This window comes from Streptomyces toxytricini (assembly GCF_014649915.1).
Taxonomy (GTDB): domain Bacteria; phylum Actinomycetota; class Actinomycetes; order Streptomycetales; family Streptomycetaceae; genus Streptomyces; species Streptomyces toxytricini.
Map to the genome: position 1 here is coordinate 1 of NZ_BMTY01000012.1, position 55,733 is coordinate 55,733.

At 73.2% G+C, this 55,733-nt stretch carries 53 protein-coding genes and 1 riboswitch (1 of these 54 running past the window's edge); of the genes, 24 read left to right on the forward strand and 29 right to left on the reverse strand.

What is annotated here, in order from left to right:
* Window positions 1-700 precede the first annotated feature (700 nt).
* Genes IE170_RS16495 through IE170_RS16510 form a run of 4 tightly spaced genes read right to left on the reverse strand, consistent with a single transcriptional unit; the run spans window position 701 to window position 7,042 of the window.
* Window positions 701-3,892, reverse strand: coding sequence for an SAV_2336 N-terminal domain-related protein (locus IE170_RS16495; RefSeq protein WP_189810160.1), 3,192 nt, complete (start codon window positions 3,890-3,892; stop codon window positions 701-703).
* A gap of 4 nt (window positions 3,893-3,896) precedes the next feature.
* Window positions 3,897-4,907, reverse strand: a complete 1,011-nt coding sequence (locus tag IE170_RS16500; protein ID WP_189810161.1) for an AAA family ATPase — start codon at window positions 4,905-4,907, stop codon at window positions 3,897-3,899.
* 19 nt (window positions 4,908-4,926) lie between these two features.
* Window positions 4,927-6,108, reverse strand: coding sequence for a VMAP-C domain-containing protein (locus tag IE170_RS16505; protein WP_189810162.1), 1,182 nt, complete (start codon window positions 6,106-6,108; stop codon window positions 4,927-4,929).
* Window positions 5,993-7,042 (reverse strand): S1 family peptidase, encoded by a 1,050-nt coding sequence (locus IE170_RS16510; RefSeq protein ID WP_189810163.1) that lies wholly within the window; start codon window positions 7,040-7,042, stop codon window positions 5,993-5,995. The genes IE170_RS16505 and IE170_RS16510 overlap by 116 nt, the downstream gene beginning before the upstream one ends.
* A gap of 106 nt (window positions 7,043-7,148) precedes the next feature.
* On the opposite strand from IE170_RS16510, the gene IE170_RS16515 reads away from it, so the two are divergent.
* Window positions 7,149-7,334 carry a DUF6104 family protein gene (locus tag IE170_RS16515; RefSeq protein WP_010061466.1) on the forward strand — a complete coding sequence of 62 codons (186 nt, stop codon included), beginning with the start codon at window positions 7,149-7,151 and terminating at the stop codon, window positions 7,332-7,334.
* 495 nt (window positions 7,335-7,829) lie between these two features.
* Here the strand turns inward: IE170_RS16515 and IE170_RS16520 are convergent, their stop codons facing one another.
* Both IE170_RS16520 and IE170_RS16525 read right to left on the reverse strand, forming a co-directional pair.
* On the reverse strand, window positions 7,830-8,309 hold the full coding sequence (locus IE170_RS16520) for a glycine-rich domain-containing protein (protein ID WP_189810164.1): 480 nt from the start codon (window positions 8,307-8,309) through the stop codon (window positions 7,830-7,832).
* 243 nt (window positions 8,310-8,552) lie between these two features.
* On the reverse strand, window positions 8,553-8,768 hold the full coding sequence (locus IE170_RS16525) for a hypothetical protein (RefSeq protein WP_189810165.1): 216 nt from the start codon (window positions 8,766-8,768) through the stop codon (window positions 8,553-8,555).
* Window positions 8,769-8,888: 120 nt separating this feature from the next.
* Between IE170_RS16525 and IE170_RS16530 the strand changes: the two genes are divergently transcribed.
* Window positions 8,889-10,001: a helix-turn-helix domain-containing protein gene (locus IE170_RS16530; RefSeq protein WP_189810166.1), complete on the forward strand. Its 1,113-nt coding sequence runs from the start codon at window positions 8,889-8,891 to the stop codon at window positions 9,999-10,001.
* A 13-nt stretch (window positions 10,002-10,014) separates the two neighbouring features.
* Complete coding sequence (locus IE170_RS16535; protein ID WP_189810167.1) at window positions 10,015-10,593, forward strand: HD domain-containing protein; 579 nt, start codon at window positions 10,015-10,017, stop codon at window positions 10,591-10,593.
* A gap of 87 nt (window positions 10,594-10,680) precedes the next feature.
* Here IE170_RS16535 and sodN read toward each other — a convergent pair whose 3' ends face one another.
* A complete protein-coding gene (gene sodN / locus IE170_RS16540) occupies window positions 10,681-11,076 on the reverse strand; it encodes a superoxide dismutase, Ni (RefSeq protein WP_125543802.1) in 396 nt (131 codons plus the stop codon).
* 182 nt (window positions 11,077-11,258) lie between these two features.
* Here sodN and sodX point away from each other — a divergent pair, with 182 nt between their 5' ends.
* Window positions 11,259-11,672 (forward strand): nickel-type superoxide dismutase maturation protease, encoded by a 414-nt coding sequence (gene sodX, locus IE170_RS16545; protein WP_189810168.1) that lies wholly within the window; start codon window positions 11,259-11,261, stop codon window positions 11,670-11,672.
* Here sodX and IE170_RS16550 read toward each other — a convergent pair.
* Window positions 11,576-12,205 carry a CGNR zinc finger domain-containing protein gene (locus IE170_RS16550; protein ID WP_114054131.1) on the reverse strand — a complete coding sequence of 210 codons (630 nt, stop codon included), beginning with the start codon at window positions 12,203-12,205 and terminating at the stop codon, window positions 11,576-11,578. The genes sodX and IE170_RS16550 overlap by 97 nt on opposite strands.
* Before the next feature lie 88 nt (window positions 12,206-12,293).
* On the opposite strand from IE170_RS16550, the gene IE170_RS16555 reads away from it, so the two are divergent.
* Entirely contained in the window at window positions 12,294-13,055 is a 762-nt protein-coding gene (locus IE170_RS16555) for a class I SAM-dependent methyltransferase (protein WP_189810169.1), read from the forward strand.
* Window positions 13,056-13,162: 107 nt separating this feature from the next.
* Here IE170_RS16555 and IE170_RS16560 read toward each other — a convergent pair whose 3' ends face one another.
* The 3 genes from IE170_RS16560 to IE170_RS16570 are packed head-to-tail and all read right to left on the reverse strand — an operon-like array spanning window position 13,163 to window position 15,890.
* Entirely contained in the window at window positions 13,163-13,927 is a 765-nt protein-coding gene (locus tag IE170_RS16560) for an amino acid ABC transporter ATP-binding protein (RefSeq protein WP_308428408.1), read from the reverse strand.
* The gene (locus IE170_RS16565; RefSeq protein ID WP_125543800.1) at window positions 13,927-14,868 is read right to left on the reverse strand and encodes an amino acid ABC transporter permease; all 942 of its coding nucleotides are present in this window, start codon (window positions 14,866-14,868) and stop codon (window positions 13,927-13,929) included. The genes IE170_RS16560 and IE170_RS16565 overlap by 1 nt, the downstream gene beginning before the upstream one ends.
* Before the next feature lie 59 nt (window positions 14,869-14,927).
* Entirely contained in the window at window positions 14,928-15,890 is a 963-nt protein-coding gene (locus tag IE170_RS16570; RefSeq protein WP_189810170.1) for an ABC transporter substrate-binding protein, read from the reverse strand.
* Between the two features lie 529 nt (window positions 15,891-16,419).
* Between IE170_RS16570 and IE170_RS16575 the strand changes: the two genes are divergently transcribed.
* The gene (locus tag IE170_RS16575; RefSeq protein ID WP_189810171.1) at window positions 16,420-17,622 is read left to right on the forward strand and encodes an NAD(P)-dependent malic enzyme; all 1,203 of its coding nucleotides are present in this window, start codon (window positions 16,420-16,422) and stop codon (window positions 17,620-17,622) included.
* A 512-nt stretch (window positions 17,623-18,134) separates the two neighbouring features.
* Window positions 18,135-19,097: a zinc-binding dehydrogenase gene (locus IE170_RS16580; protein WP_189810172.1), complete on the forward strand. Its 963-nt coding sequence runs from the start codon at window positions 18,135-18,137 to the stop codon at window positions 19,095-19,097.
* 77 nt (window positions 19,098-19,174) lie between these two features.
* Here IE170_RS16580 and IE170_RS16585 read toward each other — a convergent pair whose 3' ends face one another.
* The 3 genes from IE170_RS16585 to IE170_RS16595 form a co-directional block, all read right to left on the reverse strand.
* The gene (locus IE170_RS16585) at window positions 19,175-20,095 is read right to left on the reverse strand and encodes a PadR family transcriptional regulator (RefSeq protein ID WP_189810173.1); all 921 of its coding nucleotides are present in this window, start codon (window positions 20,093-20,095) and stop codon (window positions 19,175-19,177) included.
* Window position 20,096: 1 nt separating this feature from the next.
* A complete protein-coding gene (locus IE170_RS16590) occupies window positions 20,097-20,999 on the reverse strand; it encodes a DUF4097 family beta strand repeat-containing protein (RefSeq protein WP_189810174.1) in 903 nt (300 codons plus the stop codon).
* 168 nt (window positions 21,000-21,167) lie between these two features.
* Window positions 21,168-22,103: a LysR family transcriptional regulator gene (locus tag IE170_RS16595; protein WP_189810175.1), complete on the reverse strand. Its 936-nt coding sequence runs from the start codon at window positions 22,101-22,103 to the stop codon at window positions 21,168-21,170.
* Between the two features lie 208 nt (window positions 22,104-22,311).
* Here IE170_RS16595 and snpA point away from each other — a divergent pair, with 208 nt between their 5' ends.
* Window positions 22,312-22,977 (forward strand): snapalysin, encoded by a 666-nt coding sequence (snpA, locus tag IE170_RS16600; RefSeq protein ID WP_189810176.1) that lies wholly within the window; start codon window positions 22,312-22,314, stop codon window positions 22,975-22,977.
* Between the two features lie 135 nt (window positions 22,978-23,112).
* Here the strand turns inward: snpA and IE170_RS16605 are convergent, their stop codons facing one another.
* The 4 genes from IE170_RS16605 to IE170_RS16620 all read right to left on the reverse strand — a co-directional run bounded on the left by IE170_RS16605 (window position 23,113) and on the right by IE170_RS16620 (window position 26,700).
* A complete protein-coding gene (locus IE170_RS16605; protein ID WP_189810177.1) occupies window positions 23,113-23,340 on the reverse strand; it encodes a hypothetical protein in 228 nt (75 codons plus the stop codon).
* A 113-nt stretch (window positions 23,341-23,453) separates the two neighbouring features.
* Window positions 23,454-24,074: a GNAT family N-acetyltransferase gene (locus IE170_RS16610; protein ID WP_189810178.1), complete on the reverse strand. Its 621-nt coding sequence runs from the start codon at window positions 24,072-24,074 to the stop codon at window positions 23,454-23,456.
* A gap of 118 nt (window positions 24,075-24,192) precedes the next feature.
* Window positions 24,193-25,257, reverse strand: coding sequence for a family 2 encapsulin nanocompartment cargo protein polyprenyl transferase (locus IE170_RS16615; protein ID WP_189810179.1), 1,065 nt, complete (start codon window positions 25,255-25,257; stop codon window positions 24,193-24,195).
* Window positions 25,258-25,293: 36 nt separating this feature from the next.
* A complete protein-coding gene (locus tag IE170_RS16620; RefSeq protein WP_189810180.1) occupies window positions 25,294-26,700 on the reverse strand; it encodes a family 2B encapsulin nanocompartment shell protein in 1,407 nt (468 codons plus the stop codon).
* A 188-nt stretch (window positions 26,701-26,888) separates the two neighbouring features.
* Between IE170_RS16620 and IE170_RS16625 the strand changes: the two genes are divergently transcribed.
* The 4 genes from IE170_RS16625 to IE170_RS16640 all read left to right on the forward strand — a co-directional run bounded on the left by IE170_RS16625 (window position 26,889) and on the right by IE170_RS16640 (window position 30,442).
* The gene (locus tag IE170_RS16625) at window positions 26,889-27,368 is read left to right on the forward strand and encodes an RrF2 family transcriptional regulator (protein ID WP_189810181.1); all 480 of its coding nucleotides are present in this window, start codon (window positions 26,889-26,891) and stop codon (window positions 27,366-27,368) included.
* A 114-nt stretch (window positions 27,369-27,482) separates the two neighbouring features.
* The gene (locus IE170_RS16630) at window positions 27,483-28,679 is read left to right on the forward strand and encodes a globin domain-containing protein (protein WP_189810182.1); all 1,197 of its coding nucleotides are present in this window, start codon (window positions 27,483-27,485) and stop codon (window positions 28,677-28,679) included.
* A gap of 169 nt (window positions 28,680-28,848) precedes the next feature.
* Entirely contained in the window at window positions 28,849-29,439 is a 591-nt protein-coding gene (locus IE170_RS16635; protein ID WP_189810183.1) for a peptidoglycan recognition protein family protein, read from the forward strand.
* A gap of 94 nt (window positions 29,440-29,533) precedes the next feature.
* Window positions 29,534-30,442 carry a 1-aminocyclopropane-1-carboxylate deaminase/D-cysteine desulfhydrase gene (locus IE170_RS16640; protein ID WP_189810184.1) on the forward strand — a complete coding sequence of 303 codons (909 nt, stop codon included), beginning with the start codon at window positions 29,534-29,536 and terminating at the stop codon, window positions 30,440-30,442.
* 31 nt (window positions 30,443-30,473) lie between these two features.
* Here IE170_RS16640 and IE170_RS16645 read toward each other — a convergent pair whose 3' ends face one another.
* On the reverse strand, window positions 30,474-32,054 hold the full coding sequence (locus tag IE170_RS16645) for a Na+/H+ antiporter (RefSeq protein WP_189810185.1): 1,581 nt from the start codon (window positions 32,052-32,054) through the stop codon (window positions 30,474-30,476).
* Window positions 32,055-32,132: 78 nt separating this feature from the next.
* Between IE170_RS16645 and IE170_RS16650 the strand changes: the two genes are divergently transcribed.
* The 3 genes from IE170_RS16650 to IE170_RS16660 all read left to right on the forward strand — a co-directional run bounded on the left by IE170_RS16650 (window position 32,133) and on the right by IE170_RS16660 (window position 34,100).
* Window positions 32,133-32,393: a UBP-type zinc finger domain-containing protein gene (locus IE170_RS16650; protein ID WP_189810186.1), complete on the forward strand. Its 261-nt coding sequence runs from the start codon at window positions 32,133-32,135 to the stop codon at window positions 32,391-32,393.
* 205 nt (window positions 32,394-32,598) lie between these two features.
* Window positions 32,599-33,012 (forward strand): ATP-binding protein, encoded by a 414-nt coding sequence (locus IE170_RS16655; protein ID WP_189810187.1) that lies wholly within the window; start codon window positions 32,599-32,601, stop codon window positions 33,010-33,012.
* Entirely contained in the window at window positions 33,009-34,100 is a 1,092-nt protein-coding gene (locus tag IE170_RS16660; RefSeq protein WP_189810188.1) for an RNA polymerase sigma factor SigF, read from the forward strand. Before IE170_RS16655 ends, IE170_RS16660 begins: the two co-directional genes overlap by 4 nt.
* A 58-nt stretch (window positions 34,101-34,158) precedes the next feature.
* Here IE170_RS16660 and IE170_RS16665 read toward each other — a convergent pair whose 3' ends face one another.
* Window positions 34,159-34,593 carry a hypothetical protein gene (locus IE170_RS16665; RefSeq protein WP_189810189.1) on the reverse strand — a complete coding sequence of 145 codons (435 nt, stop codon included), beginning with the start codon at window positions 34,591-34,593 and terminating at the stop codon, window positions 34,159-34,161.
* 84 nt (window positions 34,594-34,677) lie between these two features.
* On the opposite strand from IE170_RS16665, the gene IE170_RS16670 reads away from it, so the two are divergent.
* Together IE170_RS16670 and IE170_RS16675 are read left to right on the forward strand one after the other, a co-directional pair.
* Entirely contained in the window at window positions 34,678-35,643 is a 966-nt protein-coding gene (locus IE170_RS16670) for a diacylglycerol/lipid kinase family protein (RefSeq protein WP_189810190.1), read from the forward strand.
* A gap of 322 nt (window positions 35,644-35,965) precedes the next feature.
* Window positions 35,966-36,223 (forward strand): WhiB family transcriptional regulator, encoded by a 258-nt coding sequence (locus IE170_RS16675; RefSeq protein WP_003953983.1) that lies wholly within the window; start codon window positions 35,966-35,968, stop codon window positions 36,221-36,223.
* 203 nt (window positions 36,224-36,426) lie between these two features.
* Here IE170_RS16675 and IE170_RS16680 read toward each other — a convergent pair whose 3' ends face one another.
* Window positions 36,427-37,896 (reverse strand): sensor histidine kinase, encoded by a 1,470-nt coding sequence (locus IE170_RS16680; protein WP_189810328.1) that lies wholly within the window; start codon window positions 37,894-37,896, stop codon window positions 36,427-36,429.
* Between the two features lie 615 nt (window positions 37,897-38,511).
* On the opposite strand from IE170_RS16680, the gene nagB reads away from it, so the two are divergent.
* The gene (nagB, locus tag IE170_RS16685; protein ID WP_189810191.1) at window positions 38,512-39,297 is read left to right on the forward strand and encodes a glucosamine-6-phosphate deaminase; all 786 of its coding nucleotides are present in this window, start codon (window positions 38,512-38,514) and stop codon (window positions 39,295-39,297) included.
* A 158-nt stretch (window positions 39,298-39,455) separates the two neighbouring features.
* Here nagB and IE170_RS16690 read toward each other — a convergent pair whose 3' ends face one another.
* From IE170_RS16690 to IE170_RS16705, 4 genes are all read right to left on the reverse strand, one after another.
* The gene (locus tag IE170_RS16690; RefSeq protein ID WP_189810192.1) at window positions 39,456-40,970 is read right to left on the reverse strand and encodes a glycoside hydrolase family 3 protein; all 1,515 of its coding nucleotides are present in this window, start codon (window positions 40,968-40,970) and stop codon (window positions 39,456-39,458) included.
* Window positions 40,971-40,975: 5 nt separating this feature from the next.
* Window positions 40,976-41,812 (reverse strand): carbohydrate ABC transporter permease, encoded by an 837-nt coding sequence (locus IE170_RS16695; protein WP_373299006.1) that lies wholly within the window; start codon window positions 41,810-41,812, stop codon window positions 40,976-40,978.
* 50 nt (window positions 41,813-41,862) lie between these two features.
* On the reverse strand, window positions 41,863-42,891 hold the full coding sequence (locus IE170_RS16700) for a carbohydrate ABC transporter permease (protein WP_189810193.1): 1,029 nt from the start codon (window positions 42,889-42,891) through the stop codon (window positions 41,863-41,865).
* Window positions 42,892-43,107: 216 nt separating this feature from the next.
* Entirely contained in the window at window positions 43,108-44,391 is a 1,284-nt protein-coding gene (locus IE170_RS16705) for an extracellular solute-binding protein (protein ID WP_189810194.1), read from the reverse strand.
* 292 nt (window positions 44,392-44,683) lie between these two features.
* On the opposite strand from IE170_RS16705, the gene IE170_RS16710 reads away from it, so the two are divergent.
* The 3 genes from IE170_RS16710 to IE170_RS16720 all read left to right on the forward strand — a co-directional run bounded on the left by IE170_RS16710 (window position 44,684) and on the right by IE170_RS16720 (window position 47,990).
* Window positions 44,684-45,448 carry a GntR family transcriptional regulator gene (locus IE170_RS16710; protein WP_125541265.1) on the forward strand — a complete coding sequence of 255 codons (765 nt, stop codon included), beginning with the start codon at window positions 44,684-44,686 and terminating at the stop codon, window positions 45,446-45,448.
* A 191-nt stretch (window positions 45,449-45,639) separates the two neighbouring features.
* Window positions 45,640-47,793, forward strand: a complete 2,154-nt coding sequence (locus IE170_RS16715) for a carbon starvation CstA family protein (RefSeq protein ID WP_189810195.1) — start codon at window positions 45,640-45,642, stop codon at window positions 47,791-47,793.
* Window positions 47,790-47,990 (forward strand): YbdD/YjiX family protein, encoded by a 201-nt coding sequence (locus IE170_RS16720; RefSeq protein WP_189810196.1) that lies wholly within the window; start codon window positions 47,790-47,792, stop codon window positions 47,988-47,990. The genes IE170_RS16715 and IE170_RS16720 overlap by 4 nt, the downstream gene beginning before the upstream one ends.
* Window positions 47,991-48,048: 58 nt before the next feature.
* On the opposite strand, the gene IE170_RS16725 is transcribed toward IE170_RS16720, so the two are convergent.
* Entirely contained in the window at window positions 48,049-48,633 is a 585-nt protein-coding gene (locus tag IE170_RS16725; protein ID WP_189810330.1) for a Uma2 family endonuclease, read from the reverse strand.
* 176 nt (window positions 48,634-48,809) lie between these two features.
* A riboswitch (cobalamin riboswitch) is annotated at window positions 48,810-48,932 on the forward strand.
* Between the two features lie 146 nt (window positions 48,933-49,078).
* Here IE170_RS16725 and IE170_RS16730 point away from each other — a divergent pair.
* The 3 genes from IE170_RS16730 (at window position 49,079) to IE170_RS16740 (ending at window position 53,622) form a co-directional block, all read left to right on the forward strand.
* On the forward strand, window positions 49,079-51,481 hold the full coding sequence (locus tag IE170_RS16730) for a ribonucleoside-diphosphate reductase subunit alpha (protein ID WP_189810197.1): 2,403 nt from the start codon (window positions 49,079-49,081) through the stop codon (window positions 51,479-51,481).
* 58 nt (window positions 51,482-51,539) lie between these two features.
* A complete protein-coding gene (locus tag IE170_RS16735; protein ID WP_189810198.1) occupies window positions 51,540-52,547 on the forward strand; it encodes a ribonucleotide-diphosphate reductase subunit beta in 1,008 nt (335 codons plus the stop codon).
* A gap of 103 nt (window positions 52,548-52,650) precedes the next feature.
* Window positions 52,651-53,622, forward strand: coding sequence for a helix-turn-helix domain-containing protein (locus IE170_RS16740; RefSeq protein ID WP_189810199.1), 972 nt, complete (start codon window positions 52,651-52,653; stop codon window positions 53,620-53,622).
* Between the two features lie 41 nt (window positions 53,623-53,663).
* Here IE170_RS16740 and def read toward each other — a convergent pair whose 3' ends face one another.
* From def to rsrA, 3 genes are all read right to left on the reverse strand, one after another.
* Entirely contained in the window at window positions 53,664-54,299 is a 636-nt protein-coding gene (gene def / locus IE170_RS16745; RefSeq protein WP_189810200.1) for a peptide deformylase, read from the reverse strand.
* Between the two features lie 67 nt (window positions 54,300-54,366).
* On the reverse strand, window positions 54,367-55,356 hold the full coding sequence (locus tag IE170_RS16750) for a tetratricopeptide repeat protein (protein ID WP_125541252.1): 990 nt from the start codon (window positions 55,354-55,356) through the stop codon (window positions 54,367-54,369).
* A gap of 256 nt (window positions 55,357-55,612) precedes the next feature.
* Window positions 55,613-55,733 carry the 3' portion of a mycothiol system anti-sigma-R factor gene (gene rsrA / locus IE170_RS16755; protein ID WP_125541251.1) on the reverse strand. It continues 182 nt past the right edge of the window, so the window shows 121 of its 303 coding nt (coding positions 183-303); the start codon falls outside the window, past its right edge; the stop codon is at window positions 55,613-55,615.

Consider the following 55,733-nt stretch of genomic DNA (forward strand, 5'->3'; position numbering starts at 1 on the left):
ACCGGGGCAGCCGGGGAGACCGAGCCCGCCGAAGCGGCCGAGGCGACCGGGGCAGCCGGGGAGACCGAGCCCGCCGAGGCCGGCGGGGCGACCGGGGAGGCCGGGCCTGCCGAGGCCGGCGGGGCGACCGGGGCAGCCGGGGAGACCGAGCCCACCGAAGCGGCCGAGGCGACCGGGGCAGCCGGGGAGGCCGGGTCTGCCGAGGCTGGCGAGGTGACCGGGGCAGCCGGCGAGGCCGGGGCAACCGAAGCGGCCGGGGCAGCCGGGGAGGCGGGGTCTGCCGAGGCCGGCGGGGTGGTCGGGGCAGCCGGGGAGGCCGGGGTGGTGGCGTGGGTGGCGTTTTGCGTGGCGGCCCGGGCGGCGGGCGGGGCGGTGGGGCCCCCGGTCGGCGCCGGGCGCGGGGGCGTTGGCGGCTGCGGGGCCGGTGCGGGTCGGCGGGCCGGGGGCCGGTCGGCGGGGTGCGCAGCCGGGTGCCTCGCGGGAGGCGCCCCCTCCCCCGCCGGGTGCCTCGCGGGAGGCGCCCCCTCCGGCGCCGGGCCCGACCCCGGGTGCCCCGCCACTTCCGTCCGTGCATTCTGCTGCCGAATCGCCATGGGCTGCCCGTCCCCCTGCTGGTTCGCCGTGTCCGTCGGGTGCGCTGTCCGTTCGGTGCCGCCGTTCGCTGCCGTCCCGTCCTCCGGGCCCGGTGCCTCGCGGGGTGTCACAGCCCGGCCTCCAGGGTGCGGACGCGGGAGCCGAGGGCCTCCCGCCGGTCCGCGGCCTCCTCGCCGAGCCGCCGCCACAGCTCCAGGGCCGAGCGGTAGGCGTCGAGCGCGGCCCGGGGCCGGGCCAGCCGCTCCAGCACCTCGCCCCGCAGCTCCTGGACCCGGGCGGCCAGCTCGACGGCCACCTCGCGCCGCTCGGCGCGGTCGCCGTCCAGGGCCGCCCGCCAGGCCCGCCGGTAGGAGTCCGCCGCCCGGTCGAGGCGGTCCAGGGCCCGGGTGTGGGCGTGGATCTCCTGCTGGACGTCCCCGTGCTCCCGCCAGGCCCTCGCCTGCTCCAGGGGGCTGCGGCTCTGCCGGACGGCCAGCTCCAGCAGGTACTCGGCCTCCCGCAGGTCCACCACGTCGCCCTCGTAGCCGTGCCGCAGCCGCAGCCCCTCGGCGAGCCGCACCAGGCGGTGCGCGGACCGGCCGTCGGACTGCGGGACCGCGGCCCGGCTGTCGCGGAGCACGCGTACGGCCGCCGAGGCGAAGTGCCGGCCGCCCGCGGCGCGGGCCCGCTCCAGCAGCGCCTCGCCCCACTCGGGCAGCAGCTCCCCGTACGCCTCCCCGTCCCGCGGGATCAGCCGGCGGGCCCTGCCGTAGGCGTCGGCGGCCTGCTCCAGGGCCTCGGGGTCGCCGTCCCGCGCGTACCGCGCCCGGTGCACCCGGGCCCGGCAGACGAGGGCGGCCAGGCGCAGCTCGGGGTCGCCGCCGGGTTCGGCGAGGACGAGGTCGAGGTGGCCCGCGGCCTCTTCGAGCCGGGCCGGCAGGTGGCGCAGGGCGGTGGCGAGGTCCACGCGCAGCCGCGCCGTCCCGGCCGCGTCGGGACCGGGCTCCTGCGTCGCGCCCTCCCCCGGTCCGCCGTCGGCGGCGGCGCCGGGCAGGGCCGAGGCCAGGTGCCCGGCGGCCTCCTCGGCCAGGGCGGTCCGCTCCGCCGCGTCGCGGAGCCGGGGCAGCAGCGCCAGCAGGACCCGGCCGAGGGCGGGCCGCAGCACCCGGTCGGGGGCCTGGCCGGCGAGGACCTCCAGCGCGGCCCGCGCCTCCCGAAGCGCCCCGGGGTCGTCGCGCAGCTCGGCGATGAGGGCGAGGGCCCGCACGCGCCGCAGGACGCAGTCCAGGCGCAGCCGCGGGTCGGCGCCGGAGAGGGCGGCCGCGGCGGCGAGCTCCAGTTCGGCGGCGTCCAGCAGTTCGGCGTCCGGGCGTTCGGCGAGGGCCCGCTCGTACAGCACCCGGCCGAGGAGGGCGCGGGCGGGCGCCGCGGCGAGCCCCCGCACGGCCCGTTCGGCTTCGGCGAGCAGCTCGGGGTCCCGCTGCCGGGCCCACAGCCGCAGCAGCACCTCGGCCAGCTCGCACTCCGCCTCGCCGGCGGTGTCCCCGGGCCCGGCGGGCGCCGCGACGGCGCGGCGCAGCACGGCGGCGGCCTCGTACAGGCCGCGCTCGGCGCCGCCGTCCGCGTCGTGCGCGGCGAGCCGGTCGCGGGCGGTGCGCACGGCCCAGGACCGCCGGGGCGGCGGGGCGGGCGGCTCCCGGTCGGCGGCGTCGTCCGGTACGGCCGGGCCGGGCAGGTAGCGGCGTACGACGCGGGCGGAGACCTCGGCGAAGGCCTGCGGCAGCCGGCCGGCGGGGACGCGCCCCTCCGGGTCGTCCTCGACGGCGGGCTCCCCGGTGAGCTGGGCGACCGCGAGGGCGGGGAAGTTGCGCACGCCGCGCCCGAAGTGTGCGAGGACGAACTCGGAGCAGTGCTTGAGCACGAGCGCGGCGTCGTCCCGGCCGAGCGGCCCGAGCAGCACGTCCTGCACGCCGGGCGTGAACTCGTACCACTGGCCGGGGGCGGGGCCGCGCCGCAGCAGCCCGCTGAGCAGGACTTCCGCGAGGTCGGACGGTTCGGAGTCGGGGAGCATGGTGCGCTGGACGAGCCGCATGACGGGCAGCGTCAGCGGCGCGGCCGACAGGTAGACGGCGAGCTGGACGGCGCGCGGCGAGGCGGCGGAGCGGAAGCGGCGCACCAGCTCCTCCGGCGGCCGCACGGCCCGCGGCGGGGGGACGGGCGCGGCGGGGTGGTCGGCGAGGACGCGGCCCACTTCGGCGGGGACGGGCCCGGTCCCGAGCCCGGCGACGAGGCGGGCCCAGGCGCCGAGGGCGGTGGCGTTCGGCGGCAGGACGGGCACGGCGAGCCCGCCGCCGGGCCGGCCGTGGCGCGGCGGCCGGTCGGGCCGGAAGCGGAGCCGGCCGGCGCCGCCCTCGATCCGGGCGAGGCTGCCCCGCTCGGTCGGCAGCCAGCTGCGGTTCCACAGCCGCTGCGGCAGCGGCTGGACGACGACGCAGGGGGTGCACTCGGCCCAGCGGTGCAGCAGCCGCTGCGCCTCCCCCTCGCGCCACAGGGCTCCGGCGCAGTCGGAGACGACCATGGTGAGGGCGCGGCCGCTGGGGTCGCGGAGCTGGTCGCCGGAGCGCAGCCGGGTGCCGGGGGCCGGCCCGCGGCCGAGGGCGGCCCGGCCGTCGGCGAGCCGGTGCAGGTGGTGGACCTGGACGTCGCGGAAGGCGCCGAGGCGTTCGCAGACGGTGCGGAGCTCCTCGAACATGTCCTGCCAGACGGCCATGGACGGGGAGGCGTCCATGACGAGGCGGACGGTGGCCTCGCGGCGGCTCTCGGGGCGCAGGACGGGGATGACGAGGCCGAGGGCGCGGGCGCTGGCCTCGGCGGTGGCCGGCTCGTCGAGGACGAGGCGGGCCGGCGGGCCGGGCGGGCGGTGCCGCTGGAGGGAGCGCAGGGCGCGCTGGATGTCGAGGATGCGGGGCAGGGCGGCCGCGCCGGGGACGCGTACGGGCACACCCGTGCCGGCGGGCAGCGCCGCGGCTTCCTCGGCGGCGCCGCTGACGCGGGCGGCGTAGAACCGCACCGGGTCCTCGGTGCCGGGGTCCGGCGGCGGGGGCTCCTCCTGCGGCGGCGGGGCCTCGCGGGGGCCGGGGCGGCGCAGGACGAGCGGTGTCGGCGGGCCGGCGGGGGTCGCGGGCGGGCCGATGCGGCCGGCGAGCCAGAGGGCGTCGGCCAGCTCCTCGGCGGAGGGGTCGAGCCCGGCGGCCCGCAGCAGCCGTGCCAGGTCCCGGATGGCGGGGGGCGCCGGGAGCGGTTGCTCGGCGGTGGGCATGGTCTCACCTCGGGCGGTCGAGGCGCTGGATGAGGAGGTCGGCGAGGTCTTCACGGGTCGGGGGGGCGGCGTAGTGGGTGAGGTAGATGGCGTTCAGGAGCTGGTCGGCGGCGACGAGTTCGGACTGGGAGCGGCTGAGGAACTCGCGGATGAGGTCGGCGCCGAGGCGGGCGGCGTCCTCGCCGAGGTGGGCGCGGACCATGGTGGCGAGGCGTTTCTCGCCGGGCTGGCCGAGTTTGAGCTGGATGCAGCGGCGCAGCAGGGCGGCGGGGAAGTCCCGTTCGCCGTTGCTGGTCAGGATGATGAAGGGGAAGGCCCGGCAGCGGATGCGGCCGTCGCGGACGGCGACCTTGGCGCCGTCGTCGGTGAGGACGTGCACCTCGGGCTCGGTCTCGGCGACGCGTTCGAGTTCGGGCAGGGTGAACTCGCCCTCCTCCAGGACGTTGAGGAGGTCGTTGGGGAGGTCGATGTCGCTCTTGTCGAGCTCGTCGATGAGCAGGACGCGGGGGCGGAGGGTGGGCAGCAGGGCGGTGCCGAGCGGCCCGAGCCGGATGTACTTGCCGATGCCGGGGGCGCCGCCGGGGTCGCCGCCGCCGGCGGCGATCTGGACGTCCTGGAGGCGGGCGATGGCGTCGTAGCGGTAGAGGCCCTCCTGGAGGGTGGTCCGCGAGACGACGGGCCAGCGCAGGACCCGGCCGAGTTTCAGCTCGTGGGCGACGGCGTGCGCGAGGGTGGACTTGCCGGTGCCGGGGTAGCCGGTGACGAGGAGCGGGCGGCGCAGGTAGAGGGCCGCGTTGATGGCTTCCAGCTCCTCCGGTTCGGGCCGGTGGAGCTCGGCGGCCTGCCGGTGGGCGCCGAGGCGCCGGGCGACGTTGCCGTCGGCGGAGCGGGCCGCCGCCGGCGCGTCGACGGGGGGACCGCCGTCGAAGTCCCGCCAGGGCGGCGGTTCGGGCAGGGCGTCGATCCCGTCGTGCGGTTCGCCGACGCCCCGGTAGATCAGCCATTCCTCGTTCACGTCTGTCCCCTCCCGCCCGTCACAGGTCCCCCTGGAGCGGCTCGTCCTCGGGCAGGGCGCGCGCCGGGTCGTCCCAGACGAGGGCCGTCCCGTCCGACCAGTACGCGTCCGGGTCCGCCCCGTGGGAGCGGGCCCGCAGCGCCTGGAGCCGCAGCGGCAGGGGCGCCCCGTGCCCCGCCTCGGTCAGCTCCTCGCGCAGCCCGCGGTGGAACGGCGCGCAGGACTCCCCCGGGTCCGCCGGGGGCCGCCGGGTGACCGCGACCCCGTATCCGGCCTCGCGGACCGCGTGCAGGGACCCGAGGGTGGGCTCCTGGTCGGCGGCCCGGCAGTGCACCGGCACGGTGTTGTCGGCGAGGCCGTCCAGCCAGGCCGGGGAGGGGCTGCGGGGCCGGCCGTGCGCGCAGTCGGCGCGCTCGTCGAGCAGCGGCCCGGTCTGGACGCGGCTCCAGCGGTCGGCCCGGCGGTGGGCGGCCTCCGGGTCGTGCGGCGGTCCGCCGGCGGCGTGCCCGCCGCTGCCGGCGGGGTAGCGCAGGACGACGGGCCGCTGGACGCCGAGGGGGACGCGGCCGGTGACGGTCCAGGTGTCGACGGGCAGCCCGAACAGTTCGGGGGCGACGGCCACTTCCAGGGCGGCGGGCGCCTCGTGGGTGTCGCAGCGCCGGAAGGCCTCGGCGAGGGAGTCGCGGAGCGCCTCGGGCAGGCCGGCGCGGGTGACGCGCACGCCGGAGCCGACGGGGGTGAGACGGCCGGGGTGGGCGGGCCCGGCGAGGACGGAGACCCGCCAGTCGTAGACGTCCTCCCAGCCGTGCGCCCACGCCTCCAGCAGGACGGACGGGCCCTGCGGCATGGCCTGCGCGGGCCGGCCGGGGCCGTGGGCGGGCCGGCCGGCGCGGGCGCGGCGGCGCCGCTCCCGCTCGGCGAGGCCCAGGTCGTGGCGTTCGCCGAGTTCGCGGCGCAGCGGCCGCCACAGCCGCTCGGCGGTGGCCCGCACCCAGTCCCACAGCTCCTCGTCGGCGCCGGGGGCGGGCGGCTCGCGGTGGTCGGCGACGCTGATGTCGGTGGCGTAGCGGAGCATGGCGGCGGCCTCACCGGTGCCGCCGGGCGGGTCGTGCAGCATGCCGAGGCCGTCGCGCCAGCTCAGCGGGGCCGGCAGGGCCGGATCGGGTTCCTCGCCGCGGGCCGCCTCGACGAGGGCGCGCACGGCCTCGGAGGAGCCGGGCGGGGGTAATTTCGGCGAGCAGCCCGCACAGGGTGGTGATCTCGGCGGGGGTGAGGCGGGGGCCGCCGTAGGGGTCGGCGGCGGGGAGTTCGCCGTGCACGTCGGTCCAGGTGCGGCGGCTGTCGAGGTCGCTGAGGTGCTCGTCGTAGTGGTACAGGTCGTGGGCCTGCATGACCCGGCGGTACAGGCCGATCTGCCCGGCGGCGTCCAGGGGCAGGGTGCGCAGCTGGACGACGGAGACGGCGAGCCCGCCGCCGCCGGTGTGCCGGCGGGCCTTGACGACGCCGACGACCTCGCCGCGGCCCAGGTCGACGACGGGCCCCCCGGACATGCCGGGCTCGATCTCGTCGTCGTCTCCGAGGCGGAGGGCGGCGCCGCCGGCGGCGGTGCCGCGCAGGCGGGTGGTGCGGCCGGTGATCTCGGGGATGCCGAGGTCCTCGGTGCAGCCGAAGTACGCGACCTCGTCCAGGCGGGGCCGGGCACGGTCGGTGAGCCGGACGCACGCGTGGGAGACGGGCGCGAGGACCCGTACGAGGGCCAGGTCGGGCAGGTCCCACAGGGCGTGCCGGGCGGGGCGGCGCTCCTCCAGCCGCTCGGGCAGGACGCACTCGACCCGGCCGGTGACGGTCCCGGTGGTGCGGGGGCCGGAGGAGAAGGTGATGCCGATCTCTCGTCCCACCAGCCGCACCGCAGCACCCCCTTCGCCCACGACGTGGGCACACGTCAGCACCCAGCCGGGGGCGACGAAGAAGCCGCTGCCCCAGGTCGGGTGGTTCCCCCGGTCTGCATACCCGCCGGGGGCGGGGTGGACGCGTACGGTGGCTGCCTGGACGAGGGGTTCGAGGAGTTCGTAGGCGCGCGCGGAGCCGCCGGTGCGCCGGTCCAGCATCCGCACCCCCTCACGTTCGGACGGCATTCCAGGCTAGCGCCGGTGCCGCAACGGGGGGAGGCCTTGCCCGGCCTGCGGATTATCCTGGCGGGAAACGTCCCCATGCACACCTTCATCACGCACGGAGCCCGACTTGTACTTCACCGATCGCGGCATCGAGGAGCTGGAGAAGCGGCGCGGCGAGGAGGAGGTCACCTTCGAGTGGCTGGCCGAGCAGCTGCGCACGTTCGTCGACCTCAACCCGGACTTCGAGGTCCCGGTGGAACGCCTGGCCACCTGGCTGGCCCGCCTGGACGACGAGGACGACGAGGACGAGTAGCCCCCGCCGGGACCTGCGCCGGCGCGGGCCACCCCCGCGCCCCCGGACACGCCCCCGCCCGCCGCCCGGAGCCTCCGACCGGCGGGCGCCGGCATGCGGGGGCGCGGGCAGCGCACGCTGCGCCTCCGCAGAAATGACCGAAATCGACCGCTGTCTGCACCGGCAGGTCGGACGCAGCACCGGTGAGTCGCGCCCTCCGGGCGGGGAGCACTCGGGCCGGGAGGGCGGAGGCCCGGCCGGGGCAACGGCCTTCTACCGCCCCGGGGAGCACACCCCGCACTGCACGTTGAGCGGCTCGCGGCTCTCGGGGTTCACCATGAGGGTGACCCCCGACCCGTGGGGACAGACCCGGCGCGGCCGCCCTGGCCGCCGCTCGACGTACGTCGCAGCCCACATCGCCATCGCCTCGCGGTACCGAGGGTCAAGCCAGGCATTCTCGCTCACCGCATCTCCCTCATCACGCACGGTTCGGTCCGACTGTAGGGCAAGGAGCCGTCAGGAAACCGGCGGTGCCGCACACCCCGACCCGCCCTCGGTGCACTCGGAGTGCATGCAGTCGCCGGCCCGGACCTCCGTGTCGGCCGGCGACCCCCACAGGTACGAGTCCGGCTGGTAGCCGGCCTCCCGGATGGCGTCCAGGGTGCGGTCGAGCGTGTCGGCGTCCCGACGGAGGGTCGCCGGTCCCTCGGGCCGGTGGTCCACGAAGCGGCCGATCGACGAGCAAAGGGACCGGTACATCGCCGTGTGGAGGATGAGCGCGTGCCAGCCGATGTCCACGGTCTTGGAGGGGCGCAGGTGCCGGCCCGCGGTCCGGGCGGCCGCTGCCACGAACTTGAGCGCCTCGTCGACGATCCTCTCGGCCAGCGCTTCGTCGATGCCGTCGTTGTCTCGCACCACGAGCTGCACGGCGCGGGCGAACCCCTCGCCGGAGAGCAGGTGGCGGGCGGACGTGACGAGGGCGGTGGGAGTTGCCATCATTCCTCCGGTCGCTGTGGTCGGGTGATGCGGCCCATCCCGGCCGGGGTCCTGGCAGATGCGCGGCCGGGGCGGGAGTTCAGAGGCGCCGGGGGCGCGGCTTCAGCGGTCGCAGCGGGGCGCGGTCGCAGGCGGGGTGCACCCATCCGTCCGGCCGGGCCCCGGACGCCGAGTGTCGGATGATCCGGATGCCCTCGCCGTGCACCGGCCGCTGACAGACGGCGCAGATCCGCCCAGTCGGAGTCATCGGCCGGCCGCCGGGGGAGGGCAGGAGCGGACATCCGCGTCGAGGAGCATGGCTCCCTCGTGGCCGGTGACCACGCCCCGGTAGACGGCGCCGGCCCCGAGGGCCTTCCCGCAGGCGACGCACGCCCGCCCGAGCGCCTGCTCGGCGGTCAGGTCCCAGAAGTCCTCGGGAAGCGGCGCCCTGTGGCACGGGGTGGGCTTAGGGGTCTCCATGGCGGCTCCCTGCAGGCGGTGTCAGCGGGTGGTGAAAGGAGCGTAGGATTCGCGCCTCGCCGGTCGAAGTGACTGCCGGTACGGGTACTTTGGAGACGGCGCGCAGGCTGGAGGGGCAGCATGTACAGCAACCCGAAGCGGACCCTGACCCATGGTCAGGGAGCGTCCCATCGCCCGCGTGGCGGCATCGTGTCCGGCTACATCTTTCGCGTCATCCGGAAGCAACTGGGCCACACCCAGGAGTCGCTGGCCGACGCCTTCCACGTGTCGCCCGACACCGTTGCCGGATGGGAATCGGGCCGACGGCCGCTGACCTCGCTGGCCGTCGGCCAGACGTTGGCGAACCGGCATCGCCTCATGCGCATGGGTGCGAGCGCTGCTCTTCTCCTCGCTCTTGAGAAGGCTGTGGAAGCAGATGTTCTCTTGGCGAGCGCGCTCGCCGACGACGAGCCGACAGGTGACAGCGCCTTGGGGTCATGGGTGATGCAGCGCGCCGTCGTCGAGGTGCTGGCTTGGCCGCTGACCGGGGTCACCCCCGAGCCGATGCGCGCTCTCCAGGCGCCGGCGAAGCCGCGACGCGGCCCCGCTCCCCACCGGCCTGAGCTGTCGGCGGACGACCGCCGCCGATTCTTCCGGCGCATGCGCCGGACTGCCGAAGAAGCAGGGCCCGGCCAGTTCCTCCTGCGCCGCCAGGCTCTCTACCTCGCCGGGTACGACGACGCCGCAGACACCGCGGAATGGGTGGCGCAGCACCAACGCGCAGAGCGGCCAGGAGACTGGCTCACCCAGTGGCTCACCTCCCGTTCCGTCGCCACCGTCGCCGCCCGGCAGGGAGACCGGGACCGGATGTCGCACTTCATCTCCACCGAGCTGGCCGACGAGATCGGCGAAGCCGCCAACCTCAGCTACTGGGCCTACTGGATCGGCGAGGTAGCGCACCCCGAGTTGTCGGACGACTTCATCGCCTCACCCGCCACCATGACCTGGCACGGGCACCGCCTGCTGCGACACCTCGTTACCGGGCTCTCTCCGCGGCACGGCTTCTTCGACCTCACCGTGCACACCCTGTGGGCACTGCTTGCCGCCCGCCCGGCACTTCTCCGCAGCCCCTCGGGCGCCGGACAGGCCCTCCGCGCGCAATTACCGGTGCTGTTGGATAGCACCACGGCATCGACGCGTGCGCGCCGAGAGCTGGAGGGTATCCGGTACGCGATCCGCCTCGCCGAGGCGTGAGAAGGAGACACAGGTGGCTGACGATCTGTCCGCGGTGGCGAGGTTCCTCTACGAAGCTGGCACCCTGAAGCACGCACGGCGCACAGGCTGGTGGATGGCCGGCATCAGGGACCCGGAAAGCGTCGCCGAACACTCCTGGCGCACCTCGCTCATCGCATCGCTCATCGCCAAGCTGGAGGGCGCCGACCCGGCCCGGGCTGCCCTCCTCGCGGTCTGGCATGACACCCAGGAGACCCGCACAGGGGACGTGAACCACCTCGGTAAGAGGTACGCCGCCGGCGCCGACCCCCAAGCCGTGACGGCCGACCAGTCTGCGGGCATGCCCGAGGTGCTGGCGTCGGCGATCCGGGAGCTGGTCGCCGAGTACGAGGCGAAGGACTCCCGGGAGGCGATCTGTGCGCGCGACGCCGACAAGCTGGAGTGCATGCTCCAGGGCATCGAGTACAAGGCCCGGGGCCACGAGGGCGCACAGCGGTGGATCGACAACAGCCGCGCCCGGCTGACGACCGAGACGGGGCAGCGGCTGGCAGACGAGCTCCTCGGGCAGGGCACCCTCGACTGGCTGCGGGCCGCCATGGGAGAGACGGGCTGAGCACGTCACTGGAACGCGAACGGCCCGGCCGCGTGAGCGGCCGGGCCGTCTGCATGCGCTCTGGCCGGCAGCGCAGCGGGAGCCGGCTCAGGCGGCCTTGGTCTCCCAGAAGATGCGGTCGATCTCGGCGATGAGGTCGAGGGCCTTCTGGCCGGTCGCGGGGTCGTTCGACGCCTTGGCGGCCGAGAGGGCCTTCAGGGTGTCGTTGACCAGGGTGTGCAGCTGCGGGTACTTCTCGAAGTGCGGCGGCTTGAAGTAGTCGCTCCACAGCACCGACACGTGGTGCTTGGCGAGCTCGGCCCGCTGCTCCTTGATGGTGATGGCCCGGGCGCGGAAGTCGGCGTCCTCGTTGGCCTGGTACTTCTCCTGGACGGCCTTGACCGACTCGGCCTCGATGCGGGCCTGGGCCGGGTCGTAGACGCCGCACGGCAGGTCGCAGTGGGCGGAGACCTTCGCCTTGGCGGCGAAGAGGCGGGAAAGCATGGAGATACTCCTCCTCGTGATCGTCTTCTCAAGGGCGAGATTACTCCGTGGGAGGGCGGATTTCGCGAGCGGCCCCTGAGGCTTGGGACAAAAGTCCGAGGGCGGGCGGCCGGGGGTGAGCGAACGTACGGGCCCGTGCGGCACCATGCCGTGGAGGGCTGCAGCGGGCGAGGAGGTCGGGCATGGCGGGCGGAAGGGGCACCCGGTTCGAGGTGCTGGAGGTGGCGGGGCCGTCGATGGTGCCGACGCTGCTGCACGGGGACCGGCTGGTCGTGCGGTACGGGGCCCCGGTCCGGCCGGGTGACGTGGTGGTGCTGCGCCACCCGTTCCAACAGGACCTGCTGGTGGTGAAGCGGGCGGTGGAGCGGCGCCGGGGCGGCTGGTGGGTGCTCGGGGACAACCCGTACAACCAGACCGGCGACAGCACCGACTACGGGACGGTGCCCGAGGAGCTGGTGCTGGCGACGGCCGTGCTGCGCTTCCGGCCGCGCCCGGCGGATCAGAGCTCGCTGAGGGCCCGGCTGTCCTGGGCGGTGTCCGCGCTGCGGCCGCTGCGGGCGGACGCCTCGGCTTCGAGGCGCTTGCGGGCACGGTAGGCGGCCACGTTCGCCCGGGTGGCGCAGCGGTCGGAGCAGTAGCGCCGGGACCGGTTGGTGGACGTGTCGAGGTAGGCGTTGCGGCAGGGCGGGGCCTGGCAGAGGCCGAGCCGGTCGGGGCCGTGCTCGGTGAGGTGGAAGGCCAGCCCGAAGGAGGCGATGGCCGCGTAGCCGGCGGAGGCGTTCGAGGGGTGGTCGGCGAGGTGGATGTGCCAGTCGGGGCGGCCCTCGTCGTCGAGGTACTGGTGGCCGGAGACCTGCGGGCTGACCGGGAACTCCATCAGCAGCGAGTTCAGCAGGTCGACGGCGAGGACGTGGTCGCCGCCGTCCGCGGCCTCGAAGACGGCGCGCAGCCGGCCCCGGACGTTGCGGAAGCGCGTCACGTCGGTGTCGGTGACCCGGCGCGCCATCTGGACGCTCTCGCCGAAGAGGGCGCGGACGGCCTCGACCGAGGTCAGGGCGTCCTTGTTGCGGGCCGGCTCCTCGGTGTTGACCAGGCGCACGGCATAGTCCGAGTAATGGGCCAGTTCCACTTGTAGTCCTTACGGATGCGGATTAGGGTTCGCAGTAACGGTCGATACTGATTCGAGGGTATTACGGAACGGGGCGGAGGGGTTCGCGATGGCAGAGGCTGAGGCCACCACCGACTGGCAGGCCTGGCAGGACAGCTGGGACCGGCAGCAGGAGTGGTACATGCCCGACCGCGAGGAGCGGTTCCGGGTGATGCTCGACATGCTGGAGGCTCTGGCGGGCCCCACCCCCAGGGTGCTGGATCTGGCGTGCGGTACGGGAAGTATCACGGACCGCGTCCTCAAGCGGTTCCCGGGAGCGACGAGCACGGGCGTGGACCTGGACCCGGCGCTGCTGACGATCGCGCGGGGCCACTTCGCGGGCGATTCCCGGGTCTCCTTCGTCACCGCCGACCTGAAGGACCCGCAATGGACCGCGGCGCTCCCCCACGACCGCTACGACGCCGTCCTGACGGCCACGGCCCTGCACTGGCTGCACAGCCCGCAGCTGGCGGTGCTCTACCGGCAGCTGGCGCCGCTGCTGCCCGAGGGCGGCGTCTTCATGAACGCCGACCACATGCCCGACCCCTCGACCCCGCGGATCAACGCGGCCGAGCGCGCCCACCGGCACGCCGGCATGGACCGCGCCAAGGCGGCGGGCGTGCCGGACTGGGCCGAGTGGTGGGCCCTGGCGGCCGCCGACCCGGTGCTGGCCGAGCCGACGAAGCGCCGCTTCGAGATCTACGGCGAGCACGCCGACGGGGACACCCCGGACGCGGCCTGGCACGCACGGGCGCTGCGCGAGGCGGGTTTCGCGGAGGCGCGGACGGTGTGGTGCTCGCCGTCCGACGCGCTGGTCCTCGGTCTGAAGTAGGACCTTCCGCAGGCCTTCGTAGGAACATGAGAAAAGCAGCGCTCCGCGCGCACGCGGGAGGGGCGGCACGGTGACCGTGCCGCCCCTCCCGGATATCCGCCCCGCGCTCAGAGCACCTTGGACAGGAACGCCTTCGTCCGGTCGTGCTGCGGGTTGCCGAGGACGTCGCGCGGGTGGCCGGACTCGACCACGACGCCGCCGTCCATGAACACGAGGTTGTCGCCGACCTCGCGGGCGAAGCCCATCTCGTGCGTGACCACGACCATGGTCATGCCCGACTCGGCCAGGTCCCGCATGACGTCGAGGACGTCGCCGACGAGCTCCGGGTCGAGGGCCGAGGTCGGCTCGTCGAAGAGCATCAGCTTCGGCTCCATCGCCAGCGCGCGGGCGATCGCCACGCGCTGCTGCTGGCCGCCGGACAGCTGGGAGGGGTAGTTCCCTCCCTTGTCGCCGAGGCCGACGCGGTCGAGCAGCTTGATGGCGCGCTCGCGGGCCACCGCCTTGGACTCGCGCTTGACCATGACCGGCGCTTCCATGACGTTCTCGATGGCCGTCATGTGGGGGAAGAGGTTGAAGCGCTGGAAGACCATGCCGATGTCCCGGCGCTGGGCCGCGACCTCGCTGTCCTTCAGCTCGTAGAGCTTGTCGCCCTTCTGGCGGTAGCCGACCAGCTGGCCGTCGACGTACAGCTTGCCGCCGTTGACCTTCTCCAGGTGGTTGATGCACCGCAGGAAGGTCGACTTGCCGGAGCCGGAGGGCCCGATGAGGCAGAACACCTCGCGCGGGGCGACCTCCAGGTCGATGCCCTTGAGGATGTGCGCGGCGCCGTAGGACTTGTGGACGCCCTCGGCCTTGACCATGGCAGTCGTCATCAGGCCACCGCCTTCCGGTTCGAGAGGCGGGTCAGGTTCGCCTTGAGCTTCTGGAGCGGCGTGGGCGGCAGGGTGCGCAGCGCACCGCGGGCGTAGTGCCGCTCCAGGTAGTACTGGCCGATCGAGAAGATGCTGGTCAGGACCAGGTACCAGATCGACGCGACGAAGAACATCTCCATGACCGCGAACGAGGTGGACGCGATGTCCTGGGCCGCGCGCAGCAGGTCGAAGTACTGCACGGCGACGACCAGCGACGAGGTCTTGAGCATGTTGATGAACTCGTTGCCCGTCGGCGGGACGATCACGCGCATGGCCTGCGGGAGGACGACGCGGCGCATGGTCTGCGTCTGGGTCATGCCGAGGGCGTGCGAGGCCTCGGTCTGGCCCTCGTCGACGGACTGGATGCCGGCGCGGACGATCTCCGCCATGTACGCGCCCTCGTTCAGGCCGAGGCCCAGCAGGGCGGCCAGGAACGGCGTCATGACCTGGGTCATCTCGTCCTTGTAGAACCCGAGGTTCAGGATCGGGAAAATCAGGGCGAGGTTGAACCAGATGAGGAGCTGGACGTACACGGGGGTGCCGCGGAAGAACCAGATGTAGAACCAGGCGATGGTGCTGGTCACGGGGTTCTTCGAGAGCCGCATGACCGCGAAGAGGACACCGAGGACCAGACCCAGCGCCATGGAGGCGATGCTGATCCAGATGGTGTTGCCCAGACCCCGGAGGATCGTCGGGTCGAACATCTTCTCGGGCACGGTGGCCCAGCGCACGTTGCCCTGGGAGAAGGCGTAGGCGAGCGCGGCGGCGAGCGCGAGGACGACCACGGCGCTGATCCACCGGCCGTAGTGGCGCACCGGGATGGCGCGGATCGCCTCGGGGGGGACGGCCCCGGCCGGCGGGGTGTCCGCCGGGCCGGAGGCCTTGTCGAGCTTGTCAGTCACAGTGACTGCCCTTCAGTGGTGCAAGGAAGACGAAGTACGAGGGGAGTACTCCGGGTAGGTCACTGGCCGGCGTTGATCTTGGCTTCGGTCACGGCGCCGGAGCCGGCGTTCCACTTGTCGAGGGCGGCCTTGTAGGTGCCGTCCTTGATGATCGCGTCCAGCGCCTGCTGGAGGGCGTCGCGGAGCTCGGTGTTCTTCTTGTCGACGGCGATGCCGAAGAAGCCGGCGTCCGTCGGGTTGGCGATGGCCTCGAAGTCGTTGCCGCCGCCCGCGGTCTTCGCGATGTACGCGGCGACCGGCGAGTCGTTCAGGTCGGCGACGGCGCCGCCGGCCTTGACGCGGGTCTGGGCCTCGGCGTCGGTCGGGAAGGACTCGACGGTGAGCTCGCCCTTGCCGTCCTTCTTGCACTTCTCGGCTTGGTCCTTGGCGGACTGCTCGTAGGTGGTGCCGCGCTGGACGGCCACCTTCTTGCCGCACAGGTCGTCGAGGGTCTTGATGCCCTCCGGGTTGCCCTTCTTGACCAGGATGCCGGTGGAGGCCTGGAAGTAGTCGACGAAGTCGACGCCCGCACCGGTCTTGTTGCCTTTGTCGTCCAGGCCGTCCTGGCGGGCCTTGGTGTCGGTCAGCGAGGACATGACCACGTCGCTGCGGCCCGTCTGCATGCTGCCGATCAGGGTGTCGAAGGTGCCGGACTCGAACTTGAACTCCACGCCCAGCTGCTTGGCCAGGGCCGCGGCGACGTCCGGGTCGACGCCGACGATCTTGCCACCCTCGGTGAACTCCATCGGCGCGTAAGTGGCGTCGGTGCCGACCTTGATGACGCCGGCGTCCTGGATCTTCTTCGGCAGCTTGGAGAACAGCGGCGCGCTGCTGTTGGCCGCCTGGCCCGACGGCGTCGTCGAACCCTTGTCGGTCTGGTCGCCGCAACCGGTCAGGATCAGGGCGCCGGAGACCGCGATCGCTGCGACCGCGGCGATCCGGGACCGGGCGGCGGTCGTACGACGGGTGGTGCTTGCGGTCATGAGCAGGTTCCTCCGGCTGAGCAGGGAAAAACAAGCGAGGACGGGTCGGGCACGCACCTTCGAGTGTCGCGACCTCGTGCGGTTACGGCATCTTGCCATTCGGACTGACGCATTCAGGCAGTTCGTCAGGTCAAAATCGGATAACGGGTGCCCCGAAGTGCCCACCATGACTGCGGAGCGGACGGCGATGCGCCGAAGGAACAGCTGTGACCTGGCCTTTTTGACGGATTATTTACGGAGCGTCTCGGCCGTTGGACCGAGCTCTTTGGACCTTTCGCCGAAAACCGGACAAGAGGCATCCAGTCCAGCCGGAATCGACTCGTCTGGGTGACTGTTCTTCGGGTACAACGGATCCTTACACCCCTCATCCGGGGCTCAGGGCGCGCGTGCGGCGCGCCCCGCGCGTTCGAACCTCCCCTTCGCGGAGGCGGTCCAACCGCCGATGCGGAGTACGGACGCGGTGCCCGCCCACCCCTTAACCAGGAGTGGCCAACCCTCAATGATTCAAAGACTTAAGGGGTCTAGAACAGTGGCAGCGGAGATCGTCAATCCTCGCAGCGACAGCGTTACGGACAACAACCCGGACGCGGTGTTCGCACTGCACCGGGGCGGCAAGATGGCCATTCAGGCCACGGTGCCGGTCCAGAACAAGGACGACCTGTCCCTCGCCTACACGCCCGGCGTGGCGAAGGTCTGCACCGCGATCGCGGAGCAGCCCGAGCTGGTGAACGAGTACACCTGGAAGTCCAACGTGGTCGCGGTCGTCACCGACGGCACGGCCGTGCTCGGACTCGGTGACATCGGTCCCGAGGCCTCCCTTCCCGTGATGGAAGGCAAGGCCATCCTCTTCAAGCAGTTCGGCGGTGTCGACGCGGTCCCGATCGCGCTCGCCACCAAGGACACGGACGAGATCGTCGAGACCGTGGTCCGGCTCGCCCCCTCCTTCGGCGGGGTGAACCTGGAGGACATCTCCGCCCCCCGCTGCTTCGAGATCGAGCGGCGCCTCCAGGAGGCCCTCGACATCCCGATCTTCCACGACGACCAGCACGGCACGGCCATCGTGTCGCTGGCCGCCCTGCGCAACGCCGCGAAGCTCACCGGGCGCACGCTCGGCGACCTGCGCGCCGTGATCTCGGGCTCCGGTGCGGCGGGCATCGCCATCGCCAAGATCCTCGTGGACGCCGGCATCGGCGACGTGTGCGTCACCGACCGCAAGGGCGTGGTCCACGCGGGCCGCACGGACCTGACGGACGTGAAGGCGGAGATCGCCGCCCTGACGAACAAGTCGGGCCTGACCGGCTCCCTGGAGGCGGCCCTCGCCGGCGCGGACGTCTTCATCGGCGTCTCGGGCGGCACCGTGGCCGAGGAGGCCGTCGCCTCCATGGCGAAGGACTCCTTCGTCTTCGCCATGGCCAACCCGAACCCGGAGGTCCACCCGGAGGTCGCGCACAAGTACGCGGCCGTCGTGGCGACGGGCCGCTCGGACTTCCCGAACCAGATCAACAACGTGCTGGCGTTCCCGGGCATCTTCGCGGGCGCCCTGAAGGTCCGCGCCAGCCGGATCACCGAGGGCATGAAGATCGCCGCCGCCGACGCCATCGCGGGCGTCGTGGGCGACGAGCTCGCGGCCGACTACGTGATCCCGTCGCCGTTCGACGAGCGCGTCGCCGAGGCCGTCGCGGCCGCGGTGGCCGCCGCCGCCAAGGCCGACGGGGTGGCCCGCCTGGGCTGACCGCCGCACTGCGCGTGGAGGGGCCCGGCCGGATCGGATCCGGCCGGGCCCCTCCACGTGTGCGCCCGCCCGCGGCGTGCACCCTCCCCGCCCCCGAACGGGGAGGGGTCGCACCGCGTCGGCGAGTCGTTCGAGGGACCGCCGCGCGGGCCTCGGACATCTCGGAGCAGACGCGCCCGAAATGACAGGCTCATGACGAGCTCGGCCGCGTCGGGCTGAATACTACCGGCCCAAATGGCGCGATCTCGCCATTCCGCTTAGTGTCCGAAATCCGTCAAGACCGCAGGTACAGCGTGTAGTTGGGCATGCGACAGACAGTTCCGTTCCGGCGCGGGCGCCCTCTTTCGGAAGGACGCCGCCACTCCCCCGAACGGTTCCCGCCCACGCCGTATGGGTCCCCCCGGCGACCTCGGCGGTCCCCCTCCGGCGCCCGCGGCAGGTGCGACGAAGGCCTCACCCGCGATGTGCCGACAGGGCTGGTACCGCCGCCTACCGGGCGGTAGCGTCGCGGCATGTTCGCTGCCTACGCCGCCCGTATCGACCGTGACCAGCCGCTGAGCGGCCTCGAGCTGGGCGAGCGCCCGGCTCCGGCGGCCCGCCCCGGCTGGGTGACCGTGAACGTCAAGGCCGCCTCCCTCAACCACCACGACCTCTGGTCGCTGCGCGGGGTCGGCCTCGGCGAGGACAAGCTCCCGATGATCCTCGGCTGCGACGCAGCCGGCATCGACCAGGACGGCAACGAGGTCGTCCTGCACTCGGTGATCGGCCAGAGCGGCCACGGCGTCGGCCCGGACGAGCCCCGCTCCATCCTGACGGAGCGCTACCAGGGCACGTTCGCCGAGCAGGTGTCCGTCCCCGCCTGGAACGTGCTGCGCAAGCCCGCCGAGCTCTCCTTCGAGGAGGCCGCCTGCCTGCCCACGGCCTGGCTGACGGCGTACCGGATGCTCTTCACCAACGCGGGCGTCCGGCCCGGCGACTCGGTCCTCGTGCAGGGGGCCGGCGGCGGCGTCGCGACCGCCGCCATCGCACTGGGCAAGGCCGCCGGGCTCCGCGTGTACGCGACCAGCCGGGACGAGGCCAAGCGCAAGCGGGCCGTCGAACTCGGCGCCGCGGAAGCCTTCGAACCGGGCGCCCGCCTGCCGCACCGGGTCGACGCGGTCATCGAGACCGTCGGCGCGGCCACCTGGTCCCACTCGGTCAAGTCGCTGCGCCCCGGGGGCACCCTCGTCATCTCCGGCGCCACCAGCGGCGACCGCCCCGCGCACGCGGAGCTCACCCGGATCTTCTTCCTGGAGCTCAAGGTGGTCGGCTCGACGATGGGCTCGAAGGACGAGCTGGAGGACCTGCTGTCGTTCTGCGCGGCGACGGGACTGCGGCCCGTGATCGACGAGGTGCTGCCGCTGGACCGGGCCCGCGAGGGCTTCGAGAAGCTGGCGGCCGGCGACCTGTTCGGCAAGGTCGTGCTGACGGTGTAGTCCGCAGGCGGTGCCTGCCGACCCGCCCCGCCCGCCGGTGCGGCGGAGGGGGCGGGGCTGGTGGGGCGGGCGGGGCGTCAGCGGGAGGGCTTCAGGGCCGCCGCGATGCCGGCGGCGGCCGCCGCCAGGTGGGCGTGCGCCTCCTCCAGCTGGGCCGCGGTGACGCCGTGGTCGCGGGCGGCGTCGCGGACGCCGTCGCGGAAGCGGTCCAACAGCCGGTCCAGGTCGCGCACCGGATCGCCGGTGCGCGGCACGTCCGCCGCCCAGTCGGCGGCCTCCGGAGCCGGGGCGCCCCCACCGGCCGTACGGGTGCCCCCGCCCGCGCCGGCGGCACCGCCCGCACCGCCGCCGCCGCCGCCGAGCCAGCTGCCGGCCAGGCTGCCCAGCATTCCGCCGGACTTCGCGAGCTGCTCCTGGAGCTGCGCCGCGAGCCGGGAGACCTCCTCGCGGGCCCGCTCCTGCGCCTCCTTGGCCTGGCGGCGCGCCTGCTGCGCCTCCTCCCGGGCGCGGCGGCTCTCGTCCTTGGCGCGGCGGGCCTGCTCCTTCCACTCGTGGCGGGCCCGGCGCATCTCCTCCTTCGCGGCCTTCCAGGACTCGTCCTCGACGCGGGTCTGCGTCGCGGAGGCCTCGGCCAGCATCTCCCGGCGCAGCGCCCCGGCCGCGCCGCGCACGTCGTCGCGGATCTCCGCGGCCAGCTCGGAGACCGACTCGCGGATCTCCAGCTCCAGGTCGGCGAGCTCGCCGCCCCGCCCGGCCAGTTCGGCGCGCCCGGCGTCGGTGATGGAGTACACCTTCCGCCCGCCCTCGGTGGCGTGCGTGACGAGGCCCTCGGCCTCCAGCTTGGCCAGGCGCGGGTAGACCGTGCCCGCGGAGGGGGCGTACAGGCCCTGGAAGCGCTCCTCCAGCAGGCGGATCACCTCGTAGCCGTGGCGCGGCGCCTCGTCCAGCAGCTTGAGCAGGTAGAGGCGGAGTCGGCCGTGGGCGAAGACGGGCGGCATGTCAGAGCACCTTCTTGTCGAGCGCGAGAGGGGCGGCCGGCGCGTCCCCGGCCGGGCGGCGCAGCAGGGCGATGGAGCCGGAGACGGTGGTGGCGCGCAGGCTCCCGCTGCCCGCCCCCAGCTTGCCGGTGATGCGCTTGGCGCCCATCTGGCCGGAGACGTGGAGCTCGTCGAAGCCGTTGGAGATGCCGCCGGTCGCGGTGTTGGCCTCGACGCGGGCGTCCGCGGGGTGCGGCAGGCGGACCGCGACCTGCCCGGAGACGGAGTTCAGCGCGACGTCGAGGCTGCCGGCGGGGTCCAGGTCGATCAGCATGTCGCCGCTGACCGAGTCGGCCCGTACGCGCCCGGCGGCGCCGTCGACCACGGTGAGGCCGCCGGAGACCGTGCGGAAGCCGAGCTCTCCGGTGACGGACTGCGCCTCCACGCTCCCGGAGACGGTGTGCGCCTTGACCGCGCCGGACAGCCGGACCAGCGTCAGGTCGCCGGAGACGGTGTTGGCGTCCACGTCCCCCGCGATGCCGGAGACGACGGCGCCGGCGCCGAGCGCGGCGACGCGGACGCGGGTGCCGGCCGGGACGGTGAGCGTGGCGGTGGCGCTGCGCTCCCAGGCCTTGCGGCCCTCGGCCGGGCCGGACCAGGCCTTCCACGGCTTGCTCTCGAACCACTCGCGCAGGCCCTGCGCCCCGTTCCAGGGCAGGTCCTCGTAGGAGACGGTGAGGGTGCCGCCCTCCTGGACGACGTACAGGGGCGGGCCGTCGACCGCGGCGACCTCCAGGCGGGCCGGGCCCTCGTCGGCCACGACGTTGACCGTTCCGCCGGCGATGCGGACCCGCAGCTCGGTCACCGGGGCGTCGAAGGCGATCTTCTGCGGCTCCCCCACCGACCACGTCTTCTGCTCTGCCATGGTGCTGGCCCTCCTCGGCACATGCGACGGCACGCAACATATCGCGTCTTCCTCCAACACGATATATCGCGGATTTTCGAAGTCAAGGGCATGGCGGGGCCGCGGCCGGGACCGGGCGGGCGGGAAGGAGTCGGTCCGCGCGGCGGACCGGCGGGGAAAGGGCCGGGGCTAGGAGGCGGCGAGCAGGGGGCTCGCATGGCGGTGCAGCCAGGCCCGGTACACGGGCGAGGTGTGGGCCGCCTCCAGATAGGCGGCGCGGAGGTCCTCGAAGGCCTCGGGGTGTTCGCCGGGCCGTGTCGCCAGCAGCAGGCGCACGGCGAGGGGGTCGCCGGCCAGCGGGCGGATGGCCATGTCGGCGCGGGGCCCGGAGGTGGGCTGGCAGGGGGCGACGGCCTCACCGGAGACGATCAGCGAGGCGGCGGTGTGGTAGTCGGCGTGCAGCACGGGCGGATCGAGTTCGGCTGCGGCGAACACCCGGCGCAGGCCGTCCCATTCGCCGTCGACGGAGGGGTCGACGGTCCACCGGTCGCCGGCCAGGTCCCGCAGGTCGACCACGCTCCGGCGGGCCGCGGGATGGTCCAGGGACATCGAGACGAACTGCGGCTCCCGCTCCACGAGGACCCGTAACTCCAGCCCCGGGGGGACCCGCAGCGGGCTGCCCTCCACCTCGTGCACGAACGCGACGTCCAGCTGGCCCGAAGCGACCATCCGCAGCAGGGCGTTGGGCGAGACGTCGACGAAGAGGGAGGTCTCGGTCTCCGGCCACCGGCGGTGCAGCCGCCGCAGCCAGCCCGGCAGGGCGCGGCTGGCGGTGGAGCCGAGGCGGAGCCGCGGGCCGCTCGCCATCGCGCGGGCCTCGGCGACGAGGGCGGCCATCCCGTCGAGCAGGGGGCGGGCACGGCCGAGGACGCTGCGCCCGAAGGGGGTGGGCCGGCAGCCGGTGCGCTCGCGCAGGAACAGCTCGCCGTCCAGGGCGCGTTCGATGCGGCGCAGCTGGGTCGTCAGGGAGGGCTGGCTCACGCCGAGCTGCCGGGCGGCCTTGTGCAGGCTGCCGGCGTCGGCGATGGCGCAGAGCGCGCGCAGGTGCCTCACCTCGAGCTCCATGGACCGAGGGTAGGTCGGCCACGGCGCACTTCACCAGCCACTGATACCCCCTCGAATCCCGCCATTCTCACGGAAGTCGACCCGCCGAAACCTTCCGATAGGACGGTGTTATCGGGGGCTGACATCATCCGCGGACCCGGCTTGCTCCCGCAGACTCCGGTACCGAACGACCCACCCCCCACCGGATTTTCGAGTAGGAGCACCCCACATGCGCCACTCCCGCATATCCCGCAAGACCCTGCTGGCAGCCGCCGCCGGCCTCGGTCTCGCCACCGCGCTCGGCGTCGTCCCCAACGCCGGCGCCGCCCCCGTCCCCGCCGGCAACGCCGCGTCGTACGCCGCCTACGAGCGCTCGCAGGAGAACCAGGCCGCCACCAAGGCCTTCTTCGAGGCCGTGCAGCGCTCGGTCGCCGAGCAGCGGGCCGCGAACCCCGGCGCCGCCGTGGTCACGGTCACGTACAACACCCGCAACGCGCCGAGCTTCCGCACCCAGATCGCCCGCTCCACGCAGATCTGGAACAGCTCGGTGACGAACGTCCGCCTCCAGGAGGTCTCCACCGGCGGCAGCTTCTCCTACCGCGAGGGCAACGACCCGCGCGGCTCCTACGCGAGCACGGACGGGCACGGCCGCGGCTACATCTTCCTCGACTACCGGCAGAACCAGCAGTACAACTCCACGCGCGTGACCTCGCACGAGACGGGCCACGTGCTGGGCCTGCCCGACCACTACTCGGGCCCCTGCTCCGAGCTGATGTCGGGCGGCGGCCCGGGCACCTCCTGCACCAACGCCACCCCGAACAGCGCCGAGCGGACCCGGGTGAACCAGCTGTGGGCCAACGGCTTCGCGGCCTCGGGCCTGGACGCCAAGGGCTGAGCGTCCCAGGGCTGCGCGCCTCCCTGCACTGGGCGCGGTGAACACGGCCCCGCCCCCGGAATCCTTCCGGGGGCGGGGCCCCTCGCGCTCCGGGCCGGCCGCACGGCGCCGCGGACCCGCGGGGTTCGGCCGGGGTCAGGGGGCCGGGCCCTCCTCGGCGGCGTACTCCGGGCAGCCCGGGTTGCGGCAGGGACCCGGCATCCATTCGGGGACGAAGACCCCCAGGGCCTTGCGGCGCCTCAGGACCGTGTCGACGGGGCGCCCGCAGGCCGGGCAGTGGTGCTGCTCGTGCTCGGACTGCGGTGCGACCACCGGGGGCGCGGGCGGGGGGCGCCGGTGGGAGTGTCGGTGTTCGGCGGCCATACCTCCACGGTAGGCCGGTTCCGTCCGTTCGGCCGGTTCCGGGGCGCGCGCGTGCCCGCCGGGCGACGGCTCAGGCGTACGGGGCGGCGCCCCACCCGGCCGTCCCCGCCGGGTCAGGCCTCCGGCCCGGCCACCGGCTGGGGCTTTCGCCACATCGGCCACATCGGCGGTCCGTCCGGCAGCTGCACGGCCTCGCCGGTGAACTCCCAGCCGAGCCGCTCGTACAGCCGCCGGCTCCGCTCGCTGCTCGCCTCCAGGTACGCGGGCACGCCCTCCCGGTCGCACCGCTCCAGCACCGGCCGCATCAGGGCGGTCCCCAGCCCCTCGCCCTGCCGGCCCGGGGCCACCGCGATCATCAGCAGGTACTCGTGCTCCTCGGACGTCGGGTGAACGGCGCCGGTGAGCCGGCCGACCAGCTCGCACCGCTCGTTGTCCGGGTCGGCGACGGCGCGCATCAGGGCCGGTACGTCGTCCTCCGGGCCGCCCTCCGCGGGGGCGCCCGCGGGGACGCGCAGCCACAGTGCGGCGGCGGACCCGTCGGCCGCGTAGTCGATCCGCCCCTCGGCGAGGGCGACGTCCACGAAGACGCCGAGGAACTTCCCGTGGACGGCGGCCCGGTGCGCGGCGTCGGGAAAGACCCAGCAGCTCACCGGGTCGTCGCGGAAGGCCTCGTCGAGCAGCCGCGCCACCGCGTCGCGGTCCGTCCCGTCCGCCTGCCGTATCTCCAGAACCACTGGGCACACCCTTCAGCCGCGTGTCAACAACCGCCAGCGATCCTAGAGTTGGGCCACCACGGCGGAAAGCCCTGTTCCGGCACCATGCAGTGCCGGAACAGGGCTTGCGCTCACGCGTTCAGCGGGTACGGCGCGTGACGAACTCCGCCAGCGCCAGCAGCCCTCCCGCCGCCCCCAGGTCGGGCACGGCCCGGGACAGCTGCTGCACGGCCCGGCCCATCCGGTCCGCGGCATGGGCCTGCGCCCAGTCCCGCCCGCCGGCCCGCTCCACCGCGTCGGCTGCGCGGCGTACGTCCTCCCCCTCCATCGGGCCCGCGTACAGGGCGGCGAGCTCCTCGCCCGCCGCGGTGCCCGAGGTGAGGGCGGCCACGACGGGCAGGGACTTCTTGCGGGCGAGCAGGTCGGCACCGGCCGGCTTGCCGGTGTGCCCGGGATCGCCCCAGATGCCGATCAGGTCGTCGATCAGCTGGAAGGCCAGGCCGGCCTCGCGGCCGAAGGCGTCCATCGCGTCGACCTCGTCCTCCCCGGCGCCCGCGTACAGGGCGCCGAGTGCGCAGGAGCAGCCGAGCAGGGCCCCGGTCTTGGCCGTCGCCATGACCAGGCACTCCTCCAGCGGGACCTGCGGCCGCTGCTCGAAGGCGCAGTCGGCCTGCTGCCCGGCGCACAGCTCGACGATGCAGGCCGAGAGGCGGGCGGAGGCCGCCGCCGAGGCGGGGTGCGGGTCCTCCGCGAGCAGCCGCAGGGCGAGCGCCATCATGGCGTCGCCGGTGATGATCGCGTCCGGGGTCCCGAACACCGTCCAGGCCGTCGGCCGGCCGCGGCGCGTGGCGTCCCGGTCGATGACGTCGTCGTGCAGCAGCGTGAAGTTGTGGGCCAGCTCGACGGCGACCGCCGCCCGGGCCGCCGCATCGGCCGCGGCTGCCGCGGCCGCGCCGTCCGGACCGGCGAGAGCGCCCGCGGCGGCGAGCACCAGGGCCGGCCGGATGGCCTTGCCCGCGCCCCCCGCCGCCGCGGTGCCGTCCGCGGCCTCCCAGCCGAAGTGGTACATCGCCACGCGCCGCATCGGGCCGGGCAGGCTCCCGACCGCGCGGCGCAGCAGCGGATCGACCGCTTCCCTCGCCCGCTCCAGCAGGGCCGCGGCCTCCTGCCCCTCGCCGGCCGCGACCGCCTCAGTGGCGCCCATGGGTGCCCCCTCCCCCGGTGCTCGCCGCCACGCCGCTCAGGCGCGGCGGGCGATCTCGACGTTCTCCAGGACTCCCAGCGCGTCCGGTACGAGCACCGCCGCGGAGAAGTAGGCCGTGACGAGGTACGAGATGATCGCCTGCTCGCTGATGCCCATGAACCGCACGGACGTGCTCGGCTCGATCTCGTCCGGGATGCCCGTCTGGTGCAGGCCGATGACGCCGGACTCCTCCTCGCCGGTGCGCATGCACAGGATGGACGTGGTGCGGGCGTCGCTGATCGGGATCTTGTTGCAGGGGAAGATCGGCACGCCGCGCCAGGTCATCACGCGGGTCCCCTCCACGTCCACGGTGTCCGGGTACAGGCCGCGCCTGTTGCACTCGCGGCCGAAGGCGGCGATGGCCTCCGGGTGGGCGAGGAACAGCCGGGAGCCGCGCCGCATGCTGAGCAGCCGGTCCATGTCGTCGGGGGTGGGTGCGCCCTCGTACGGCTGGATGCGCTGGTCGTACTCGGCGTTGTGGAGCAGCCCGAACTCCGGGTTGTTGACCAGCTCGTGCTCCTGGCGCTCGCGCAGCGCCTCGACCGTCAGCCGCAGCTGCTGCTCGGTCTGGTTCATCGGCTGGTTGTAGAGGTCGGCGACGCGGGTGTGCACCCGCAGGACGGTCTGCGCGAGGGAGAGCTCGTATTCGCGGGGGCTGGGCTCGTAGTCGACGAACGTGCCGGGCAGGGTGGGCTCGCCGCGGTGGCCGGCGGAGAGGTCGATGGCGGCCTCGCCGTGGTCGTTGGCGGGTCGGGCGGGTGCGGAGCGTACGGCGTCCAGGTGCGCGCGGAGCGAGTCGGCGCGGTCGGCGAGCATCCGGAAGTCCTGGGCGGAGAGGACGAGCGCGGTCCCGGAGGTGACGGCGCGGGCGGTGTACTCCCAGATCGCGTCGTCGTCGACGAGGCAGTCGTCGCCGAAGTAGGCGCCGTCGGCGACGGTCCGCAGGACCGCGTCCTCGCCGTACGGACCGGGGCCGACCTGCTCGACGCGGCCGTGGGCGAGCAGGAAGACCCGGTCGGCGGCGCTGCCGAAGGAGGTCAGCTCCTGCCCGGCCTCGAAGTCGACCTGGCGGCACCGCTGGGCGAGCTCGGCCAGGACCTCCTCGTCCCCGTACGTGCGCAGCAGCGGGAGCTCGCCGAGCTCGGCGGGGATGACCTCGACCCGGGAGCCGGTCTTGACGAACTCCACGCGCCCGTCGCCCACCGCGTAGCTGAGGCGGCGGTTGACCCGGTAGGTGCCGCCCTGCACGGACACCCAGGGGAGCGTCTTCAGGAGCCACCGGGAGGTGATCTCCTGCATCTGCGGCACGGACTTGGTCGTGGTCGCCAAGTTCCGCGCGGCCGATGGGGCAAGACTCCGCTGGGGAGTCGCGGCCACGGTTTCGGAACCCGCCTGCACCGACATGTGCTTCCTTTCGATCACTCCGGGGAACTGCGGCAGAAGCCTTTCAGCACGCACGGTGGTGGGACCATTACACAAAAGGGTGGGACTACTCCGTCGGAGTGGTGGGCACCCTGTGGGGTTCGCCCCTTGCCCCCGCGGGGGTGGTGTGAAATTTGCATGACGCATGCCAGTTTTCCTAGGGTGCGGGCATGCGCCTGACCCGATTCACGGACCTGGCCCTGCGCGTCCTTATGCGCCTGGCCGTCGCCGAGGGGGACCTGCCCACCACGCGCGACGTCGCGGCGGTGATGGGAGTCCCGTACACCCACACCGCCAAGGTCGTCGCACGGCTGCGCCACCTCGGGCTGGTCGAGGCGCGCCGCGGGCGCGGCGGCGGCCTGGCGCTGACCGCGGCCGGCCGGGCCGCCTCGGTGGGCGGCGTGGTCCGCGAACTGGAAGGCGCCGGCGACGTCGTGGACTGCGACGGCGAGACCCCCTGCCCGCTGCGCGGCGCATGCGTCCTGCGGGGCGCCCTGCGCCGGGCGCAGGAGGCGTTCTTCGCCGCCCTGGACCCGCTCACGGTGGAGGAGATGGTCGCGGCGCCGACCGGTCCGCTGCTGCTCGGCATCTCGGGCGGCGCCGGGTCGCCGGGCGTCGGACGGCCGGCCGGGCGGGCCGAAGGTCCCTGATCCGCGGGCCGGACGGCCGGTTCGCACCGGCGCGCACGCCGTAAAACTTGCATCCGAGATACCCATTAGCCGCAACCGAACGAAGCGCACACCGCACGAACGCGAGGAGTACCGATGCTGTCCGAGAAGTCGGCCGAGACCGTCCGCACCACCCTGCCCGCCGTGGGAGCGGCCGTCGGCGACATCGCGGAGCTCTTCTACACGAAGCTCTTCGCCGCCCACCCCGAGCTGCTGCGCGACCTGTTCAACCGCGGCAACCAGGCCGCGGGCGTGCAGAAGCGGGCCCTCGCCGGCTCCATAGCCGCCTTCGCGAGCCACCTCCTCGCCCACCCGGGCACCCGCCCGGACGCGATGCTGGGCCGCATCGCGCACAAGCACGCCTCGCTCGGCGTCACCCGCGAGCAGTACCCGGTCGTCCACCAGCACCTCTTCGAGGCCATCGCCGAGATCCTCGGCGACGCCGTCACCCCCGAGGTGGCCGAGGCCTGGGACGAGGTGTACTGGCTGATGGCGAACGCCCTCATCGCCATCGAGGAGCGGCTGTACGCGGAGCAGCAGGTCGTCGCCGGCGACGTCTGGCGGCCCTGGCGGGTCACCGCCCGCGTCGAGGAGACCGCCGACTGCACCACCTTCCACCTCGCCCCCGCCGACGGCTCCCCGGTCCCCGCCGCCAAGCCCGGCCAGTACGTCTCCGTGCAGGTGGAACTCCCCGACGGCGCCCGCCAGATCCGCCAGTACAGCCTGACCGGCGCCCCCGGCTCGCCGACCCGCTCGATCACCGTCAAGCGGATCCGCGGCGCGGCCGCCGCCGGCCCCGACGGCGAGGTCTCCCACCACCTCCACGACCGGGTCAGGGCCGGCGACGTCCTGCGCGTCTCGCCCCCGTACGGCGACCTCGTCCTGCAGGACTCCGACGCGCCCGTGCTGCTCGCGTCGGCCGGGATCGGCTGCACCCCGATGCTGTCGATGCTGGAGCACCTCGCGGAGAGCGGCCGCACGGCCCCCGTCACCGTCCTGCACGCCGACCGCTCCCCCGCCGACCACGCGCTGCGCTCCGACCACCGCGCCCTCACCCTCAAGCTGAGCGACGCCACGGCCCGCTTCTGGTACGAGGCCGGCGCCGAACCCGGCGACGCCGAGGGCCGGATGGACCTCGCGGACGTCGAGGTCGCCCCGGGGACGACCGCGTACCTGTGCGGGCCGCTGCCCTTCATGCGGGCCGTACGGGAGCAGCTCCTGGCCAAGGGCGTGCCGGCATCCGGCATCCACTACGAGGTCTTCGGCCCCGACATGTGGCTCGCCTCCGCGTAACCGGACGCGGCGCGTGGGGCGTGCGGGCCGCCCGGGACGGGACCGCCCTGTCCGAATCGGCTCGCACGCCGTACGAACGCCCTAGCCACGCAAGGACCCCCTCCCCTACACCGTATGCAACGGGGTCGCCACGCAAGGTGACCGCAATGCACCGCAAAGGAGGCGGTCCATGGCCGCACCCATGTCCGCGGACCGGTTCATCGACGCACTGCGCAACGAGGGCCTGACCGTCGTCGAGGTCGGCGCCTGGCGCACCCACAACCGCAACCACAAGGGCCCGTGGGGCCCCGTGCACGGGGTGATGATCCACCACACCGTCACGCGCGGCACGGCGTACACCGTGCAGCTGTGCCGCGACGGCCACGAGGCCCTGCCCGGGCCGCTCTGCCACGGCGTGATCACCAAGGACGGCCGCGTCCACCTCGTCGGCTACGGCCGCGCCAACCACGCCGGCTCCGGCGACCGGGACGTCCTCGCGGCGGTGATCGCCGAGAGGCGGCTGCCGCCGGACAACGAGCGCGACACCGACGGCAACCGCCATTTCTACGGTTTCGAATGCGAGAACCTCGGCGACGGCCGGGACCCCTGGCCGACCGTCCAGCTCGACGCGATGGCCCGCGCCGCGGCGGCGGTCTGCCGCGTCCACGGCTGGACGGAGCGCTCGGTGATCGGCCACCTGGAATGGCAGCCGGGCAAACCGGACCCCCGCGGCTTCACGATGGACTCCTTCCGCACCCGCGTGGGCGAACGCCTGAAGTGACCCGGCCCGGGGCGGCCCCGCCACGCACCACGGGCGGCCCGCCGGCCCGGCCCCGGCGGGCCGCGGCGGGGCGGGCGGGTCGCACAATGGCGGGGTGAGCCGGTTCCTGGAGTCCGATGTGCTGCTGCGGGAGCGGCCGCCGTCCCCCGTCGCGGAGGTGCGGGAGCCGCGGTTCGAGCGGTGCGGTGTGCGGCTGCTGCTCAAGCGGGACGACCTCGTCCATCCCGAGCTGCCCGGGAACAAGTGGCGCAAGCTCGCGCCGAACCTGCGGGCCGCCGTGGCGGGCGGGCACCGGGAGCTGGTGACCTTCGGCGGGGCCTACTCCAACCACCTGCGGGCCACCGCCGCCGCCGGGCGGCTGCTGGGGCTCGGCACCGTCGGCGTCGTCCGCGGCGACGAGCTCGCCGGGCGGCCCCTCAACGACTCCCTCGCCCGCTGCGCTGCCGACGGGATGCGGCTGCACTTCGTGTCCCGGTCCGACTACCGGCGCAAGGCCGAGCCGGCGGTGCTCGCCCGGCTGCTGGAGGCCGCCGGGGCGGCCTCCGCGTACGCCGTGCCCGAGGGCGGCAGCAACGCCCTGGCCCTCGAAGGCTGCGCCGCGCTGGGCCGGGAGCTGCGGGGCGTGTCCGAGGCCGTCGCCGTCGCGTGCGGGACCGGCGGGACCCTCGCCGGGCTGGCGGCCGGGCTGGGCCCGGGGCAGCGGGCCATCGGGGTTCCGGTCCTCGCCGGCGGGTTCCTGGGAGGGGAGGTGCGTTCCCTCCAGCAGCAGGCCTTCGGCGGCCCCGCCGGGGACTGGAGCCTCGCCGAGGGCTTCGACCACGGCGGCTACGCGCGCGTGCCCGCCGCGCTGGAGGCGTTCGCCGCCGGTTTCGAGGACCGGCACGGCGTCCCCGTCGAGCGGATCTACGTGGCCAAGCTGCTGTGGGCCCTGGCCGAGCTGGCGGAGCGCGGGGAGTTCCCGCGGGGCAGCGCCGTCACGGCCGTCGTCACCGGCCGGCCCTGAGCGCACAGGCCGCCGGGCGCGCCGCCGGGCGTCAGCCCGCCTCCTCGCGGTAGGCGGCCGCCTCCTCCAGGTCCAGGCGGCGCAGCAGGCCGCGCAGCATCTCGTCGTCGATGCGCCGTTCGTCCCGCAGCGCGACGAACACCTCCCGCTCGGCGGCGATCATCTCCCGTGCGAGCCGCCGGTAGACGTCGTCGGCGGACTCCCCGGTCAGCGCGTTCACCTCGCCGAGCCGCTCCCACACCGCGTTGCGGCGCCGCTCCAGCACCGTGCGCAGCCGCTCCGCGAGCGGCGGCGGCAGCGCGTTCCGCGGTTCGGCGAGCAGTTCGGCGAGCCGCTCCTCCGCCGCCCGCGAGGCCTCGCTCTGTGCCTGCGCCTCCGCCAGCGTCTGCGCCTTGGCGTCGGGGGCCGGCAGCCGCAGCAGCCGGATCAGCGGCGGCAGCGTCAGGCCCTGCACGACCAGCGTCCCGATGACCGTCGTGAAGGTGAGGAACAGGATGAGGCTGCGGTGCGGCACGTCCATCGGCACGGAGAAGGCGATCGCCAGCGACACCACCCCGCGCATGCCGGCCCAGCCCACCACGACGGCCCCCTTCCAGGTGGTGTCCGGCTCCCTCGCCCGGATCCGCGCCGACAGCCGCAGCGGAAGGAACGTCGCCGGGAACACCCACACGAACCGGGAGACGACCACGGCGGCGAACACCGCCGACGCGTACCAGGCCACGGCCGCGCCCTCGTACTCCCCGAGGCCTTCCAGGACCACCGGCAGCTGGAGGCCGATCAGCGCGAAGACCACGGACTCCAGGACGAAGGCGACGACCTTCCACACCGCCTCCTCCTGGAGCCGCGTCGCGAAGTCCACCTGCCAGTTCCGGTGCCCCAGGTACAGGGCCACGACGACGACGGCGAGCACGCCCGAGGCGTGCACCCGCTCCGCGGCCGCGTACGCCACGAACGGGATGAGCAGCGCCAGGGTGTTCTTCAGCAGCGGGTCCCGCAGCCGCGTCCGCAGGTGGTGGATCGGCACCATCAGCAGCAGGCCGACGCCGACCCCGCCGACCGACGCCAGCAGGAACTCCGCGATCCCGCCCGCCCAGCCGGCGCTCGCGCCGACGGCCGCCGCGAGCGCCACCCGGTACGCGGTGATGGCGGTGGCGTCGTTGACCAGGGATTCCCCCTGGAGGATGGTCGTGATCCGGTGCGGCAGGCCGAGCCGCCGGGCGATCGCGGTCGCCGCGACCGCGTCGGGCGGAGCGACGACCGCCCCCAGCACCAGCGCCACCGGCAGCGGCAGCCCCGGCACGAGCAGGTACGCCGCGTACCCGACCGCCAGGGTCGCGAAGAGCACGTAGCCGACGGACAGCAGCGCGACGGGCCGCACGTTCGCCCGCAGGTCCAGGTACGAGCTGTCCACGGCGGCCGTGTGCAGCAGCGGGGGCAGCAGCAGCGGGAGCACGACGTGCGGGTCCAGCTCGTACGCGGGCACCCCGGGCACGTACGAGGCGGCCAGTCCGGCGGCGACGAGCAGCAGCGGGGCCGGCACGGGCGTCCGGCGGGCCGCGCCGGCCACCGCCGCGCTGCACGCCACCAGGGCCACCAGCGGCAATACCTCCATCGGCAGTTCCACCTCGCTCGTCGCGGCCGCGGCCGCCGTCCGCTCCCGCGGCGGCCGCTCGTCAGTACGCTGGCCATCATGAGCGAGTGCACCCACGTTCCCGGACTGCCGCGCCCCGAGCCCGCCCCGGCCGCGCCGACGTGCCCCGAGTGCGCGGCGCTGGGCAGCCACCCGGTGCAGCTGCGGATGTGCCTGGCCTGCGGGTACGTCGCCTGCTGCGACTCCTCGCCGCACCGGCACGCCTCGGCCCACTACCGGGCCACCGGCCATCCGGTGATGCGGAGCTTCGAACCGGGCGAGACGTGGCGGTGGTGTTTCGTGGACGGTTCGATCGTCTGAGCAGGGGGTAGGTCAACCCTCCGCCGGCTCCCCCGATTTGGGCCCGCAGACCCCTAGCCACTGTGCGTACCCGTGGGCATACCATCAGTCACCGCACGTAGGCGCGGGTGTCGCGTACGGGTGTGATGAGGGGTGCCGCGACACGATCGACCGGATCGCGGTAGCGTCACCGGCGAACAGAGCTCGTACCACCTTGGAGGTGAGGGTGTCCCAGATCGCAGGCGAGCCCGGGACCCAGGACTTCGTGGAAGTCCGGCTGCCCGCTGCGGGTGCCTACCTGTCGGTGCTCCGAACGGCCACGGCCGGCCTCGCGGCACGTTTGGACTTCACCCTCGACGAGATCGAGGACCTCCGCATCGCGGTGGACGAGGCCTGCGCGATCCTGCTCCAGCAGGCCGTGCCCGGCTCCGTCCTCAGTTGCGTGTTCCGGCTGGTCGACGACTCGCTGGAGGTGACCGTGGCGGCGCCGACGACCGACGGCCGGGCGCCCGAGCGCGACACGTTCGCGTGGACCGTCCTGTCGGCGCTCGCCGGCAAGGTCGAGTCCGCGGTCGAGGAGGACAAGACGGTGAGCATCAGCCTCTACAAACAGCGCGGCGCGGGTCCAGGGCCGGCGTGAGCGGCGGGGAGATCCCGGTGCGGGGCGGGGATCGGCCCCGGGTACGGCACGAGGTCGACGGCGGCATCCCGGAACAGCAGCACGCCCGGCCGCACCCGGCTGACGCGGATGCGGACCACGGCTTTTTGGACTCGGCGGAGCGACGGGCGGGCCCCATGAGCGAGAACCAGCACCAAGAACCACAGGCGGCGCGGCCACCCGCGGCCCGGGAGCCGGACCTCGGCCCGGAGCCCGCGGCCTTCCCCGGCGCGTACGACGACGAGGAGGAGGCCGCGGCGGGCGCGGTCGCGGAACTCCCGGTGACCCCGGTGAGCCCGCCGCCCCTGCCCGATCCGCGCGACCGCAGCGGCGCCCGCGCCCTGTTCGTCGAGCTGCGGGCGCTGCCCGACGGCTCGCCGGAGAAGGCAGAGCTGCGCAACCGGCTCGTCCGGATGCACCTGCCGCTGGTGGAGCACCTGGCCCGGCGGTTCCGCAACCGCGGGGAGCCGCTGGACGACCTCACCCAGGTCGCCACGATCGGCCTGATCAAGTCGGTGGACCGGTTCGACCCGGACCGCGGGGTGGAGTTCTCCACGTACGCGACGCCGACCGTGGTCGGGGAGATCAAGCGGCACTTCCGGGACAAGGGCTGGGCGGTCCGGGTGCCGCGCCGCCTCCAGGAGCTGCGGCTGTCGCTGACGACGGCCACGGCCGAGCTGTCACAGCAGCACGGCCGCTCCCCCACCGTCCACGAGCTTGCCGAGCGGCTCGGGATCTCGGAGGAGGAGGTGCTGGAGGGGCTGGAATCGGCCAATGCCTACAGCACGCTGTCGCTGGACGTCCCCGACACCGACGACGAGTCGCCGGCGGTGGCGGACACCCTGGGCGCGGAGGACGAGGCGCTGGAGGGCGTCGAGTACCGCGAATCGCTCAAGCCGCTGCTGGAGGGGCTGCCGCCGCGGGAGAAGCGGATCCTGCTGCTGCGGTTCTTCGGCAACATGACCCAGTCGCAGATCGCGCAGGAGGTCGGCATCTCCCAGATGCACGTCTCCCGCCTCCTGGCCCGCACGCTGGCCCAGCTGCGGGAGAAGCTGCTGGTCGAGGAGTAGACGGGCGGGCCGGCAGGACCGGCCTGCCCCGTACGCCCGCCCGCTCTGCCCCGCGGCGCTACCGCTGCGGGGCTTCGCCGATGCCGAGCGCCTCGGTGGCGGTCGGGTTCACCAGCAGGACGACGACCGCTACGGCGGCCGCGGCGAGCGCCGCCGCGGCGGCGGTCATCGCGCCGCCCGTGGAGTAGAGGGTCCAGGCGACGGGCAGCGCCATCAGCTGGGTGATCAGCGCGGGCCCGCGGCTCCAGCGGCGGCCCAGGCGCAGCCCCCGGGCGGCGGCCAGCGGCAGCGCCGCCAGGGCGATCATGGTGAGCCCGCCGGTCTCCGCCTGCTGCGCGGAGTCGACGTCCCCGGCGACGCCGACGACGAGCAGGTAGATGCCGAGCCCGGCGAGCGCCAGGCCTTCGAGCGCGGTGAGCGCGGCGGCGGCGGTGAGCCGGCCGGGCAGCGGGGCGGCGGGCCGGTCGGTGGCGGGGGTGGGCTTGGTACTCACCCCAGCAGGGTAGCCGCGCGCCCGGCCGGCGGCAGGGGACGGGCAGTATGGGCCGCCTGTGGACGGGTCGGTAGGCTGGCGTCCATGCGTGCACTCCTCGTGGCCAACCCAGCAGCGACGACCACCAGTGCGCGCACGCGCGACGTCCTGATCCACGCCCTGGCCAGCGAGATGAAGCTGGAGGCGGTGACGACGGAGTACCGGGGGCACGCCCGGGACCTCGGGCGGCGGGCCGCGGAGAACGGCGTCGACCTGGTGGTGGCCCTCGGCGGCGACGGCACCGTCAACGAGGTCGTCAACGGGATCCTCCACGACGGGCCCGACCCGGACTCCCTGCCCCGGCTGGCGGTGGTCCCCGGGGGGTCGACGAACGTGTTCGCCCGTGCGCTCGGGCTGCCGAACGACGCGGTCGAGGCGACGGGCGCCCTGCTGGACGCGCTGCGCGAGCGCCGCGAGCGGACGGTCGGCCTCGGCCACGCGGCCGGCGTCCCGGGCACGGAGGACGAGTCGGTTCCGGCGCGCTGGTTCACCTTCTGCGCGGGCTTCGGCTTCGACGCGGGCGTCGTGGGGCGGGTCGAACAGCAGCGCGAGCGCGGCAAGCGCTCGACGCACGCCCTCTACGTACGGCAGCTCCTGCGCCAGTTCTGGGAGGAGCCGAACCGCCGGCGCGGGACGGTGACGCTGGAGCGTCCGGGCGCGGATCCCGTGCACGGCCTGGTGCTGTCGATAGTCTGCAACACCTCCCCCTGGACGTACCTGGGGAACCGGCCCCTGTACGCCTCCCCGGAGGCGTCGTTCGACACCGCACTTGACGTACTGGCCCTCAGTCGTTTGTCAACTTCGGCCGTCGCGCGCTACGCCACCCAGCTCCTGACCTCGACTCCTGAGCGCGGCCCGCAGGGCAAGCACGCCGTGTCCCTGCACGATCTGACGGCCTTCACCTTGCATTCGAAGGTTCCCCTTCCGTTCCAGATGGACGGAGACCACCTCGGTTTGCGCACCAGCGTTCAGTTCACAGGCGTTCGCCGTGCACTGCGTGTGATTGTGTGAGTGGAAGGCCCCAAACTCCTTTCACTCGAACGTTTACGCGCCGGTCCACCCTCAAGATGTAGGGCTGTGACCTAGTAGACACCGATGAATCAAAAAAAACTTTCCGGAAGGGGTTGTATCCCCGTCCGAGGTTTGCGAATCTCTTCATGGCGATCGGGACGGCCCGCAAGATCCGGCACTCCGACAGACCGCCAGAACCCCTTCCACGAGTCTCCGGCCCACCTTTGAGCAAGCCGGGTGGTCGCCCTTCCCTCCGGGGGGATTCGTGAAAGCGTTCACATTCACAAGCAACCTGCCCGCAATACAAGGAGATGGAGCAGCCATGGACTGGCGTCACAACGCCGTTTGCCGCGAGGAAGACCCGGAACTCTTCTTCCCCATCGGCAACACCGGTCCTGCGCTGCTGCAGATCGAGGAAGCCAAGGCCGTCTGCCGCCGCTGCCCCGTCATGGAGCAGTGCCTGCAGTGGGCGCTCGAGTCCGGCCAGGACTCCGGTGTCTGGGGCGGCCTCAGCGAGGACGAGCGCCGCGCCATGAAGCGCCGCGCCGCTCGCAACCGGGCGCGCAACGCCAGCGCCTGACATCGACTTTCGAGCCTCGAGCTGCGGCGCGCAGCACCACCGACAGCGCTCAGCACCGTGCTCTCAGCCCCGGAACGGGACCTCCGCCAGCCACCGCTGGACGGTCCCGGCCGGGGCTCAGTGCTGCCCGGGGGCTACGTAGCGTGAACACGGCCCGCAGGTCGCCGCCACCGTCCCGTCACACGGCGTGACGGGGCTGCGCGTCACTTCTGGGGGCTGACGGGCACGTCGAGGACGACCTTGGTGCCGCGCGGCTCGGCCCGGACCATGTCGAAGGAGCCGCCGAGCTCGCCCTCCACCAGCGTCCGGACGATCTGCAGGCCGAGGTTGCCGGCGCTCTTCGGGTCGAAGCCCTCCGGCAGCCCGGAGCCGTCGTCCAGCACCGTGATCAGCAGCCGCCCGTCCGCCCGCCCGGTGCCGCTGCGCGCCGCGGTCACCTCCACGGTGCCGCCCTCCCCCTGGGTGAAGGCGTGCTCCAGCGCGTTCTGCAGGATCTCGGTCAGCACCATCGACAGCGGGGTGGCGACCTCCGCGTCCAGGATCCCGAACCGCCCCACGCGCCGGCAGTCCACCTTGCCCGGCGAGATCTCCGCCACCATCGCGATCACCCGGTCGGCGATCTCGTCGAACTCCACGCGCTCGTCCAGGTTCTGTGAGAGCGTCTCGTGCACGATCGCGATCGAACCGACGCGCCGCACCGCCTCGTTGAGGGCTTCGCGGCCGCTCTCCGAATCCATCCGGCGGGCCTGCAGCCGCAGGAGCGCGGCCACCGTCTGGAGGTTGTTCTTCACCCGGTGGTGGATCTCCCGGATGGTCGCGTCCTTGGTGATCAGTTCGCGTTCGCGACGGCGCAGTTCGGTGACGTCGCGGCAGAGGACGAGGGAGCCGATCCTGGTGCCCTTGGGCTTGAGCGGGATCGCGCGGAGCTGGATCACCCCGCCGCTGCCCTCGACCTCGGTCTCGCGGGGGGCCCAGCCGCTGGCGAGCTTCGCGAGCGCCTCGTCCACCGGGCCGCGGGAGGGCGCCAGTTCGGCGGTGGTCGTGCCGAGGTGCTGGCCGACCAGGTCGGAGGCGAGTCCCAGCCGGTGGTACGCGGACAGCGCGTTGGGCGAGGCGTACGTGACGACCCCGTCGGCGTCGAGCCGCATCAGGCCGTCCCCGACCCGCGGCGAGGCGTCCATGTCGACCTGCTGGCCGGGGAACGGGAAGGTGCCCGCCGCGATCATCTGCGCCAGGTCCGAGGCGGACTGCAGGTAGGTCAGCTCCAGCCGGCTCGGTGTACGGACCGTGAGCAGGTTGGTGTTGCGGGCGATCACTCCGAGTACGCGGCCCTCGCGGCGCACCGGGATCGACTCGACGCGGACAGGGACCTCCTCGCGCCACTCCGGATCGCCCTCGCGCACGATGCGGCCCTCGTCGAGGGCCGCGTCGAGGAGGGGCCTGCGGCCGCGCGGGACCAGATGGCCGACCATGTCGTCCTGGTAGGAGGTCGGGCCGGTGTTCGGGCGCATCTGCGCGACCGAGACGTACCGGGTGCCGTCCAGGGTGGGCACCCACAGCACCAGGTCGGCGAAGGAGAGGTCGGAGAGCAGCTGCCACTCCGAGACCAGGAGGTGCAGCCATTCCAGGTCGGTCTCGCCGAGCGCGGTGTGGTGGCGTACGAGGTCGTTCATGGAGGGCACGTGGCGAGCGTACCCCGGGCTCGGGCCATGACTTTCCCCACGGCGACTACCGGGGAGTATCCAGGAGGGGCGTACTCCGCGTAGTGTTGGAGGAAGTGACGGGTTTCCGAACCCCGACATTGGATGGACAGAACAGAATGGTCTAGTCCACAATTGACGTAAGCTTCCGCCCTCCCCGCACAGGAGGACGGATCGAGGTGGGCCGCGCGCTCTGCCCTGACCGCGCAGGCAGCCTCCCAACCGGCCTTCGGGAACCGCACACCCGTCGGCCGTAAGTACTCCGGGCTACGGTGCCGGGCGGGTTGAGGGTCCCGCCCCGGCACCGTGGCCCAGAGGAATCCCAGGGCCTCTCCCCTTTTTCCGGCGCACGGCCCCCTTCTCCGCGTAGGGCATCCCCGTCCGCCGGCTCCCGGCGCACCCCCGTACCGCCGCGCCCGCACACCTGCCGTACCGCCGCCGCGCCTGCGCACCTCCCGCGCCCCTGCCCGCAGGCCGTGTCCGCGGATCGGGACGACCATGGAAGAAGGCCGGATTTCCCGGCCCGCGCCGTCCCGACTCTGTTAGATTGGTCTATACCACCCATCACTCCAGATCGGCAGGCCACGCGTGGAAGTTGTCATCGTCCCGGACGCCAAGGCAGGCGGCGAGCTCATCGCGGAGTCCATGGCCGCCCTGCTCCGCCGCAAGCCCGACGCCCTGCTGGGCGTGGCGACCGGCTCCACCCCGCTGCCCGTGTACGAGGCCCTCGCGCGCAAGGTGAAGGCCGGCGAGGTGGACGCCTCCCGGGCCCGCGTCTGCCAGCTCGACGAGTACGTCGGCCTGCCCGCCGGGCACCCCGAGTCCTACCGCGCCACCGTGCTCCGCGAGGTCGTCGAGCCCCTCGGCCTGCCGGAGGCCTCCTTCATGGGCCCCGACGGCTCCGCAGAGGACCTCCCGGCCGCCTGCGAGGCGTACGACCGCGCCCTCGCCGAGGCCGGCGGCGTCGACCTCCAGCTGCTGGGCATCGGCACCGACGGGCACATCGGCTTCAACGAGCCGTGCTCCTCGCTCGCCTCGCGCACCCGCATCAAGACGCTGACCCGGCAGACCCGCGTCGACAACGCGCGCTTCTTCGACGGCGACCTGGAGCAGGTCCCGCACCACGTGATCACCCAGGGCATCGGCACCATCCTCGACGCCCGCCACCTGGTGCTGCTCGCCACCGGCGAGGGCAAGGCCGAGGCCGTCGCGCAGACCGTCGAGGGCCCGCTGTCCGCGCTGGTCCCGGCCTCCGCGCTGCAGCTGCACCGGCACGCGACGGTCGTCGTGGACGAGGCCGCCGCCTCCAAGCTGAAGCTCGCGGACTACTTCCGCCACACCTACGCGAACAAGCCCTCCTGGCAGGGCCTGTAAGCCCCGGCGGCGCCCCGCGCGAGGGGCGCCGCACCCGGCGGCAGCAGCGGCAGGCCGAAGGCCGGGCCCCCTCCACAGGGCCCGGCCTCCGGTGTCTTCGCCGCCGCCTCCCCGGGCCGCCGGCACCCCACGCGCCGACGGACCGGGAAGGGACGGTCTCAGCCGCCCGCGATGACCTCCGCGGCGGCCCGCCCGCACACGGGCGCAGCGCCGTGCGTGGCGATGTACAGCGCCCCTCGGGGCTCGGCCCGGGGCAGGCCCATCTCGACGACGACCGTGTCGGGGCGGACCGCGACGAGCCCGTCCAGCACCTCGGCCATCCACGCGTGGCGGTGGGCGTCGCGCACGACGGCGACGACCGTGCGGCCGCCGGCCGCGGCGAGGACGTCCTGCGCCGAGGCCCCTTCCGGGAAGACGCCCGATGCGGTGCCCGGGAGTACCTCGGCCAGCGCGCCGGCCAGGCCCCACGGCGTCTCGTCGCCCACCGCGATGTTCGCGACGGGCGCGAGGGTGGCCACGTACGGGGCCGTGAGGGGGGCGGGGGTGCCGGAGACGGTGACCGCGCGGCGGGCCGCCTCCAGGCCGATGCCGGGCGCGCCCCCCTGCGGCGCGCCCGGCACCGCGCCGGCCGCGGTCCGGGCCGAGGCCGTCCACCCGGCCAGGGCCCGGACCCGGGCCGCGGCGTCCGCGAGCCGCTCCTCGGACAGCGTCCCCTCGCGCACGGCCGCGACGAGGGCGTCGCGCAGCCGCAGCACGGTGCCCTCGTCGGCGAGCCCGCCGCCGACGCAGATCGCGTCCGCGCCGGCGGCGATGGCGAGGACGGAGCCGCGCTCGATGCCGTACGTCCCGGCGATGGCGTTCATCTCCATGCCGTCGGTGACGATGAGGCCCTCGTAGCCGAGCTCCTTGCGCAGCAGGCCGGTCAGGATCTGCGGGCTGAGCGTGGCCGGCCGGGTCGGGTCCAGGGCCGGTACGAGGATGTGGGCGCTCATCACGGCCTTGGTGCCGGCCTCGATGGCGGCCCGGAAGGGGACGAGCTCGCGGGCGGCGAGGGTGTCGAGGTCGGCGTCGATGCGCGGCAGCGCGTGGTGCGAGTCGACGTTGGTGTCGCCGTGGCCGGGGAAGTGCTTGGTGCAGGCGGCCACGCCGGTGGCCTGGAGGCCCTCCACGTAGGCGGCGGTGTGCCGGGCGGCGAGGGCGGTGTCGGCGCCGAAGGAGCGGACGCCGATGACCGGGTTGTCGGGGTTGGAGTTGACGTCCGCCGAGGGGGCCCAGTTGAAGTTGACGCCGCACTCGGCGAGGCGGCGGCCCAGCTCGCGGGCGACCTCTCGGGTCAGGGCGGTGTCGTCGACGGCGCCGAGGGCGAGGTTGCCGGGGAAGGAGGAGCCTCCGCGGACCTCCAGCCGGGTGACGTCGCCGCCCTCCTCGTCGATGGCGACGAGGACGTCCTCCCGCTCGGCGCGCAGCTGCGCGGTGAGCGCCGCGAGCTGGGCGGGGGAGGTGATGTTGCGGCCGAAGAGGCCGACGGAGACCAGGCCCTCGGAGAGGCGGCGCAGCAGCCAGGCGGGGGCGGTGGTGCCCTCGAAGCCGGGCTGGAGGACGGCGAGGGCGTCGCGGGCGAGGGCGTCGCCCTGGCCTCCGGGGGCCGCGGTGCCGTGCGCAAGGACGGTCATGGCGTTTATCCCTTCACGGCGCCGGCGGTCATGCCGCCGACGGCCTTGCGCTGGAGGAAGACGAAGATGACCAGGACGGGGACCGCGAAGAGCGAGGACGCGGCCATGGTGGCGCCCCAGTCGTTGCCGAAGGCGGTCTGGAACTGGGTCAGCCACAGCGGCAGGGTCTGCGCCGCCTTGTCCTTGTTGAGGATCAGGACCATGGCGAACTCGTTCCAGGCGGTGATGAAGCCGAAGAGCGAGGTGGACATCAGGCCCGGCGCGAGCAGCGGGAAGATCACCTTCCGGAAGGCCTGGCCCCGGGTGCAGCCGTCGATCTGGGCGGCCTCCTCCAGGGTCACCGGGACGGCGGCGATGAAGCCGCGCAGGGTCCAGATGGTGAAGGGCAGGACCATCACGAAGTAGATCGCGGTGAGCAGGCCGAGGCTGTTCAGCATCTCGGCGTCCCGGGCAATCATGTACATGGCGATGACCATGACCTCCCAGGGGGCCATCTGCGCCATCATCACGCCGAGGACGAGCCCCTTGCGGCCGGCGAAGCGCATGCGGGCGATGGCGAAGCTCGCGGCGAGCGCGACGAGCAGGGCCAGCAGTACGGCGCCGACGGTCACGAGCAGACTGTTCTGCACGTACGTCCAGAAGAACTCGACGCCGGTGGCCTTGGTGAAGTTGTCCAGCGTCGGGGTGAAGAAGAAGACGGGGTCCTTGGCGAGGATCTCCCCCGACGGCTTGAACGCCGAGGAGAACATCCAGTAGACGGGGAAGAGGAAGAGCGCCGCCAGGGCCAGGGCGCCCGCGTTCTTCACGACGGCCGCCGGGCGCAGGGGGCGCCGGGTGCGCAGGCGCGGGCGCTGCGGGGCGGCGGGGGCGGGCTTCGGCGCGGTGGTGGTGCTCACTGCTCCTCCTCCTGCTTCAGGATCAGGCGGAAGTAGAAGGACATGACGACCACGAGCATCACGATCGTCAGGACGGAGATGGCCGCGGCGAGCGCGTAGTGGCCCTGGCTCTGGCCCTCGACGAACGCGAAGACGGGCAGGGTCTCGGAGGCGCGGTCCGGGCCGCCGCGGTTCATCGCGTACACCTGGGTGAAGGCCTTGAAGACCCAGATGACCTCAAGGAACGTGGTGACGAGGAAGAACGGCTTGAGGTTGGGGAAGACGACCTGCCAGAAGGTCTGCCAGCCGTTCGCGCCGTCCATGCGGGCGGCCTCGTAGAGCTCGCCGCCGACCGTGGTGAGGCCGGCGTACATGTTGAGCGCGACGAAGGGGACCGAGCCCCAGACGACCAGGACCGTGATGATCACCAGGGTGGACAGGCCGGACTCGAACCAGTTGTGCTGCTCGTAGCCGGAGAAACCGAGCGTGCGCATCAGCCAGTTCATGACGCCGAACTGCTCGTCGAACAGCCACTGGAAGACGGTCACGGAGGCGACGATCGGCATGGCCCAGGCCATGACGAGGGCCATCGACAGCACGAGCCGCATCCACTTGCCGAGGCGGTTCAGCAGCAGCCCGATGAGGCTGCCGACCACCATGATCACGGCGACGTTGGCGGCGGTGAAGAGGAACGAGCGCAGGACGACGGTCCAGAACTGCGCGTCGCCGAGCAGCTGGGTGTAGTTCTCGACGCCGTGGAACGGTGCCTTGCGCTGGATGAACTCGATCTTGTCGACCTTCTGGAACGACAGGATCACGTTCTTGGCGAGCGGGTACAGGAGCAGGACGGCCATGCTGAGCACGGCCGGCGCGACCAGGAGGTACGGCAACCATCCCGAGGGGAGCGCCGCTCTGCGCCCGCGAGGAGCGGGGGCCGCCTCCGGGACGCCGGCGGGCCGCTGCGGCGGCTGCGGCGCCTTGGGCCCCCCGGGCTCGTGGGGTGCGTCCTGTGGAGCGGTCGCCGCTCCCTGGGAGTGCACGGTCATGTCTTGGTTTCCTCGCGGTTGACGGTGGCGACCGGCGGGCGGCCCGCCCGGTCGGCGGCGGGCGGGCGGGCGGCGCGCCTGCGTCCCTCCCTGCGACCCGGGGGCGCGGCGGGCGCCGCCGGGGCGCCCGCCGCACCCCCGGGTGCGTTCACTGCTGTGCTGCGCGGGCCGATCGGCCCGGGCGGGGTGTGGCGCCGCAGCAGGTGCTGCGGGACGTCACTTGTTGATGCGGTTCGCGATCTCCTTGTCGGCCTCCGCGCCCGCCTTGGCCGGGTCCTCGCCCTTCAGGACCTTCGTCATGAACTCCTTGAGCGGGTTCGGCTCGGTCTCGACGTTGGCCCAGCCCGGGGTGACCGGGGTGATGCGGCCGTTGACGCCGGCCTTGCCCATGGCCTCGGCGAAGGAGCCCGGGGCCGGGGTGAAGTTGGCGGCGGCCTGGTTCGGCAGCAGCGAGCCCTTGACCTCGGCGGCGTACTTGGTCATCTGGTCCTTGCCGGTGGCCAGCGCCAGCCACTCCTTGGCGAGCTCCTTGTTCTTGGAGCGCTCGGCGACGGCGAGGTTCGAGCCGCCGAGGAAGACGGTGCCGGGCTTGTCGGCGGTCTTGCCGGGGATCGGGAAGTAGCCGAAGTCGGCCTCCTTGCCCGCGTCCTTCAGCGCCTTCTCCGCACCGCCGGCCTCCCAGCCGAGGCCGATCCAGGACGCGACCCCGCCCTTGGGGACGACGTCGGTGGACTGCTGCGGGCTGGCCTCGTCCTTGTCCTTGGGGGCGGTGGAGTAGGACTGCAGCTTCTTGTAGAACTCCATCGCGGAGGCGGCCTGCGGGGTGCCGAGCCCGCCCTTCCACTTGCCGCCGTCCTTGACCGCGAGCTCGCCGCCCTCGTCCCAGACGAGGCCGGCGAGGACGTACCAGCTCTGGCCGGGGAGGTAGATCGGCTGCGTGTTCGGGTCCGCGGCCTTCAGCTTGTCCAGGCCGGCGATCCACTCGTCGCGGGTCTTCGGCGGGGTGACGCCGGCCTTCTCGAAGGCCTTCTTGTCGTAGACGACGACGCGGTTGGCGGCGTACCACGGGGCCGAGTACAGCTTGCCCTCGTACTCCGCGGACTCCAGCATGCTCTTCGGCCAGGCGTCGGCGCCGAGGCCGCCCTTGTCCTTGGTGAGGTCGGCGAGGCCGCCGGTGACGGCGTAGCCCGCGGTCTGGGTGTTGCCGAGCTCCAGCACGTCCGGCGGGGTGTTCTCGGAGAGGGCGGTGGTGACCTTCTCCTGGATGCCCTTCCACGCCTGGACCTCGACCTTGACCGTGACACCGGGGTGCTTGGCCGCGAACTCCTTGTTGACCTCGTCGATCCAGGCCTTGGGCGCGGAACCGTCCATCACCCAGACGGTGATCTCCTTGGCGCCGCCCGCGTCGGTCTTGCCCTTGTCGTCGCCACCGTTGCCACACGCGGCGACACCGGCCATCATGCCCGCGACACCGACCGCCGCGATGAGCTTGCGCTTCACGCCACCCTCCTCAGGGATGCTGCCTGCAACTTCCCTTGCCCGCCGCGGTGACATGCACCTATTACTGCCCGTTGGGCCGGGATCTGATCCATATTGGTGTAGACCAGTAACCGGAGCTTGGCCTAGACCTTTAGGGGTGTCAAGGGTCTAATGATCGGGGGCCCGGTCCCGTTACCGGACCGACACCTGGGGGAGGGAGGAGGCCTGCCCTCCCACCCGTGTCACGATGTGACCGCACATATCGGAGGAGCCGGTGACGGCAGTGAAACTGGAGTCGGGAAGGCGGGCGGCGATGGCCACCGAAGGGGCGACCACCGAGCCGGAGGGCGGGGCGGCCACTCGCACCGCGCGCGTGCCCAAGTACTACCGACTCAAGAGGCACTTGCTCGACATGACGGAAACGCTGCCCCCCGGCACGCCCGTCCCCCCGGAGCGCACGCTCGCCGCCGAGTTCGACACCTCCCGGACCACCGTCCGCCAGGCCCTCCAAGAGCTCGTCGTCGAGGGCCGGCTGGAGCGCATCCAGGGCAAGGGCACCTTCGTCGCCAAGCCCAAGGTCTCCCAGCCCCTGCAACTCTCCTCCTACACGGAGGACATGCGCGCCCAGGGCCTGGAGCCCACCTCCCAGCTCCTCGACATCGGCTACGTCACCGCCGACGACACCCTCGCCGGGCTGCTGAAGATCACCACGGGCGGGCGGGTGCTGCGCATCGAGCGGCTGCGCCTGGCCAGCGGCGAGCCCATGGCCATCGAGACGACCCACCTGTCCGCCAAGCGCTTCCCCGCCCTGCGCCGGTCGCTGGCCAAGTACAGCTCCCTCTACACCGCCCTCGCCGAGGTGTACGGCGTCCGGCTCGCCGAGGCCGAGGAGACCATCGAGACCTCGCTGGCCACCCCGCGCGAGGCCGGACTGCTCGGCACCGACGTCGGCCTGCCCATGCTGATGCTCTCCCGGCACTCCCTGGACGCCGACGGCGAGCCCGTGGAGTGGGTGCGCTCGGTCTACCGCGGAGATCGTTACAAGTTCGTCGCCCGACTCCAGCGCCCCGCCGTCTGATCCGTAGTTCACTCTCGTTTCGCCATGCGGACGGGGGCTTACGCACAGCGGGCGGCCCCCGTAGATTCCCTGCGCTCGCGCAGATGATCAACGAGGGGACGAGGATCATGCCGAAACCGGAAGCAAGAGGGACGCAACACCACGAGGCGGGTCCGGGCGCGAGCCCGGGCTCGCCTTCCGCGTCGGGCCGCATGACGCCGAAGTCGATCGCCGTGTGGGTGCTCGTGGCCCTCGTCGGGGCCGCCGGCTGGACCGTGCTGGCCCTCTCCCGCGGCGAGGAGGTCTCCGCCGCCTGGATGCTCGCCGCGGCGCTCGGCTCGTACGCGATCGGCTACCGCTTCTACGCGCGGTTCATCGCGCACCGCGTGCTCAAGGTCGACAAGACGCGGGCCACCCCCGCCGAACGCCTCGACAACGGCGTCGACTTCCACCCCACCGACCGCCGGGTGCTCTTCGGCCACCACTTCGCCGCCGTCGCCGGCGCCGGCCCCCTGGTCGGCCCCGTCCTCGCCGCACAGATGGGATACCTGCCCGGCACCATCTGGATCGTCGCCGGCGTCATCTTCGCGGGCGCCGTCCAGGACATGGTCACCCTGTTCTTCTCCACCCGGCGCGACGGGCGCTCGCTGGGGCAGATGGCCCGGGACGAGATCGGCCCCGTCGGCGGCGCCGCCGCCCTGGTCGCCGTGTTCGCCATCATGATCATCCTGCTGGCGGTGCTCGCGCTCGTCATCGTCAACGCCCTCGCCCACTCCCCCTGGGGCGTGTTCTCCATCGGCATGACCATCCCGATCGCCCTCTTCATGGGCTTCTACCTGCGCGTGCTGCGGCCCGGGCGGGTCACGGAGGTCTCCGTCATCGGCGTCGTCCTGCTGCTGCTCGCGATCGTCGCGGGCGGCTGGGTCGCCGAGTCCTCGCTGGCGTCGACCTTCACCCTGGAGAAGGAGACGCTGATCATCTGGATGGTCGCGTACGGCTTCGTCGCCTCCGTCCTGCCGGTGTGGATGCTGCTCGCGCCCCGCGACTACCTCTCCACCTTCATGAAGATCGGCACGATCGCGATGCTCGCCCTGGGCGTCGTCATCGCCATGCCGACCCTGCGGATGCCGTCCGTCACGGAGTTCGCCTCCCGCGGCGACGGGCCCGTCTTCGCCGGGTCGATGTTCCCGTTCGTCTTCATCACGATCGCCTGCGGCGCCCTGTCCGGCTTCCACGCCCTGGTCTCCTCCGGCACCACCCCGAAGATGATCCAGAAGGAGACCCAGGTCCGGGTCATCGGCTACGGCTCCATGCTGACCGAGTCCTTCGTGGCCGTCATGGCGATGATCTGCGCGACGATCATCGAGCCCGGGCTGTTCTTCGCGGTCAACTCCCCCGCCGGCGTCGTCGGCACCACCGTCCAGAGCGCCTCGCAGGCCGTCGCCGACTTCGGCTTCGCCGTCTCGCCCGAGTACCTCGCGCAGGCCGCGAAGGACGTCGAGGAGAGCAGCCTGCTGTCCCGCACCGGCGGCGCGCCGACGTTCGCACTCGGGATGTCGGAGATCTTCTCGGCCGTCGTCGGCGGCGCCGGCATGAAGGCGTTCTGGTACCACTTCGCCATCATGTTCGAGGCGTTGTTCATCCTGACCACGCTCGACGCGGGCACCCGCGTCGGCCGGTTCATGCTCCAGGACACCCTCGGCAACGTGCACAAGTCCTTCAAGGACGTCAGCTGGAAGCCCGGCGTCTGGCTGGCCAGCGCGCTCGTCGTCGGCGCCTGGGGATACTTCCTGTGGGTCGGCGTCAAGGACCCGCTGGGCGGCATTAACCAGCTCTTCCCGCTGTTCGGCATCGCGAACCAGCTGCTCGCCGCGGTGGCCCTGGCCGTCTGCACGACGCTGCTGGTGAAGTCCGGCCGGCTCAAATGGGCCTGGGTGACCGGCGTGCCGCTCGCCTGGGACGTGGCCGTCACCCTCACCGCCAGCTACCAGAAGATCTTCTCGGACGACGTGAAGGTCGGGTTCTTCGCCCAGCGCGACAAGTACCGGGAGGGCATCGAGGCCGGGCAGGTCCTGAAGCCCGCCAAGAACATGGACGAGATGCACACCATCGTCACCAACGCCACCGTCGACGGGGTGCTGTCGGCGCTGTTCGCGCTCCTGATCCTGGTCGTGCTCCTGGACGCGCTCCGGACCTGCGTCAAGGCCGTCCGCAACCCCGCGTCGGCGACGCTCTCGGAGGTCCCCTGGACCGAATCGAAGATCGTCGCACCGGCCGGGCTCATCGCGACGCGCGAGGAGCGGGCCGAACTCGCCGCGGCCGGCCTGGAATCCGGCGGCGGCCGCGTGAAGGAGCCGGTGGCATGAGCGGCGGCGTCCGCGGCGCCCTGGCGAAGGCGCGGTACTACGTACGGGAGTTCTCCGGCGAGGCGGCGTACGACCGGTACGTCGCCCACGCCCGCTCCCACGACCCGGACGCCGAGGTCATGACCCGCCGCGCCTTCGAACGCGCCCGCACCGACGCCCGCGAGTCGGACCCCCGGGGCGGCTTCCGCTGCTGCTGAGGGCTGCGGCTGTGGAGGGGCCCGCCGGTCATGGCGGGCCCCTTCGCTGTGCGCGACCTCAGCGCACCCAGTCCTTGAGCGGCTCGGTCGAGAAGGAGAAACCGACCGGGTCGGGCAGCTCGACGTCCTTGCCGAAGGGGACGGTGCGCACCGTCTCGTACAACTGCCCGTCGGGCTCGCTGTGGACACTCACCAGGCAGTTGTCCCGGTCGATCAGGACGAAGACGGGGATGCCCGTCTCCGCGTACGCGCGGGGCTTCTCCTTGCGGTCGCGCTCGTCCGTGTCGGAATCGTACGAAGTGACTTCGACGACCATCAGGACCGGGGCCGGATCGGCCCACTCCCCCTGACCCTCGAAAGCGCCATCCGGCGCCATCGAGGCGTCGGGGCGCGCGCGACCCGACCGGTACTGGTCGACCTTCAGTCCGCGTTCGACGTGAAGCCACTGCTCGGGCCGGTGCTGCATGCAGATGCGGGCGAGCCACACGATGATCCGGTCGTGATCCCCATCCGGCATCGCCTTGACCCCCAACTTCCCGCCGATCAACTCCAGACGCAACCCCTCGATCTCGCGGGCGGCTATCCGGGCGAGGGTCTCGAACTCTTCGGTCAGGATCTGGGGGCGGTCAGCCGTCACGGTCATGCCTCGCTCGCTTTCCTCGGCGGTGCTGCTTCCGACGATAGCCCCGGGCGTCCGTCCCCGTCCGGCACACTCGGCGAAGTCGATGCCCCTCACCTACCGACTGGAGCTGTGAGGCCACGCTCAGCGAAGGCGGACACAACATCTAGGGGGTCGCACGGAGAGCGCCCACCACATGTATGCTCATCCTCGCTGTCGCCGCAGGGGAATCCGGTGGGAATCCGGAACTGTCCCGCAACGGTATGAAGTACACCCATCGGTGTCACCGAAGTCCGACGACCTGTCGACAGTGCGCCCGGCTCGACCGAACCGGGTGCCGACCACGTCCGGGCCTCGCGGTAGGGCCTGCGGACGACGCGCGGTGCTGCCCTGCCGGGCCCTGCCCGCGCGCGCCCGCTCGCGCCCGCACCGCCGGTGTCCCGGAGCCGAGCGAGGGAGAGCTCCCCCCGTGACCATCGCGCCTTCCGCACCGCGCGCCGAGTCCGACCCGTCCGACCACGGAGCTGAGGCCGGGGGCCCCGGGGCCGCGCTGCTGCGCACCCTCACCGAGCTGACCGCCGACCTTCCCGACACCGACCCGGGCCGCGTCGCCGCCGCCGCGCTCCGCGGCCGCAGCGCCGCCGCCGACGAGGCCGAGCTGCGCGGGCTGGCCACCGAGGCCGCCGCCGGCCTGATCTCGGAGGACCCGGCGTACTCCCGGCTCGCCGCCCGGCTGCTGACGATCGCCGTCGCCGAGGAGGCCGCGAGCCAGGGCTCGACCTCCTTCTCCGCCTCCGTCGAGGTCGGCCACCGCGAGGGCCTGATCGCCGACCGCACCGCCGAGTTCGTCCGCCTGCACGCGAGCCGCCTCGACGCGCTCGTCGAGCACACCCTCGCCGAGGGCGCCGACGACCGCTTCGGCTTCTTCGGCCTGCGCACCCTGCACAGCCGCTACCTGCTGCGCCACCCGATCACCCGCCAGGTCATCGAGACCCCGCAGCACTTCATGCTGCGCGTCGCCTGCGGCCTCGCCGCCGACGACAGCGCCGCCGCCGTCGAGGAAGTCGCCTCCCTCTACCGGCTGATGAGCCGCCTGGACTACCTGCCGTCCTCCCCCACGCTCTTCAACTCCGGCACCCGGCACCCGCAGATGTCCTCCTGCTACCTGCTGGACTCGCCGCTGGACGAGCTCGACTCGATCTACGACCGCTACCACCAGGTGGCCCGCCTGTCGAAGCACGCCGGCGGCATCGGCCTGTCGTACTCGCGCATCCGCGCCCGCGGCTCCCTGATCCGCGGCACCAACGGCCACTCCAACGGCATCGTCCCGTTCCTGAAGACCCTCGACGCCTCCGTCGCCGCCGTGAACCAGGGCGGCCGCCGCAAGGGCGCCGCCGCCGTCTACCTGGAGACCTGGCACGCGGACATCGAGGAGTTCCTGGAGCTGCGCGACAACACCGGCGAGGACGCCCGCCGCACGCACAACCTGAACCTCGCGCACTGGATCCCCGACGAGTTCATGCGCCGCGTGAACGCCGACGGCGACTGGTCGCTGTTCTCCCCGTCCGACGTCCCCGAGCTCGTCGACCTGTACGGCGAGGACTTCGACGCCGCGTACACCAAGGCCGAGCAGGCGGGCCTGGCCAAGAAGACCCTCCCGGCCCGCGAGCTGTACGGCCGCATGATGCGCACCCTCGCCCAGACCGGCCAGGGCTGGATGACGTTCAAGGACGCCTCCAACCGGACCGCGAACCAGACCGCGCTGCCCGGCACCGTCGTCCACTCCTCCAACCTGTGCACCGAGATCATCGAGGTCACCAACGACGGCGAGACCGCCGTCTGCAACCTCGGCTCGGTCAACCTCGGCGCGTTCGTGCTCGCCGAGACGGGCGGGATGGACTGGGAGCGCCTGGACGAGACCGTCCGCACGGCGGTGACCTTCCTCGACCGCGTCGTGGACATCAACTTCTACCCCACCGAGCAGGCCGGCCGCTCCAACGCCAAGTGGCGTCCGGTGGGCCTGGGCGCGATGGGCCTGCAGGACGTCTTCTTCAAGCTGCGCATGCCCTTCGACTCCGCCGAGGCGAAGGCCCTGTCCACGAAGATCGCCGAGCGCATCATGCTCGCGGCGTACGAGGCCTCCGCCGACCTCGCCGAGAAGCACGGCCCCGTCCCGGCGTGGGCGGAGACCCGTACGGCGCAGGGCGTGCTGCACCCCGACCACTACGACACCGAGCGGGCCTGGCCGGAGCGCTGGGAGGCGCTGCGCACCCGGATCGCCGAGACCGGCATGCGCAACTCCCTGCTGCTGGCCATCGCGCCGACGGCGACGATCGCCTCGATCGCGGGCGTGTACGAGTGCATCGAGCCGCAGGTGTCGAACCTGTTCAAGCGCGAGACGCTGTCGGGTGAGTTCCTCCAGGTCAACGCCTACCTGGTGGAGGACCTGAAGAAGCTCGGCGTGTGGGACGCGCAGACCCGCGAGGCGCTGCGGGACTCGTCCGGCTCGGTGCAGGGCTTCACCTGGATCCCGGCCGACGTCCGCGAGCTGTACCGGACGGCGTGGGAGATCCCGCAGCGCGGCCTGATCGACATGGCGGCGGCGCGGACCCCGTACCTGGACCAGTCGCAGTCGCTGAACCTGTTCATGGAGACGCCGACCATCGGCAAGCTGTCGTCGATGTACGCGTACGCCTGGAAGCAGGGCCTGAAGACGACCTACTACCTGCGGTCGCGTCCGGCGACGAAGATCGCCCGGGCCGCGTCGGGCACCGCCGTCCCGGCCGCCGCGACCCCGCTGCCGCAGGCCGTGGACGCCGAGGCGCTGGCCTGCTCGCTGGAGAACCCCGAGTCCTGCGAAGCCTGCCAGTAAGCCCCTCCCGCCACCCGACCACCACTTCTGGAGGACGGCGCCGCGCGCGCCGACTGCTATGACCGACAAGAACCTGCTCGACCCCGGCTTCGAGCTGACGCTGCGCCCGATGCGCTACCCGGACTTCTACGAGCGCTACCGGGACGCGATCAAGAACACGTGGACGGTGGAGGAGGTCGACCTCCACTCGGACGTCGCCGACCTGGCGAAGCTGACGCCCGCCGAGCAGCACATGATCGGCCGGCTGGTCGCGTTCTTCGCGACGGGCGACTCGATCGTGGCGAACAACCTGGTCCTGACGCTGTACAAGCACATCAACTCCCCGGAGGCGCGCCTGTACCTGTCGCGCCAGCTGTTCGAGGAGGCCGTGCACGTCCAGTTCTACCTGACGCTGCTGGACACCTACCTGCCCGATCCGGAGGAGCGGGCGGCGGCGTTCGCCGCAGTGGAGAACATCCCCTCCATCCGCGACAAGGCTCAGTTCTGCTTCAAGTGGATGGACTCGGTCGAGAAGATCGACCGGCTGGAGACGCAGGCCGACCGCCGCCGCTTCCTGCTGAACCTGATCTGCTTCGCCGCCTGCATCGAGGGCCTGTTCTTCTACGGCGCGTTCGCGTACGTGTACTGGTTCCGCTCCCGCGGCCTGCTGCACGGCCTGGCGACCGGCACGAACTGGGTCTTCCGCGACGAGACCATGCACATGAACTTCGCGTTCGAGGTCGTGGACACGGTCCGCAAGGAGGAGCCGGAGCTCTTCGACGACGAACTGCGGGCGCAGGTGACGGCCATGCTGGAGGAGGCCGTCGAGGCGGAGCTCCAGTTCGGCCGCGACCTGTGCGGCGACGGCCTGCCCGGCATGAACACCGAGTCGATGCGCGAGTACCTGGAGTGCGTCGCCGACCAGCGCCTGGTGCGCCTCGGCTTCCCGCCGGTGTACGGCTCGCAGAACCCGTTCTCCTTCATGGAGCTCCAGGGCGTGCAGGAGCTGACGAACTTCTTCGAGCGCCGCCCGTCGGCGTACCAGGTCGCGGTCGAGGGCACCGTCGACCTGGACGAGGACTTCTAGCCGGCTGCGGCCCCCGCGGCCGCTCCCGCACCACCACCGGATCGGCCGGCGGCTGCCTCGCGCAGCGGCCGGCCGATCGGCGTTCGGCGGGCACACTGTGGTCATGCTGAAGAACGTGGCGGTGGCGCTGATGCCCGGGGTGGCCCCCTTCGAGCTGGGCATCTTCTGCGAGGTGTTCGGCATCGACCGCAGCGCGGAGGGGCTGCCGGCGTTCGACTTCGCCGTCTGCGCGGTGGGCGGCCGCCGCACGCCCGCCGGCGACGGGCACTTCGACGTGGTCGCCCCGCACGGAGTGGAGCGCCTGGAGGAGGCGGACCTGGTCTGCGTCCCCGCCGACCGCGGCGCCGCCGCGCGCACCTACCCGGAGCCGCTGCTGGCGGCCCTGCGCGGGGCCGTGGACCGCGGGGCGCGGGTTCTCAGCGTGTGCAGCGGCGCCTTCGTGCTGGGCGCGGCCGGGCTGCTCGACGGCCGGCGCTGCACGACGCACTGGATGCACGCCGAGACCCTGGCGCGGCGCTTCCCGCGGGCCGTCGTCGACCCCGACGTGCTGTACGTGGACGAGGGCCCGGTGGTCACCGCCGCGGGGACGGCTTCGGGGATCGACGCCTGCCTGCACCTGCTGCGGCAGGAGCACGGCGCGGAGGCGGCGGGGGTGGTGGCCCGGCGGATGGTGGTGCCGCCGCACCGGGACGGCGGCCAGGCCCAGTACATCCGCCGCCCGCTGCCCCGTGCGTCCGGCGACGCGGTCGGCGGGGTGATCGCGTGGATGGGCGGCAACCTGGCCGAGGAGATCACCGTCGAGCAGCTCGCGGAGCGGGCCCGGATGTCCCCGCGGACGTTCGCCCGCCGCTTCCTGCAGGAGACGGGCACGACCCCCTACCAGTGGGTGCTGCGGCAGCGCGTGCTGCTGGCGCAGGAGCTGCTGGAGGCCACGGACGACACGGTGGACGCCATCGCGGGCCGCTGCGGCTTCGGCAGCGCGGCGGCGCTGCGCCACCACTTCCTGCGGACCCTCGGCACGACGCCGAACGCCTTCCGCCGCACCTTCCGCGGCCCGGGCGGCGCGGCGGCCTGAGACCTGAGGCCGGGGCCGGCCGCCGCGCCGCCGCGGGTGCGTCAGTCGTTCGGGACGGTCTCGTAGCGCGGGGTGCCCTCGGCCATCTGCCGCAGGGCGTCCTTGCGGTCGCGCTTGGAGAGGCGGTCGATGTACAGGTAGCCGTACAGGTGGTCCGTCTCGTGCTGGAGGCAGCGCGCGAAGTAGCCGGTGCCCCGCACCTTGATCGGGTTGCCCTGGGCGTCCTGCCCGGTGACCTCGGCGTAGTCCGGGCGGGCCAGGGAGGCGTACGCGGTCGGGACGGAGAGGCAGCCCTCGTTGGAGTCGTCGAGGACGCGGGAGCCGGCCGGCAGCTCGACGAGCTTCGGGTTGACGACGACGCCGGTGTGGCGGACGCCCTCGTCGTCCGGGCAGTCGTAGACGAAGACCTTGGCGTCCACGCCGATCTGGTTCGCGGCGAGGCCGACGCCCTCGGCGGCCTTCTGGCTGGCGAACATGTCGTCGATCAGCTCGGCCAGTTCGTCGCCGAACTCGGTGACGTCCTTGCACTCGCGGTGCAGCACCGGGTTGCCGACCACCGTGATGGGACGGGCGGTGCCGCGCTCGCGGTGGGCGAGCTCGCGCGCCTCACAGTCCTCGGTGTCCACGACGTAACCGTCGTCGTCCACCGCGATGACCTCGTTCTCCTGCTGCGCCATGTCCGCCGTAAGCCTTCCGTGGGTCGACCCGTTCACCGATTGTGCCGGTACAGCCTACGGTGCCCGGTCAGCAGACTTCTTCGAGATCCCGCCAAGCGCGGGTGTCGGGGCTGTCCGCGACCCAGCCGTCGAGGAGCCCCTGCACCAGGCCGGCGGGCGCCGCGATGCCGCACTCCCGCTCCGGCACCCACAGGGAGCCCGATCCCGCCGTGCGGTGCCCGAGCGGCCCGGGGTGGCCCGGCTCGCTGTGGTCGTGCGGGTCGAGGTGCTCGCCGTCGCCCTCGCCGCTCGGCATCGCGCTCTCGGAGCAGGTACGGCACAGCAGCCGTACGGAGGAGGACCAGTCCTCGGCGGCGAACCCCGCGTCGGACGCGAGCTGTTCGAGCGCGTCCCGGTCGGACTCGGCGGCCGCCTCCAGCAGCACGACCCAGGTCGGCACCGGCGAGGGCGCCCACAGCTCGATCTCGTCGAACACGGGGTAGGAGGGGCCCGCTGCGGTGATCCGCTCGCCGTTCGGCACGCCGTCGTGGAGGACGACCTCGCCCCAGCGCCGCCCCGAGGAGGGCAGCGGGATCGAGAGGACCTCGATGCGGGCCGGGTCGAGCCTGCGGCCCCACACGACCTCGGCCTCGCCCTCGGGGGAGAGCCGCACGGCCGCGCTGCCGAGCTCCATGCCGACCGGTTCGCCGCCCTTGCCGTGCGGGTCGCCGGGCACCTTCAGCCCGTACGCCTGCCAGGCCCGCCGGGCCAGCGGCCAGTCCTGGAGGGCGGTCGCCGCGATGCCGACGTTCCACCAGTCCGGGGCGCCGGCCTCGCGGTCGAGGAGGGCTACCGCCCGCAGGCCCGCGGCGCGCGCCTGCTCCCAGTCGTGCCGGAACTTGTGCAGCAGCGCCAGGTTGAACCACGACTCGGACAGCCAGGGCTCCAGGTCGGCGGCTCTGGTCAGCAGCGCACCCGCGTCCTCGTACCGACCGTCGCCGATCAGTGTGAACGCTCGGTCGGTGGCCTGCCGCCACGAGGCGGAGGGCCTGTGCCGTACCTTCCCGAAGATCCTCACGATTCCCGCCTGCCGGTCCCACGGTGAGCCTTGCGGACACCCTCACGGACGCTCCTACTCGCATCCAACCATGCCCACTCGGACGGCCGCTCATTACCCATGGGTTACCCCGGTGGGAGGGGGGTGACTCCGTCACGTCCGGCCCGGGAAAACGGCTCGGCCCCCTGATGCGGGGGCCGATGTGCGGCGCCTCTCCGTACGCACGCCCACGGATTGGCACCTTCGGGTGAACGGGGGCGGCGGGGCCGCCCCGCGGTCAGCCGGCGGCGGGATCGGCGGTCACGTCGTGCTCGGGCACCGCCTGCCCGGAGCGGATCAGCTCGATCCGCCCCATCACCTTGGCCCGCAGGTCGCTCGGCACGTCGTCCGAGCCGCAG

Bases quoted from the DNA above. Each gene is read 5' to 3' on its own strand.
- IE170_RS16625 (WP_189810181.1), top strand. From the start codon at position 26,889: ATGCGCCTGACCCGATTCACGGACCTGGCCCTGCGCGTCCTTATGCGC.
- IE170_RS16525 (WP_189810165.1), bottom strand. From the start codon at position 8,768: ATGGAGACCCCTAAGCCCACCCCGTGCCACAGGGCGCCGCTTCCCGAG.
- IE170_RS16740 (WP_189810199.1), top strand. From the start codon at position 52,651: ATGCTGAAGAACGTGGCGGTGGCGCTGATGCCCGGGGTGGCCCCCTTC.
- IE170_RS16595 (WP_189810175.1), bottom strand. From the start codon at position 22,103: ATGGAGCTCGAGGTGAGGCACCTGCGCGCGCTCTGCGCCATCGCCGAC.
- snpA (WP_189810176.1), top strand. From the start codon at position 22,312: ATGCGCCACTCCCGCATATCCCGCAAGACCCTGCTGGCAGCCGCCGCC.
- IE170_RS16555 (WP_189810169.1), top strand. From the start codon at position 12,294: ATGGCAGAGGCTGAGGCCACCACCGACTGGCAGGCCTGGCAGGACAGC.
- IE170_RS16495 (WP_189810160.1), bottom strand. From the start codon at position 3,892: ATGCCCACCGCCGAGCAACCGCTCCCGGCGCCCCCCGCCATCCGGGAC.
- IE170_RS16700 (WP_189810193.1), bottom strand. From the start codon at position 42,891: ATGACCGTGCACTCCCAGGGAGCGGCGACCGCTCCACAGGACGCACCC.
- IE170_RS16735 (WP_189810198.1), top strand. From the start codon at position 51,540: ATGACCGACAAGAACCTGCTCGACCCCGGCTTCGAGCTGACGCTGCGC.
- IE170_RS16690 (WP_189810192.1), bottom strand. From the start codon at position 40,970: ATGACCGTCCTTGCGCACGGCACCGCGGCCCCCGGAGGCCAGGGCGAC.
- IE170_RS16715 (WP_189810195.1), top strand. From the start codon at position 45,640: ATGACGCCGAAGTCGATCGCCGTGTGGGTGCTCGTGGCCCTCGTCGGG.
- sodX (WP_189810168.1), top strand. From the start codon at position 11,259: ATGGCGGGCGGAAGGGGCACCCGGTTCGAGGTGCTGGAGGTGGCGGGG.
- IE170_RS16615 (WP_189810179.1), bottom strand. From the start codon at position 25,257: ATGGGCGCCACTGAGGCGGTCGCGGCCGGCGAGGGGCAGGAGGCCGCG.
- def (WP_189810200.1), bottom strand. From the start codon at position 54,299: ATGGCGCAGCAGGAGAACGAGGTCATCGCGGTGGACGACGACGGTTAC.
- IE170_RS16570 (WP_189810170.1), bottom strand. From the start codon at position 15,890: ATGACCGCAAGCACCACCCGTCGTACGACCGCCGCCCGGTCCCGGATC.
- IE170_RS16670 (WP_189810190.1), top strand. From the start codon at position 34,678: ATGCGTGCACTCCTCGTGGCCAACCCAGCAGCGACGACCACCAGTGCG.
- IE170_RS16680 (WP_189810328.1), bottom strand. From the start codon at position 37,896: ATGAACGACCTCGTACGCCACCACACCGCGCTCGGCGAGACCGACCTG.
- IE170_RS16620 (WP_189810180.1), bottom strand. From the start codon at position 26,700: ATGTCGGTGCAGGCGGGTTCCGAAACCGTGGCCGCGACTCCCCAGCGG.
- IE170_RS16720 (WP_189810196.1), top strand. From the start codon at position 47,790: ATGAGCGGCGGCGTCCGCGGCGCCCTGGCGAAGGCGCGGTACTACGTA.
- IE170_RS16520 (WP_189810164.1), bottom strand. From the start codon at position 8,309: ATGGCAACTCCCACCGCCCTCGTCACGTCCGCCCGCCACCTGCTCTCC.
- sodN (WP_125543802.1), bottom strand. From the start codon at position 11,076: ATGCTTTCCCGCCTCTTCGCCGCCAAGGCGAAGGTCTCCGCCCACTGC.
- IE170_RS16585 (WP_189810173.1), bottom strand. From the start codon at position 20,095: ATGCCGCCCGTCTTCGCCCACGGCCGACTCCGCCTCTACCTGCTCAAG.
- IE170_RS16710 (WP_125541265.1), top strand. From the start codon at position 44,684: ATGGCCACCGAAGGGGCGACCACCGAGCCGGAGGGCGGGGCGGCCACT.
- IE170_RS16510 (WP_189810163.1), bottom strand. From the start codon at position 7,042: ATGCCGTCCGAACGTGAGGGGGTGCGGATGCTGGACCGGCGCACCGGC.
- IE170_RS16635 (WP_189810183.1), top strand. From the start codon at position 28,849: ATGGCCGCACCCATGTCCGCGGACCGGTTCATCGACGCACTGCGCAAC.
- IE170_RS16725 (WP_189810330.1), bottom strand. From the start codon at position 48,633: ATGACCGTGACGGCTGACCGCCCCCAGATCCTGACCGAAGAGTTCGAG.
- IE170_RS16650 (WP_189810186.1), top strand. From the start codon at position 32,133: ATGAGCGAGTGCACCCACGTTCCCGGACTGCCGCGCCCCGAGCCCGCC.
- IE170_RS16560 (WP_308428408.1), bottom strand. From the start codon at position 13,927: ATGACGACTGCCATGGTCAAGGCCGAGGGCGTCCACAAGTCCTACGGC.
- IE170_RS16605 (WP_189810177.1), bottom strand. From the start codon at position 23,340: ATGGCCGCCGAACACCGACACTCCCACCGGCGCCCCCCGCCCGCGCCC.
- IE170_RS16580 (WP_189810172.1), top strand. From the start codon at position 18,135: ATGTTCGCTGCCTACGCCGCCCGTATCGACCGTGACCAGCCGCTGAGC.
- IE170_RS16630 (WP_189810182.1), top strand. From the start codon at position 27,483: ATGCTGTCCGAGAAGTCGGCCGAGACCGTCCGCACCACCCTGCCCGCC.
- IE170_RS16530 (WP_189810166.1), top strand. From the start codon at position 8,889: ATGTACAGCAACCCGAAGCGGACCCTGACCCATGGTCAGGGAGCGTCC.
- IE170_RS16645 (WP_189810185.1), bottom strand. From the start codon at position 32,054: ATGGAGGTATTGCCGCTGGTGGCCCTGGTGGCGTGCAGCGCGGCGGTG.
- IE170_RS16675 (WP_003953983.1), top strand. From the start codon at position 35,966: ATGGACTGGCGTCACAACGCCGTTTGCCGCGAGGAAGACCCGGAACTC.
- IE170_RS16590 (WP_189810174.1), bottom strand. From the start codon at position 20,999: ATGGCAGAGCAGAAGACGTGGTCGGTGGGGGAGCCGCAGAAGATCGCC.